Annotated in this window: 48 protein-coding genes, 2 tRNA genes and 3 rRNA genes (2 of these 53 running past the window's edge); 35 read left to right on the top strand and 18 right to left on the bottom strand. The window is 43.9% G+C overall.

Features of this window, described 5'->3' with window-relative positions:
- Together SJY28_RS02420 and SJY28_RS02415 are read left to right on the top strand one after the other, a co-directional pair.
- Positions 1-214: the final stretch of a peptide MFS transporter gene (locus tag SJY28_RS02420; RefSeq protein ID WP_238068590.1), read on the top strand. It extends 1,355 nt beyond the left edge of the window; the window shows 214 of its 1,569 coding nt (coding positions 1,356-1,569); its start codon lies off the left edge, out of view; it ends in the stop codon at positions 212-214.
- A gap of 422 nt (positions 215-636) precedes the next feature.
- Positions 637-2,454 (top strand): aminopeptidase P family protein, encoded by a 1,818-nt coding sequence (locus tag SJY28_RS02415; RefSeq protein ID WP_379543309.1) that lies wholly within the window; start codon positions 637-639, stop codon positions 2,452-2,454.
- A 138-nt stretch (positions 2,455-2,592) separates the two neighbouring features.
- On the opposite strand, the gene SJY28_RS02410 is transcribed toward SJY28_RS02415, so the two are convergent.
- The 3 genes from SJY28_RS02410 to SJY28_RS02400 form a co-directional block, all read right to left on the bottom strand.
- A complete protein-coding gene (locus tag SJY28_RS02410) occupies positions 2,593-3,441 on the bottom strand; it encodes a hypothetical protein (RefSeq protein ID WP_379543308.1) in 849 nt (282 codons plus the stop codon).
- A 130-nt stretch (positions 3,442-3,571) separates the two neighbouring features.
- Positions 3,572-4,906 carry a beta-ketoacyl-ACP synthase II gene (gene fabF / locus SJY28_RS02405; protein ID WP_201580099.1) on the bottom strand — a complete coding sequence of 445 codons (1,335 nt, stop codon included), beginning with the start codon at positions 4,904-4,906 and terminating at the stop codon, positions 3,572-3,574.
- Positions 4,907-5,059: 153 nt separating this feature from the next.
- On the bottom strand, positions 5,060-6,418 hold the full coding sequence (locus SJY28_RS02400) for an anhydro-N-acetylmuramic acid kinase (protein ID WP_379543307.1): 1,359 nt from the start codon (positions 6,416-6,418) through the stop codon (positions 5,060-5,062).
- Positions 6,419-6,561: 143 nt separating this feature from the next.
- Here SJY28_RS02400 and tyrS point away from each other — a divergent pair, with 143 nt between their 5' ends.
- Together tyrS and SJY28_RS02390 are read left to right on the top strand one after the other, a co-directional pair.
- Positions 6,562-7,773 carry a tyrosine--tRNA ligase gene (gene tyrS, locus SJY28_RS02395; RefSeq protein ID WP_379543306.1) on the top strand — a complete coding sequence of 404 codons (1,212 nt, stop codon included), beginning with the start codon at positions 6,562-6,564 and terminating at the stop codon, positions 7,771-7,773.
- A gap of 99 nt (positions 7,774-7,872) precedes the next feature.
- Positions 7,873-8,100 carry a DUF1653 domain-containing protein gene (locus SJY28_RS02390; RefSeq protein ID WP_379543305.1) on the top strand — a complete coding sequence of 76 codons (228 nt, stop codon included), beginning with the start codon at positions 7,873-7,875 and terminating at the stop codon, positions 8,098-8,100.
- A gap of 87 nt (positions 8,101-8,187) precedes the next feature.
- Here the strand turns inward: SJY28_RS02390 and SJY28_RS02385 are convergent, their stop codons facing one another.
- Positions 8,188-9,156 (bottom strand): alpha/beta fold hydrolase, encoded by a 969-nt coding sequence (locus SJY28_RS02385; RefSeq protein ID WP_379543304.1) that lies wholly within the window; start codon positions 9,154-9,156, stop codon positions 8,188-8,190.
- Between the two features lie 223 nt (positions 9,157-9,379).
- Between SJY28_RS02385 and SJY28_RS02380 the strand changes: the two genes are divergently transcribed.
- Positions 9,380-10,060: a hypothetical protein gene (locus SJY28_RS02380; RefSeq protein ID WP_379543303.1), complete on the top strand. Its 681-nt coding sequence runs from the start codon at positions 9,380-9,382 to the stop codon at positions 10,058-10,060.
- A 69-nt stretch (positions 10,061-10,129) separates the two neighbouring features.
- On the opposite strand, the gene SJY28_RS02375 is transcribed toward SJY28_RS02380, so the two are convergent.
- Both SJY28_RS02375 and upp read right to left on the bottom strand, forming a co-directional pair.
- Positions 10,130-10,879, bottom strand: a complete 750-nt coding sequence (locus SJY28_RS02375; protein WP_379543302.1) for an SDR family NAD(P)-dependent oxidoreductase — start codon at positions 10,877-10,879, stop codon at positions 10,130-10,132.
- Between the two features lie 73 nt (positions 10,880-10,952).
- A complete protein-coding gene (upp, locus tag SJY28_RS02370; protein ID WP_057761878.1) occupies positions 10,953-11,612 on the bottom strand; it encodes a uracil phosphoribosyltransferase in 660 nt (219 codons plus the stop codon).
- 482 nt (positions 11,613-12,094) lie between these two features.
- Here upp and SJY28_RS02365 point away from each other — a divergent pair, with 482 nt between their 5' ends.
- The 12 genes from SJY28_RS02365 (at position 12,095) to SJY28_RS02310 (ending at position 24,525) form a co-directional block, all read left to right on the top strand.
- A complete protein-coding gene (locus SJY28_RS02365) occupies positions 12,095-12,661 on the top strand; it encodes a DNA glycosylase (RefSeq protein WP_379544894.1) in 567 nt (188 codons plus the stop codon).
- 684 nt (positions 12,662-13,345) lie between these two features.
- A 16S ribosomal RNA gene (locus SJY28_RS02360) occupies positions 13,346-14,884 on the top strand.
- Between the two features lie 75 nt (positions 14,885-14,959).
- Positions 14,960-15,036: transfer RNA gene (locus SJY28_RS02355), tRNA-Ile, on the top strand.
- A gap of 9 nt (positions 15,037-15,045) precedes the next feature.
- Positions 15,046-15,121: transfer RNA gene (locus tag SJY28_RS02350), tRNA-Ala, on the top strand.
- Between the two features lie 347 nt (positions 15,122-15,468).
- Positions 15,469-18,324 (top strand): 23S ribosomal RNA (locus SJY28_RS02345).
- Between the two features lie 183 nt (positions 18,325-18,507).
- A 5S ribosomal RNA gene (gene rrf / locus SJY28_RS02340) occupies positions 18,508-18,621 on the top strand.
- The 16S, 23S and 5S rRNA genes sit together here with 2 tRNA genes alongside, the layout of an rRNA operon.
- A gap of 351 nt (positions 18,622-18,972) precedes the next feature.
- Positions 18,973-19,320 carry a hypothetical protein gene (locus SJY28_RS02335; protein ID WP_379543301.1) on the top strand — a complete coding sequence of 116 codons (348 nt, stop codon included), beginning with the start codon at positions 18,973-18,975 and terminating at the stop codon, positions 19,318-19,320.
- Between the two features lie 381 nt (positions 19,321-19,701).
- Positions 19,702-20,760: a TRAP transporter substrate-binding protein gene (locus tag SJY28_RS02330; protein WP_298811632.1), complete on the top strand. Its 1,059-nt coding sequence runs from the start codon at positions 19,702-19,704 to the stop codon at positions 20,758-20,760.
- An 18-nt stretch (positions 20,761-20,778) separates the two neighbouring features.
- Complete coding sequence (locus SJY28_RS02325) at positions 20,779-21,306, top strand: TRAP transporter small permease (protein ID WP_057761870.1); 528 nt, start codon at positions 20,779-20,781, stop codon at positions 21,304-21,306.
- Positions 21,303-22,592, top strand: a complete 1,290-nt coding sequence (locus SJY28_RS02320) for a TRAP transporter large permease (protein WP_102093493.1) — start codon at positions 21,303-21,305, stop codon at positions 22,590-22,592. The genes SJY28_RS02325 and SJY28_RS02320 overlap by 4 nt, the downstream gene beginning before the upstream one ends.
- Before the next feature lie 234 nt (positions 22,593-22,826).
- Positions 22,827-23,879 carry a 5'-nucleotidase gene (locus SJY28_RS02315; RefSeq protein ID WP_379543300.1) on the top strand — a complete coding sequence of 351 codons (1,053 nt, stop codon included), beginning with the start codon at positions 22,827-22,829 and terminating at the stop codon, positions 23,877-23,879.
- Between the two features lie 40 nt (positions 23,880-23,919).
- Complete coding sequence (locus SJY28_RS02310; protein WP_179799513.1) at positions 23,920-24,525, top strand: rhomboid family intramembrane serine protease; 606 nt, start codon at positions 23,920-23,922, stop codon at positions 24,523-24,525.
- A gap of 63 nt (positions 24,526-24,588) precedes the next feature.
- Here the strand turns inward: SJY28_RS02310 and SJY28_RS02305 are convergent, their stop codons facing one another.
- The 3 genes from SJY28_RS02305 to SJY28_RS02295 form a co-directional block, all read right to left on the bottom strand.
- A complete protein-coding gene (locus SJY28_RS02305; RefSeq protein ID WP_379543299.1) occupies positions 24,589-25,137 on the bottom strand; it encodes a hypothetical protein in 549 nt (182 codons plus the stop codon).
- A gap of 169 nt (positions 25,138-25,306) precedes the next feature.
- Entirely contained in the window at positions 25,307-27,175 is a 1,869-nt protein-coding gene (locus SJY28_RS02300) for a sodium:solute symporter family protein (RefSeq protein WP_057761858.1), read from the bottom strand.
- A 3-nt stretch (positions 27,176-27,178) separates the two neighbouring features.
- The gene (locus SJY28_RS02295) at positions 27,179-27,439 is read right to left on the bottom strand and encodes a DUF4212 domain-containing protein (protein ID WP_057761855.1); all 261 of its coding nucleotides are present in this window, start codon (positions 27,437-27,439) and stop codon (positions 27,179-27,181) included.
- Positions 27,440-28,212: 773 nt separating this feature from the next.
- On the opposite strand from SJY28_RS02295, the gene SJY28_RS02290 reads away from it, so the two are divergent.
- Positions 28,213-29,709 carry a sodium:alanine symporter family protein gene (locus SJY28_RS02290; RefSeq protein ID WP_201608209.1) on the top strand — a complete coding sequence of 499 codons (1,497 nt, stop codon included), beginning with the start codon at positions 28,213-28,215 and terminating at the stop codon, positions 29,707-29,709.
- Positions 29,710-29,845: 136 nt separating this feature from the next.
- On the opposite strand, the gene SJY28_RS02285 is transcribed toward SJY28_RS02290, so the two are convergent.
- Positions 29,846-31,483 (bottom strand): electron transfer flavoprotein-ubiquinone oxidoreductase, encoded by a 1,638-nt coding sequence (locus SJY28_RS02285; protein ID WP_102093511.1) that lies wholly within the window; start codon positions 31,481-31,483, stop codon positions 29,846-29,848.
- Between the two features lie 551 nt (positions 31,484-32,034).
- Here SJY28_RS02285 and SJY28_RS02280 point away from each other — a divergent pair.
- The 4 genes from SJY28_RS02280 (at position 32,035) to SJY28_RS02265 (ending at position 35,729) form a co-directional block, all read left to right on the top strand.
- On the top strand, positions 32,035-32,847 hold the full coding sequence (locus SJY28_RS02280; protein ID WP_379543298.1) for a DUF1285 domain-containing protein: 813 nt from the start codon (positions 32,035-32,037) through the stop codon (positions 32,845-32,847).
- Between the two features lie 209 nt (positions 32,848-33,056).
- The gene (gene murI / locus SJY28_RS02275; RefSeq protein WP_379543296.1) at positions 33,057-34,046 is read left to right on the top strand and encodes a glutamate racemase; all 990 of its coding nucleotides are present in this window, start codon (positions 33,057-33,059) and stop codon (positions 34,044-34,046) included.
- Between the two features lie 171 nt (positions 34,047-34,217).
- Positions 34,218-35,228: a DUF4062 domain-containing protein gene (locus tag SJY28_RS02270; RefSeq protein ID WP_379543295.1), complete on the top strand. Its 1,011-nt coding sequence runs from the start codon at positions 34,218-34,220 to the stop codon at positions 35,226-35,228.
- A gap of 201 nt (positions 35,229-35,429) precedes the next feature.
- Positions 35,430-35,729 (top strand): hypothetical protein, encoded by a 300-nt coding sequence (locus SJY28_RS02265; protein ID WP_057761845.1) that lies wholly within the window; start codon positions 35,430-35,432, stop codon positions 35,727-35,729.
- 117 nt (positions 35,730-35,846) lie between these two features.
- Here the strand turns inward: SJY28_RS02265 and SJY28_RS02260 are convergent, their stop codons facing one another.
- From SJY28_RS02260 to msrA, 4 genes are all read right to left on the bottom strand, one after another.
- Positions 35,847-37,307 carry a lytic murein transglycosylase gene (locus tag SJY28_RS02260; protein ID WP_379543294.1) on the bottom strand — a complete coding sequence of 487 codons (1,461 nt, stop codon included), beginning with the start codon at positions 37,305-37,307 and terminating at the stop codon, positions 35,847-35,849.
- Between the two features lie 226 nt (positions 37,308-37,533).
- The gene (locus SJY28_RS02255) at positions 37,534-38,247 is read right to left on the bottom strand and encodes a DUF1499 domain-containing protein (RefSeq protein WP_379543293.1); all 714 of its coding nucleotides are present in this window, start codon (positions 38,245-38,247) and stop codon (positions 37,534-37,536) included.
- A gap of 49 nt (positions 38,248-38,296) precedes the next feature.
- The gene (gene tmpT, locus SJY28_RS02250; protein WP_379543292.1) at positions 38,297-38,989 is read right to left on the bottom strand and encodes a thiopurine S-methyltransferase; all 693 of its coding nucleotides are present in this window, start codon (positions 38,987-38,989) and stop codon (positions 38,297-38,299) included.
- A 162-nt stretch (positions 38,990-39,151) separates the two neighbouring features.
- Positions 39,152-39,673, bottom strand: coding sequence for a peptide-methionine (S)-S-oxide reductase MsrA (msrA, locus tag SJY28_RS02245; protein WP_379543291.1), 522 nt, complete (start codon positions 39,671-39,673; stop codon positions 39,152-39,154).
- A 260-nt stretch (positions 39,674-39,933) separates the two neighbouring features.
- Between msrA and cmoA the strand changes: the two genes are divergently transcribed.
- The 4 genes from cmoA to SJY28_RS02225 are packed head-to-tail and all read left to right on the top strand — an operon-like array spanning position 39,934 to position 42,991.
- The gene (cmoA, locus tag SJY28_RS02240) at positions 39,934-40,731 is read left to right on the top strand and encodes a carboxy-S-adenosyl-L-methionine synthase CmoA (protein ID WP_379543290.1); all 798 of its coding nucleotides are present in this window, start codon (positions 39,934-39,936) and stop codon (positions 40,729-40,731) included.
- Between the two features lie 50 nt (positions 40,732-40,781).
- Positions 40,782-41,828, top strand: coding sequence for a tRNA 5-methoxyuridine(34)/uridine 5-oxyacetic acid(34) synthase CmoB (cmoB, locus tag SJY28_RS02235; protein ID WP_379543289.1), 1,047 nt, complete (start codon positions 40,782-40,784; stop codon positions 41,826-41,828).
- 34 nt (positions 41,829-41,862) lie between these two features.
- A complete protein-coding gene (locus SJY28_RS02230) occupies positions 41,863-42,027 on the top strand; it encodes a hypothetical protein (RefSeq protein ID WP_379543288.1) in 165 nt (54 codons plus the stop codon).
- Entirely contained in the window at positions 41,957-42,991 is a 1,035-nt protein-coding gene (locus SJY28_RS02225; protein ID WP_379543287.1) for a DUF1176 domain-containing protein, read from the top strand. The genes SJY28_RS02230 and SJY28_RS02225 overlap by 71 nt, the downstream gene beginning before the upstream one ends.
- A 166-nt stretch (positions 42,992-43,157) precedes the next feature.
- Here SJY28_RS02225 and SJY28_RS02220 read toward each other — a convergent pair whose 3' ends face one another.
- Entirely contained in the window at positions 43,158-43,376 is a 219-nt protein-coding gene (locus SJY28_RS02220; protein WP_101205310.1) for a DUF2788 domain-containing protein, read from the bottom strand.
- Positions 43,377-43,754: 378 nt separating this feature from the next.
- Here SJY28_RS02220 and argS point away from each other — a divergent pair, with 378 nt between their 5' ends.
- The 3 genes from argS to SJY28_RS02205 all read left to right on the top strand — a co-directional run bounded on the left by argS (position 43,755) and on the right by SJY28_RS02205 (position 47,696).
- Entirely contained in the window at positions 43,755-45,584 is a 1,830-nt protein-coding gene (argS, locus tag SJY28_RS02215; protein ID WP_379543286.1) for an arginine--tRNA ligase, read from the top strand.
- Positions 45,585-45,671: 87 nt separating this feature from the next.
- Positions 45,672-46,475, top strand: a complete 804-nt coding sequence (locus SJY28_RS02210) for an SPOR domain-containing protein (RefSeq protein ID WP_379543285.1) — start codon at positions 45,672-45,674, stop codon at positions 46,473-46,475.
- A gap of 126 nt (positions 46,476-46,601) precedes the next feature.
- Positions 46,602-47,696, top strand: a complete 1,095-nt coding sequence (locus SJY28_RS02205) for a PTS transporter subunit IIC (RefSeq protein WP_379543284.1) — start codon at positions 46,602-46,604, stop codon at positions 47,694-47,696.
- A 161-nt stretch (positions 47,697-47,857) separates the two neighbouring features.
- Here SJY28_RS02205 and SJY28_RS02200 read toward each other — a convergent pair whose 3' ends face one another.
- The 3 genes from SJY28_RS02200 to clpP all read right to left on the bottom strand — a co-directional run bounded on the left by SJY28_RS02200 (position 47,858) and on the right by clpP (position 51,262).
- Positions 47,858-48,844 (bottom strand): SDR family NAD(P)-dependent oxidoreductase, encoded by a 987-nt coding sequence (locus SJY28_RS02200; protein ID WP_379543283.1) that lies wholly within the window; start codon positions 48,842-48,844, stop codon positions 47,858-47,860.
- A gap of 327 nt (positions 48,845-49,171) precedes the next feature.
- Positions 49,172-50,446 carry an ATP-dependent protease ATP-binding subunit ClpX gene (clpX, locus tag SJY28_RS02195; RefSeq protein ID WP_057761822.1) on the bottom strand — a complete coding sequence of 425 codons (1,275 nt, stop codon included), beginning with the start codon at positions 50,444-50,446 and terminating at the stop codon, positions 49,172-49,174.
- 189 nt (positions 50,447-50,635) lie between these two features.
- The gene (gene clpP / locus SJY28_RS02190; RefSeq protein ID WP_197411852.1) at positions 50,636-51,262 is read right to left on the bottom strand and encodes an ATP-dependent Clp endopeptidase proteolytic subunit ClpP; all 627 of its coding nucleotides are present in this window, start codon (positions 51,260-51,262) and stop codon (positions 50,636-50,638) included.
- A 924-nt stretch (positions 51,263-52,186) separates the two neighbouring features.
- Here clpP and SJY28_RS02185 point away from each other — a divergent pair.
- The 6 genes from SJY28_RS02185 to ureG form a co-directional block, all read left to right on the top strand.
- Entirely contained in the window at positions 52,187-53,215 is a 1,029-nt protein-coding gene (locus tag SJY28_RS02185; protein WP_379543281.1) for an urease accessory protein UreD, read from the top strand.
- A 118-nt stretch (positions 53,216-53,333) separates the two neighbouring features.
- Complete coding sequence (gene ureA, locus SJY28_RS02180) at positions 53,334-53,636, top strand: urease subunit gamma (RefSeq protein ID WP_057761815.1); 303 nt, start codon at positions 53,334-53,336, stop codon at positions 53,634-53,636.
- Between the two features lie 56 nt (positions 53,637-53,692).
- Entirely contained in the window at positions 53,693-55,882 is a 2,190-nt protein-coding gene (ureC, locus tag SJY28_RS02175; protein ID WP_379543280.1) for an urease subunit alpha, read from the top strand.
- A gap of 166 nt (positions 55,883-56,048) precedes the next feature.
- Positions 56,049-56,693 carry an urease accessory protein UreE gene (ureE, locus tag SJY28_RS02170; protein WP_379543279.1) on the top strand — a complete coding sequence of 215 codons (645 nt, stop codon included), beginning with the start codon at positions 56,049-56,051 and terminating at the stop codon, positions 56,691-56,693.
- A complete protein-coding gene (locus SJY28_RS02165; RefSeq protein ID WP_379543278.1) occupies positions 56,683-57,477 on the top strand; it encodes an urease accessory protein UreF in 795 nt (264 codons plus the stop codon). The genes ureE and SJY28_RS02165 overlap by 11 nt, the downstream gene beginning before the upstream one ends.
- A gap of 57 nt (positions 57,478-57,534) precedes the next feature.
- On the top strand, positions 57,535-57,671 hold the beginning of the coding sequence (ureG, locus tag SJY28_RS02160) for an urease accessory protein UreG (protein ID WP_379543277.1). It continues 553 nt past the right edge of the window; 137 of the gene's 690 nt are visible here — the first part of the coding sequence; its start codon is at positions 57,535-57,537; the stop codon falls past the right edge of the window.

The following is a 57,671-nucleotide window of genomic DNA, read 5'->3' as shown; positions in this document are numbered from 1 at the left end:
GGGGCTATTCTTTGCTTCTATCGCTATGGGTAACTTGGTTGCCGCCTTCTTTGGTGGGCATGTATCAGCTGATAAAATCGAAGGCTTACCAGGTCTATTTACCACCATGACCATCTTTTTGGTAGTTACCGCTGTACTATTATTGATACTAGCAAAACCTATCAATAAGATGCTTAAAGAAAGCGAGCGTGAGAAACAATTGGCCAAGCAATAAGATAATCTGATGTACATTTGTGATTAACAACAGCACAAGTGACACATGATGAGACGTGTTACCATTACTGGTAGCACGTTTTATTGTTTTAGTTGATGAGATATTTGGCACGAGCCATTGAAAGCTTACTATCTGCCCAAACATCTAATGATAGCTCACCATAAACAGCAGTACAGCGTTTTATAAGCCTATATTAATTCAATTTTATACTCTCAATAGGTAGAAGTAATTACCTAAACAGACATAATTAGATAGCTAAATAAGTAGACAATTTGCTTGCTTGAATAATTGCTATCGATAATAAATATTTTATTACAACTAAAGCAGTATCAAGAACTCAAACAAGACGACTATTAGAACAAGACGATTGTAAATAATCGCGCCATCATCATATTTTTATAATTTCTATAAGGACACATTCAATGAATAAACAAGCCATTCACGAACGTATTGCTAACTTACGTAGCACTTTAGCCGCGCAAGATCTCACCGCAATCATCGTACCCTCTGCTGATCCACATTTATCTGAATATCTACCAGAGTACTGGCAAGCACGCTTATGGTTGTCAGGGTTTACCGGTTCTGTCGGCACGCTCGTCGTGACTGCTGACTTTGCAGGTCTATGGACGGATAGCCGTTATTGGGTACATGCTGCCGACCAGTTAGAAGGTACTGGTATTACTTTAGAAAAGCTTGCGCCAGGTCAGCCAAATCATATCGACTGGCTAGCTGAGCATTTGCAAGAAGGGGATAGCGTAGCAGTAGATGGCAATGTGCTATCTATTGCTGAGCAAGATCGCCTGCTAAATGCTTTTGATGCCAATGACATTACTTTGATCACTGAGCGTGATGTGCTGACAGAGATTTGGACAGATCGTCCAGCACTACCAGCGGCCAAATTATACGCTCATGATGAGCAGTTCCTTGCTCAGTCTGCCACCTCAAAGCTGGCTGCAGTGCGCGAAGGCATGGCAGAAGCAGGTGCGACCCATCATTTACTCTCAAGTCTAGACGATATCGCTTGGTTGACGAACTTGCGCGGTGCTGATGTTGATTATAATCCGGTATTTTTGTCACATATGTTGATTGACGCAGATAAAGCAACGTTGTTTGTTGATATTAATAAAGTAAACGAAGATATTGCACAGAGTTTAAAAGACAGTGGTATCACATTGGCTGACTATTCTGCTGCGCAAGAGGCATTGAGTGCATTAACACCAGACGATTTACTACTGTTAGATCCGAGCAAAGTCGCAGTAGGTACGCTCTCAAAAATGGCAGATGATGTTGGCTTCATTGAGCAAATGGCGCCTAGTACATTACTCAAATCTGTAAAATCAGATGCAGATATCGATCATGTCCGTGAAGCGATGCGTCAAGATGGCGCTGCCTTAGCTGAGTTTTTTGCTACATTTGAGCAGCGTCTAGCAAACGGCGAGCGTTTAAGTGAGCTAGATGTTGATAGTATGCTGATAGACGTGCGCAGTCGTCAGCCGCATTATGTCTCGCCAAGCTTCCCAACCATCGCAGGCTTTAACGAAAATGGCGCATTGCCACATTACCGTGCAACGCCAGAAAAATTCAGCTACCTTGATGTGGCCGAGGGCAAAGGCGGATTGCTACTGATTGACTCAGGCGCACAATATCAAAATGGTACGACTGATATCACCCGCGTAGTTGGTATTGGACAAGTTACTGCCGAGCATAAACGCGACTTTACGATTGTGCTAAAAGCCCACATTGCGCTAGCTCGTGCGCATTTCCCTGATGGTATCGCCTCACCGTTGATCGATGCTATTTGCCGTGCGCCATTGTGGCAAGCACAGATGGATTATGGCCATGGTACAGGTCACGGCGTTGGGTATTTCTTGAATGTACACGAAGGCCCACAAGTCATCGCCTATAGCGCCAGCACGCCAAAAGAGCGCGCGATGAAAGTCGGTATGATTTCTAGTAATGAGCCAGGTTTATACCGCGAAGGTAAATGGGGTATTCGTATCGAGAACTTGGTAGTAAATACGCCAGTTGCTAAGCCTACTGAGACAGAGTTTGGTGATTTCTTGAACTTTGAGACCATCACTTATTGCCCAATTGACACGCGTCTGATTGAGCCATCGTTGTTGGATCAAACTGAGATTAATTGGCTAAATGATTATCATAGCCAAGTCTTCGCAGAGCTAAAAGATCGTGTTGAAGGCGCAGCGCTTGAATGGTTGACTGAACGTACCAAAGCCATTTAATACCAAGCTCAAAACATTAACTAAAAGTGCTAAAAAGCCCCGTAAATAATTTACGGGGCTTTTTAGTGTTCGTTATTTAGTATTTACTACTGAGCGGCTGTTTCTAACTGTAGGTTTAATACTGAAAAATAATCACTGTTAGTGGATGCTTTTCTTAGCAGCTTCATTATTAGTAGTTGAGTCATTCTGTTCGCTAAAGTGTTGAGTGACCTCAGCACGTAGCCAAGACTTTAGGTTTTCAGACATTAACATCATTTGCTCACTTAGATAGTCATCGACCTGTGTTTCTAGCTCGCGGATTAGCTGTTGGTGTGTTGCATCTAGCTTCGCGTCTTTTAATGCCAAATTAATCGCTGCACTGGCTTTATTACTAATATCTTTAATGTGGTTATCACTAAGTGTATGTGCCTGTTCGCTAATGGTTTTGTTATCAGCATTTTTATTATCGTTAGCATTGCCTTCAGTATTTTTTGCTTCTGATGCTACTTTTTCATTCTTTGCGCTAGAATTATCAGTAACAAAACCGTCAGTAACAGCGCTATCTGCCACGACTTTATCTGTGTCTACTTTAACTACGTCGTTATTAGTAGCCAGTTCTTTGTCATTGTCTTTCTCTAACGCTGCCTGCTCATTTTTCTCTTGTTCTGTTCGAGTTACTTCTGTCTTGCGTGTGGCTTCTTCTGCTTCTTTTTTCTTCTGCTCGTCTTCTAGCTTTTGTTTTGCAGCTGCTGCGTCTTCTTGCTCTTGTTTGTCTGTGATAGCTTTCGCAATGGCTTGCTCGGCATTGTAGTTGTCATATAGCTCGTCTACATGCGCATCTAAATCATGGGTATTAAAAGTAAAATCTTCAAATGAGGTTTCAGATTGCAGCAGAGTAGTGATGTCTTTTAGTTCTTGGGTAATCGCTGCGCGTACTGGCTCAGGTGCACACGTCCAGCGTTGATAAAACTGATGGGAAAATGAGTAGCTTGACATGGTATCTTCCATAAATGTTCCAAAAATTACCCCTTATCATACGCAAGTACGATAAGGGGCTGCAAGTGGACAAACGTAGCAAATCTGACACCAACGTTACAACGCATTCATTACCATGCGCTGCGCTGTAGATAGGTAGCTATTATTGACTGATAGGCCAGCGAGCAAATACCAATGAGCCATTGGTGCCACCAAAGCCAAAGCTGTTAGATACTGCATACTGCAAGTTATCAACTTTGCGTGATTGATTAGCCACATAATCAAGATTACAGTTGTCTTCGACATCGTCTAGATTGATCGTAGGTGGTACATGCTGATGCTGTAGCGCTAGTACTGTAAAGATGGCTTCAACTCCGCCAGCGGCACCAAGTAAGTGACCAGTCATCGATTTGGTTGAGCTAACTAAAATGCTGTCTTTTACAGGAGAGAACACAGTTTCGATAGCAATAGACTCAGCCACGTCACCCGCAGGGGTACTGGTACCATGAGCGTTGACATAACCGACGCTTGATGACTCGATACCAGCATCGTTTAGTGCATTTTGCATCGCTCTTGCCGCACCGCTACCGTCTTCTGGTGGTGCAGTAATATGACTGGCATCGTCGCTCATACCGAAACCGACTAGCTCTGCCAATATCGTTGCACCGCGCGCTTTGGCATGGGCAAGGCTTTCTAATACCACCACACCAGCACCATCACCAAGGACAAACCCGTCACGACCTTTATCAAACGGACGTGAGGCTTTGGTTGGCTCATCGTTGCGCGTAGATAGTGCGTGCATCGCACTAAAGCCAGCTATACCAAGTGGGCTAGAACCCTTTTCACTACCGCCTGCCAACATAACGTCAGCATCACCATAAGCGATCAAACGAGCAGCAAGACCCATAGCGTGAGTCGCCGTGGTACAAGCCGTCGATGTCGCAAGGTTTGGGCCTTTTAACTTATGCTTAATTGCTACTAGTCCAGCGGCCATATTGACGATAGAGCCTGGAATGATAAAAGGTGAGACTTTGCCTGCGCCTTTTTCGTGTAGGGTATCACGACTGTTTTCAATCGTTTGGATACCGCCAATACCTGAACCTAAAATAATACCAAAGCGATCTTGGTCAACGCCTTGCACAGGCGCATCAGCAGCACTGACTTCCTCGATAAAACCAGCGTGCTTTAGGGCCATTGCCGAAGCGGCAACCCCATAATGCATGAACTCATCATAGCGACGCGCATCTTTAGCATTCATATATTGCTTGGCATCAAAATCTTTGATCACGCCTGCGATTTGCGCACGGTAGCCGGTGGCATCGAAATGCGTAATCGGTGAGATACCACTCTCGCCATTGAGCAATTTGGTCCATGAGCTATCGACGTCTAGACCGAGCGGCGTAATGGCACCCATACCTGTGACTACCACACGCGTATCATCAGAACGCTCGTAGTGAGGTGGTTTTTGACGCGATTTATGTACAGGTGCTGCAGTCATATTATTTGTGTCATCAGTGGTGGCTTGGTCGATAGGTGAACTACTATTCTGGCTCATGCGATATATCCTATACTTACAGGTCCTAAGAGGATGGCGTTTCAAAAGTCATTATAAAACACATAGGTGCACGTATGTAAACTAAAATTTAACTGGTCAGGCAAAACATACTTGACCCAATACCACGCCTTTATTTGCACCAGTTACCGCTGGTAAATTACCAGTTTCACCCATCAATGTTTGTCTGGCTAACCACGCAAAAGCAACGGCCTCTACCCATGTTGACGCAAGCCCTAAATGTTCAGTAGTTTTTACTGTGCAATGGGGCAGGTGTGCTTGCAGACGCGTCATTAAATAGTCATTCAACGCGCCGCCGCCGCAAACATAAACCGAGCTGTTTTTTGAATGACTGACAAACATGTTGATTTGCGTACTGGCACTGATAGCCGTTAGTTCAGTCAAGGTTGCTTGTACATCGGCTGCTGAATAACTGATGTTAGCATTGGCTTGCTCAAAAGCCTGTAGCTTATCTTGCAACCAAGTTAAATTAAAGTCCTCACGGCCGGTGCTTTTTGGATGAGCCTGAGCAAAAAATGGATGTTCCGAAAGTTGCTTTAATAATGGCTCAATGATAGTTCCAGACTGCGCCCAAGCGCCACCTGCGTCATAAGAGTTATCTGTATGCAACGAGGTCCATGCATCCAATAACAAGTTGGCAGGTCCCGTATCATAGCCAACAACTTGAACTTCTTCACTGGCTGGCAAGACGGTTATATTAGCAATACCACCTAAGTTTAATAGCACACGGGTACTATCAGGATTGGCAAATAGTGCCTGATGAAACGCAGGTACTAAAGGCGCACCTTGACCACCAACTGCCATGTCACGACGTCGGAAATCACTGACCACGCTGATGCCTGTGCGTTCAGCGATGATATTGGCATCAACCAGTTGCAACGTGAATCCCATTTGCGGGCGATGGCGTACGGTTTGTCCATGACAGCCAATCGCTAGTACTGACTCAGGATCGGTATTTGATTGTTGCAATAGCGTATTGACCACTTCGCTCGCGAACTCAGCATACGCGCGACTTGCCCAACCGAACCAATCCAACTCACTGTTTGGTTCATCGACCTCTGATACGAGTTGATTCACACCATTCGGCTGACATAATGCCAGTAGCACTTCACGCAGACGTGGCGGAAAATCTTGGCTATAGGTCGCCAGTAGTTGCATCGGTGGTTGGGTATTGTCTTCGTTGCTTATCGCAGGATTAAACTGACAAAGCACAGTATCCATACCATCCAAACTGGTGCCAGACATCATGCCGACATATAAGCCATCATCGAAGCTTTCAAATACCGTTTGCTCAAGTGCATCAGTTAGGGTGGCATAGTTCGAATTATCAGAGGTCAAATCATCAATATCGTCTGAAGGGTTATCCAAACCATTATTCATAAGCAAGTCTGCGAGGACATTATGGTCAGTATCAGCAATCGATGCGGGGTTGGTCATGGCAATTTACCTTAAAAAACGCTAGTATATCCGTCAAATTCTAGCATTTTTTCTGACCTTTTGAGGTTCTAAACTTCCTAAGGTGTTGAGCCAGTAACCGTCATTCATAAAAATCCCAATTAAAGTGATATATAGAGAGCATCATGACCAATCAAACTTACACCCTAGAAGAACAACTGGCCCTTATTCAGCGCGGTACGCAAGAGATATTATCTGAAGATGACTTAGTGGCTAAGCTAAAGCTCAATCGTCCGCTACGTATCAAGGCTGGTTTTGATCCTACCGCACCAGATCTGCATTTGGGTCACACGGTACTGATCAATAAGCTTAAGCATTTTCAAGATTTGGGTCATGAGATTTATTTTCTAATCGGCGATTATACCGCCAAGATTGGTGACCCTTCTGGCAAAAACAGCACGCGTCCACCGTTGACTGATGAGCAAATCAAAGCCAATGCAACGACTTATGCTGAGCAAGTATTTAAAATCTTGGACAAAGAAAAAACCCGCGTGGTCTTTAACTCTGAGTGGTTCAATGACATGAGTGCCGCTGATATGATTCAGCTGGCCAGTCAGCAAACCGTCTCGCGTATGCTTGAGCGTGATGACTTTTCAAAACGCTATGCATCACAAACGCCCATCTCTATCCATGAGTTTCTCTACCCGCTAGTACAAGGCTACGACTCTATCGCCCTAAAAGCAGACGTTGAGCTTGGTGGTACCGATCAGACCTTTAACTTGCTAATGGGTCGCACGCTGCAAGGACGCTATGGCCAAGAACCACAAGTTTGTATCACTGTGCCAATCTTAGAAGGGCTAGATGGTGTCAATAAAATGTCCAAATCATTGGGTAACTATGTCGCTATCTATGATGCACCAGGCACCATGTATCAAAAAATCCTGTCTATGCCGGACACACTAATCCATCGTTACTTTGAATTTTTAAGCTTTAAGCCAATGGAAGAAGTGGAAGGCTTGATGGCAGACATGGAAAATGGCCGTAATCCACAAGAAATCAAACGTATCTTAGCCGAAGAGTTAATCGAACGTTTCCATGATGCTGATGCAGCTGCTAATGCGCACAAATCTGCTGGTAACGTTTTAGCAGATGGCGAGCTACCAGTCGACTTGCCAGAAATTATGTTAGATCTAGAAGGGCAAGATGCGTTATTTATCACCCAGATCTTGAACCAAGCTAAGCTCGCTAAAAACAACTCAGCTGCCAAAGACATGGTAAAACGTGGCGCGGTCAAAGTAGATGGCGAAGTCGTTGATGGTGGCTTTAGTCTAACCTCAGGTCAGACGGTCGTAATTCAAGCAGGCAAAAAAGCTTATGCAAAAGTGACGGTTGGTTAGATAATCTATAAAAATGATTGAAAGTGAGGTCGGCAGTAATTGTCGACCTTTTTTATGAAGCGATGATTAGTAGCCATTTTTTAATAGTAGGAGTTTGCTATGACTAAAACCATCCCCCAAGGCATTTACCGCCACTATAAAGGTAGTCTTTATCAAGTATTGCATACGGCGCAGCATTCAGAAACCGAAGAATCGCTAGTGGTATATCGTTGTCTGTACGGTGAGTATGGCGTGTGGGTTCGCCCATTAGACATGTTCGCTGAGACGGTCACGGTTGATGGTAAGGAAATACCACGCTTTGAATTGATTAAACTATTGAATGATTAATACTTAGCCAATGATTTAGATTGAATTTAGCGCCTAAAAAACGACCCGTTGAGGTCGTTTTTTTTGTGCATCATTAAAAACCCATAATTAAGCGTTCAGAAACTCTTTCAATACTTTATAAAAACTAACTGGTGCATCCATCGGTACAGCATGCCCTGATGTTGGCAAAATAATACTGTGCGCATTGGGCAGCAGAGTGGTCAAACGCTGTTGCCATTCTGCATTGTATAACTGCGAGCGCGCACCAATCAGTAAGGTAGTCGGAATATTGACTGTTGGCAAAACGTCGCGGTAATCGTAGGGCAGCGCAACATAAGCCGATAGGCAGCGCAGTTTGTGTTGCCAAGTCGCATGCTCCATTAATGAGATTTTGTGCGGTGCCCGATAACTGAGGGCTTTTACCAGCAATTGCGAAGGTTTACTATTGACAGAGAGCAGAGAAAAAGAGCGCTCCATGTCTAATAAATTTACTTTTAATCGATAGGGCAGGTGACGGAAGTCAACCATTTGCTCGGCTTGTAGATAAGGAGTAGTGTCGGTAATTAGCTGTGTAAATTGCGCAAACAATCCGGTTTGTCGTGTGCCAAATACACCGCCACCTTGCCAGTCTGGCTGATTATGAATAATCGGTGCTTGATCAATGTTCAGATAATGGCTCACGCGCTGAGTACCAAAGCGCTGAAAATATGCCCACATGACCAATGCTCCCATCGATATCGCGGCAACAGGGAAAGCCTCAAAGCCAGTTTCTTTGCTCACGTATTCAAACACATCTTGGGTATCTTGTGCATATTGCTCAATAAAATCAAACGTTGGCAACGTTAGGTTACTGGCCAAACCAAACCCTCTAAAATGCGGCAAGTAAAAACAGTAATCCTGAATGAGCGGTAAAATAAATGGCAAAAATTGCCTCGCATCCATACCGAAAGCGTGCATTAATATAACAGGTTTACCTTTGCCGATGACAGAGACGGGCAGCAACGTTCCATCAGCTGTTTGGACAGTAATGGTCTTTAGCTGGTAGGGAGTAGGAAAGGGTATGAGGTCTTTTTTCATAGAGTGATATCTCTTTGATTTTTCAAGCTGTCTCGGTCAACTTAGCTAAAAAAGTATTGCGGTAGAATACACCGCTACAAAATAGTTATACCGCGAATAAAAGACTGCTATATTAAAGCTGTCGCCTGACCATAGCATAGAATTTGGCTAAGGGTAAAAGTCAACAGTGAGACTATACCAGTGCTATGTAGGGGCTGGAAATGATTGTTGAGGATACAAGTTTATGAGTGGATCAACATTACCATTACTCGATAGTAGCCTATATCCACAAGTGTGGCAGCAGCAGACACTTACCAGTCCGCAGGCGCTTTTGCTATCGATGTTGTCTGCTACTTTGAGTAGGGATATCACAATTGATGCCAGTGCTTTTACCAAGCAGTTATTGGCAGACGATGTCTATCAAGAATGGATTAATACTACGGTGTTCGGGCGTTATTTGCATCGTAACTTTACCGCATTTTATCAACAGACAGAAGACAGTTTTAATATAGATATGCCTGCATTGTTCCGACAAGAATTAGTACGGCATGCGCAGTATTTACCGCTCAATCAGGTATTATTTTTTGCAGGAGAGATGCCCAAAAGTGTACGACAGAATAAGACGTTAACCACTACGGTGAATCCAGCAACGGCAATAATAAATGCTCAGAAAATGTCTCAGAATCTGGCACAAAAGCTGACCGTGAATACTTCAAAGTTAATTATTAATCAGATAACCATCACTGGTAAGCAAGTATTAGGGTTTGCGATACGTCATAATAAGCGCACTAGCGAACGTCTGCGTAACGAAGTGTTGATTTTGGACTTTCAGGATTTGCGTTTGGTCAATGAGCAAGCTATTGAAGACATAAAAAAAAGCAATATAGATGACTCTATATTGCTTCGATCTTATGAGATACGCTAACAGCTTCGGTGTTGATAAGTGATATATCTATAATCAACATTGATACTATAACTAGCTGAGCAGTTAATATTAATTTTGCTTGGCAATCGTCAATCCATTATAGGTCTGGGCGACTGGCATTACTTCTAGACGGTTGACGTTGATATGAGCAGGTGACTCAATTAGCCATAACAAAATATCACCGATATCTTCACCTGTCATGGTTTTAAAGCCATCATACACCTTGGCAGCTTTGTCATCGTCACCGTGATAGCGCACATTTGAAAACTCAGTGCCAGCCACATTACCAGGTTCAAGATTGGTCACACGCACTTGGGTGCCAATCAGATCTGCTCGCAAGTTTAAACTGAACTGTTTTACAAATGCTTTAGTTGCGCCGTAAACGTTGCCACCAAAGTAAGGCCAGCTACCAGCAATCGAACCGACATTAATGATATAACCATTATCGCGCGCGACCATCGCTGGCAAGACCGCATGAGTCAGCGCCATCAAGCCTTTAATATTGGTATCAGTCATACGCACCCAGTCATCAAGACTGGCCTTGTGAGCAGGCTCTGTACCCAGTGCCAATCCTGCATTATTGACCAAGACATCGATTTGTTTAAAATCATCAGGCAAGTCAGCAATGATGTGAGGGATAGAAACTGTATCACTCACATCCATAACCACGGGTAAAAAAGCCTCACCTAAAGTCTCTGCCAAAGCATTCAGTTTATCAAGGCGTCTGGCGCAACCAATCACGCGATGGCCGTTAGCAACCAAGCGCTCTGCCAACGCTTTACCAAAACCCGCGCTTGCTCCTGTAATCAATACGTTCATGATCTGTCCTTATTGTTGATACTGTCTGCTGTTGCCATAGCTTTGATGATGGCTTTATTTACCCTAATGCGACTTATCTATTGGATAACTGCTTACCAAAGATCTTATCACCAGCATCGCCTAGACCTGGGATGATGTAGCCGTGCTCATCCAAATGGCTGTCTAATGCAGCGGTATAGATAGTCACGTCAGGATGCGCTTCGTTTACCAAGCGTACGCCTTCAGGTGCAGCCACCAATACCAATGCTTTAATATTAGTACAGCCGTTTTTCTTTAGCATCTCGATGGTCGCAACCATTGATCCGCCTGTGGCTAGCATTGGATCAATGATCAGCGCAGGACGTTTGTCCATGTGACTGACAAATTTTTCAAAGAACGGTACTGGCTGCAACGTTTCTTCATCACGTTGTAGGCCGACCACAGAAATCTTAGCAGTAGGGATCAAGTCGAGCACCCCATCAAGCATGCCGATACCTGCGCGTAAAATCGGTACGATCGTCGCCGTCTTACCGATGATTTGCTCACCAGTGATTTCGCCACACCAGCCTTCCATTGGGAAAGTTTCGATTTCAAAATCACGGCTTGCTTCATAAGCCATCAAGCGCGCAAGCTCTTTGGTCAATGTACGAAATTTATAAGTACTACAGTCTTTTTCGCGCATAAGGCTGAGTTTATGACGGACTAGTGGATGATCGATTACCGTAATTTTTAAATCGCTGTTTAAGTCACTCATAAGTACTCTCTTGTTTTCTTGTCTGATGCTTGCGCAGTTACTGCGGTTGCTATTAGTATAAAAGATACAAACACTTACCGCACTTTAACCATATTCTTAGCTTATAAATAGTAAAGTGAAACCCTTTACAATTAAACTAATAAACTACTTTACGCCAGTGCTCATTTATCGCAATGACAATATTTGCGTTCACAGCTGCCATCAAAGCCTAAGCAGTTCAGGCTAAGCAAAATGATATCGCGCTATCTTAAGTCAACTGATTGAACCGACTAAGTTTGACTATATAACGTGATTATAAGTGAGGTAGTGTTTAGACTTGCTATGATACCAAAAAAACCGCTTTTCTGATGAAGAATATCATGACTATAAAAACACCAAGCATCCAAAAAAACATCGATACAGAGACGCCATTAGCCGAAAACAGCGCTGTTGACGTCGAAACGCATCCTTTTGAGCCTGTTCTGCCGCTCAATGCCACCATTATGATGATGGGTACTTTTCCGCCGACTGCTGATAAATGGACAATGAGTTTTCATTATCCCAATTTTTATAATGATATGTGGCGAATATATGGTCGAGTGTTTTTTGATGATGCTGACTATTTTAGAGTAGACGATGAGAAGCGCTTTGATCCTGAGCGCATTCGTGATTTTATGTTTGAACGTGGTATCGCTTCTTGTCCGACAGTAAAGCAAGCTATCCGCGAAACGGGTAATGCTTCGGATAAAAATTTAACGGTGGTTACACCTGTTGATCTAGAGGTTATCTTACCGCAAGTGCCAAAGGTAGAGTCATTGTTTACGACAGGAGGCAAGGCGACCGAAGTGCTACTTGGGTTATTAGATGAGCCAATTGCCAAATCAAAGTATCCAAAAACCAATCAAAGTATGGACTACCCTTATCAATGGCAGGGTATAGATAACCAGAAAGCTGATGTGAGTAATCTAACCCTATATAGGTTACCGTCGACTTCACGTGCTTATCCGCTATCGTTGGATAAGAAAGTCGCTGCGTATAAAGCGTTTTTCGAAAAAATGGGTAAGTTATAAAATGGAAATAGAGAAATGGTTGCACTAATCGAAGGTAAAGCTCAAAGATAGTAAAAGGTATTTATCTAACAAACTTAAACGTTTTTGATGTTAGAAAGTATAGTAAATAGCACATCTCTAGTTAGTCTTTAAACCTATCGAAATTAATTAAATCATAACCCATTGAAAGAAATACAGATTTATTTATCTCCTAAAATAAGATTAAAAACATTAATAAAACGGGTTGACACAAAAGATAAACCGTCTATAATACGCACCTCATCAAGACGAGCTGGAAGTAGCTAGTGTGTAGATTACACATTAATAACCCAGTTAACTTGTTGAAACAAATTAAAAAAAGAAGTTGACAGACTATTAAAACATGATATGATGGTCAGCTCGCTAAATAGGATAAGCCGCATTGGCTGACTTGTTTAGTTTGAAATACTAGCACTGGACGACAGTGTCAGACATTATTTAAAAGCATAACTAAAGAACAACTTGTGTGGATTTTTGCTGATTCAGAATGCTAAAAAATAAAGTTGACTATCTTTTCTTTTCGGAAAGATTATTAACTATAAAAATTATCATTTAAGACAGCAGAAAAACTCAAAGTTAATTCATTACGAACATAATTTTTAGCGATTTTGCCAGATTAGATGAGCCAAGTTTAGAAGCTTCTTTAAAGAGCTTCATAGCAAGATTAAACTGAAGAGTTTGATCATGGCTCAGATTGAACGCTGGCGGCAGGCTTAACACATGCAAGTCGAGCGGAAACGATGGTAGCTTGCTACCAGGCGTTGAGCGGCGGACGGGTGAGTAATACTTAGGAATCTACCTAGTAGTGGGGGATAGCACGGGGAAACTCGTATTAATACCGCATACGACCTACGGGAGAAAGGGGGCAGTTTACTGCTCTCGCTATTAGATGAGCCTAAGTCGGATTAGCTAGATGGTGGGGTAAAGGCCTACCATGGCGACGATCTGTAGCTGGTCTGAGAGGATGATCAGCCACACCGGGACTGAGACACGGCCCGGACTCCTACGGGAGGCAGCAGTGGGGAATATTGGACAATGGGGGAAACCCTGATCCAGCCATGCCGCGTGTGTGAAGAAGGCCTTTTGGTTGTAAAGCACTTTAAGCAGTGAAGAAGACTCTTCGGTTAATACCCGGAGACGATGACATTAGCTGCAGAATAAGCACCGGCTAACTCTGTGCCAGCAGCCGCGGTAATACAGAGGGTGCAAGCGTTAATCGGAATTACTGGGCGTAAAGCGAGCGTAGGTGGCTTGATAAGTCAGATGTGAAATCCCCGGGCTTAACCTGGGAACTGCATCTGAAACTGTTAGGCTAGAGTAGGTGAGAGGGAAGTAGAATTTCAGGTGTAGCGGTGAAATGCGTAGAGATCTGAAGGAATACCGATGGCGAAGGCAGCTTCCTGGCATCATACTGACACTGAGGCTCGAAAGCGTGGGTAGCAAACAGGATTAGATACCCTGGTAGTCCACGCCGTAAACGATGTCTACTAGTCGTTGGGTCCCTTGAGGACTTAGTGACGCAGCTAACGCAATAAGTAGACCGCCTGGGGAGTACGGCCGCAAGGTTAAAACTCAAATGAATTGACGGGGGCCCGCACAAGCGGTGGAGCATGTGGTTTAATTCGATGCAACGCGAAGAACCTTACCTGGTCTTGACATATCTAGAATCCTGCAGAGATGCGGGAGTGCCTTCGGGAATTAGAATACAGGTGCTGCATGGCTGTCGTCAGCTCGTGTCGTGAGATGTTGGGTTAAGTCCCGCAACGAGCGCAACCCTTGTCCTTAGTTACCAGCGGGTTAAGCCGGGAACTCTAAGGATACTGCCAGTGACAAACTGGAGGAAGGCGGGGACGACGTCAAGTCATCATGGCCCTTACGACCAGGGCTACACACGTGCTACAATGGTAGGTACAGAGGGCAGCTACACAGCGATGTGATGCGAATCTCAAAAAGCCTATCGTAGTCCAGATTGGAGTCTGCAACTCGACTCCATGAAGTAGGAATCGCTAGTAATCGCGGATCAGAATGCCGCGGTGAATACGTTCCCGGGCCTTGTACACACCGCCCGTCACACCATGGGAGTTGATTGCACCAGAAGTGGATAGCTTAACCTTCGGGGAGGCGTTCACCACGGTGTGGTTGATGACTGGGGTGAAGTCGTAACAAGGTAGCCGTAGGGGAACCTGCGGCTGGATCACCTCCTTATAGACGCATTCGGTCAGCAAGAATTCACAACAAGTTGTTCTTTAGTTTAAGCTTACGTTTTTAACAAACGTATTAGGGTCTGTAGCTCAGCTGGTTAGAGCACCGTGTTGATAACGCGGGGGTCGGTGGTTCAAGTCCACCTAGACCCACCATTTTACAATGGGGCCATAGCTCAGTTGGTAGAGCGCCTGCCTTGCACGCAGGAGGTCAACGGTTCGACTCCGTTTGGCTCCACCACTACTAAGACGGTTAAGTAAGCTTTAGATGCCAATAAATAAATAGATATTAAATAGAAACAAGTGATTGTGATTGATTACTTCTTTCTGTTTTATACAGAATCTGTGACTCGACGAGAGCATAGAGACTATTTAAAAACATAGATATGAGTCTGGGTTAAGAAGAGCGTGTTCACGCGCACTTCTTAACCTTAATAACTCACCTCTTAACGACATCAGTTGTTATCCCAGGGGTGAGTTATTAAAAAAAGTAAAGAGAACTGAATCAAGCGTATAAACATAGGTGATATCGTTATCATAATTAGATTGTATGACACTTAGAAGTCGAAAGACTACTTGGGGTTGTATGGTCAAGTAATGAAGCGCACATGGTGGATGCCTTGGCAGTCAGAGGCGATGAAAGACGTGACAGCCTGCGATAAGCTTCGGGGAGGCGGCAATATCCTGTGATCCGGAGATTTCTGAATGGGGAAACCCACTTACCATAAGGTAGGTATCCTAATTTATTAGGAAGCGAACGAGGGGAAGTGAAACATCTCAGTACCCTTAGGAATAGACATCAATTGAGATTCCCCTAGTAGCGGCGAGCGAACGGGGAGAAGCCGATTAATTCTAATGTAGAAGAACAGCGTGGGAAAGCTGACCGTAGTAGGTGATAGTCCTGTATTCGAAACATTAGAGTTAACATATTAAGTAGAGCGGGGCACGAGAAATCCTGTTTGAAGATGGGGGGACCATCCTCCAAGGCTAAATACTCCTGACTGACCGATAGTGAACCAGTACCGTGAGGGAAAGGCGAAAAGAACCCCTGTGAGGGGAGTGAAATAGAACCTGAAACCGTGTGCGTACAAGCAGTGGGAGCCCACTTGTTGGGTGACCGCGTACCTTTTGTATAATGGGTCAGCGACTTATATTCTGTAGCAAGGTTAACCGTTTAGGGGAGCCGTAGGGAAACCGAGTCTTAATAGGGCGTTTAGTTGCAGGGTATAGACCCGAAACCGAGTGATCTATCCATGAGCAGGTTGAAAGTGCCGTAACAGGCACCGGAGGACCGAACCCACTGTCGTTGAAAAGCCAGGGGATGACTTGTGGATAGGGGTGAAAGGCTAATCAAACTCGGTGATAGCTGGTTCTCCCCGAAAGCTATTTAGGTAGCGCCTCGGACGAACACCATTGGGGGTAGAGCACTGTTTCGGCTAGGGGGTCATACCGACTTACCAAACCGATGCAAACTCCGAATACCGATGAGTGATATCCGGGAGACACACGGTGGGTGCTAACGTCCATCGTGGAGAGGGAAACAACCCAGACCGCCAGCTAAGGCCCCAAATTCCTAGTTAAGTGGGAAACGAGGTGGGAAGGCATAGACAGCTAGGAGGTTGGCTTAGAAGCAGCCATCCTTTAAAGAAAGCGTAATAGCTCACTAGTTGAGTCGGCCCGCGCGGAAGATGTAACGGGGCTCAAACTAGGAGCCGAAGCTGCGGATTTGAATTTGTTTTCAAGTGGTAGGGGAGCGTTGTGTAAGCCTGTGAAGGTGTGTTGTAAAGCATGCTGGAGGTATCACAAGAGCGAATGCTGACGTGAGTAACGATAATGCGAGTGAAAAGCTCGCACGCCGGAAGATCAAGGGTTCCAGTCCAACGTTAATCGGGGCTGGGTGAGTCGACCCCTAAGGCGAGGCCGAAAGGCGTAGTCGATGGGAAATCGGTTAATATTCCGATACTTGTTTATAATGCGATGGAGGGACGGAGAAGGTTATGTCAGCCTGGCGTTGGTTGTCCAGGTGAAAGGATGTAGGTTTATAGCTTAGGTAAATCCGGGCTATTCTATACCGAGATCTGATAGCAAGCTGTACTTGTACAGCGAAGTGGCAAATACCATGCTTCCAGGAAAAGCTTCTAAGCAATAGTTATAAACGAATCGTACCCTAAACCGACACAGGTGATCAGGTAGAGAATACCAAGGCGCTTGAGAGAACTCTGCTGAAGGAACTAGGCAAAATGGTACCGTAACTTCGGGAGAAGGTACGCTGTTGATGGTGATAGGACTTGCTCCTTGAGCTGTTGGCAGTCGCAGATACCAGGCTGCTGCAACTGTTTATTAAAAACACAGCACTCTGCAAACACGAAAGTGGACGTATAGGGTGTGATGTCTGCCCGGTGCTGGAAGGTTAATTGATGGGGTTAGCGTAAGCGAAGCTCTTGATCGAAGCCCCAGTAAACGGCGGCCGTAACTATAACGGTCCTAAGGTAGCGAAATTCCTTGTCGGGTAAGTTCCGACCTGCACGAATGACATAATGATGGCAGCGCTGTCTCCAGCAGAGACTCAGTGAAATCGAAATCGCAGTGAAGATGCTGTGTACCCGCGGCTAGACGGAAAGACCCCGTGAACCTTTACTACAGCTTTACATTGAACTTTGACCTGACTTGTGCAGGATAGGTGGGAGGCTTTGAAGCCGAGACGCTAGTCTCGGTGGAGCCAATCTTGAAATACCACCCTGGTCATGTTGGGGTTCTAACTCAGGTATAACAATACCGAGGACAATGTATGGTGGGTAGTTTGACTGGGGCGGTCTCCTCCTAAAGAGTAACGGAGGAGTACGAAGGTGCGCTCAGACCGGTCGGAAATCGGTCGTAGAGTATAAAGGCAAAAGCGCGCTTAACTGCGAGACCCACAAGTTGAGCAGGTACGAAAGTAGGTCTTAGTGATCCGGTGGTTCTGTATGGAAGGGCCATCGCTCAACGGATAAAAGGTACTCTGGGGATAACAGGCTGATACCGCCCAAGAGTTCATATCGACGGCGGTGTTTGGCACCTCGATGTCGGCTCATCTCATCCTAGGGCTGAAGCAGGTCCTAAGGGTATGGCTGTTCGCCATTTAAAGAGGTACGCGAGCTGGGTTTAGAACGTCGTGAGACAGTTCGGTCCCTATCTACCGTGGGCGTTGGAAATTTGAGAGGATCTGCTCCTAGTACGAGAGGACCAGAGTGGACGAACCTCTGGTGTTCGGGTTGTCACGCCAGTGGCATTGCCCGGTAGCTACGTTCGGATGGGATAACCGCTGAAAGCATCTAAGCGGGAAGCCCACCTCAAGATTAGATTTCCCTAAAGAGCCGTTCAAGACTAGGACGTTGATAGGCAGGGTGTGGAAGCGCAGCGATGCGTGTAGCTAACCTGTACTAATTGCTCGTTTGGCTTGACCATACAACACCCAAGTGGTTTGTATACAAGTCTAATTAATCTATCTTGTATAGCTCAGGCTATAGAATAAGAAAGAACATTTCGATATCACCTTTAACCTTGATTCAGTAGGTTACAAGTTGATCGACAACAAGCTCAAACTTGATGTCAATAAGAACAATAACAGACTCATATCTAACCCCCTTTGCTGACGACAATAGCGCGATGGCCCCACCTGATCCCTTCCCGAACTCAGAAGTGAAACATCGTAGCGCCAATGGTAGTGTGGTTCGCCCATGTGAGAGTAGGTCATCGTCAGCTCCTTATACTTAAAAAGAGTCATCCTTAATTGGGTGGCTCTTTTTTTTATCTTTTATTCCTAGTGACCTACGTAGCAAATCCTATTTAAAGGATTTGCTCTTGCGCTGCCTAAAATTGGCATGCAATTTTTACGGCGTTCAGGTCATCGTCAGCTCTGTATTCTGAAATATCCCCCGACATTAGCTTGTCGGGGGATTTTCTTTGCGTGCGGTTTGGTACCAGTACTTGGTGCTGGAAAGTTTAGCGCTAGATGTTTTGATCAAAACTCAAACCTTCCTACGAATCAGCTTGATGTGATATTATTTATTCACTTCTAGAACCTACAATCTCTCATTTATTTTGGAGCATATTATGGGCGTTTCACTCTACTATACTGCTGAACGTTCTACTCTCTTAACTCAACAGGAGCAAGAAAAGATTGCATCAATAGTCGATGAATATAATGAAAATTTCGAGCATGCAGATGATGCAGAGACTTTTGATCTCTATGCATATGATGATAGTGAATCAGAGGTCATATTAGCAGGAGCTACAAAGTTGCCTGCTAGTATGGATGTAGAAAAACTTATGTATACCTTAGAGCATTGGCTACAATGTTTGACTGAGATTCGCCTTGCGGTAACTGATGCAGAATGGCATGTGCATCTAGATGATAGTGATGCTGTATGGATAGATGATAAGTGGCAGATGGAAGAATAGCGCTTCATTACTATTATTATTTGTATAACTGCCTAGAGCAGCTTTTATAAGCTCATAAAATATTTACACAAAAAAGCTCTCAACTGGATAACAGACTGAGAGCTTTTTTATGAGGAATCATTTTAGTCTGCTTACTTTTTACTATTATTTATGTAGACAATTCGAGTATTAACAATATATCTATAATATGAATATATCATCTATAATCTGCTCAAAATGATTTGACTTATATCATTATAGCTGCTAATTTTAAACAGTACTTTTATTACGGGTATGTAAAAAATATATCTAAACCTTGTAGACAATTTAATCTAGGATGAATCGGATTGTCTGCTCATAATACCTTACTCCTATCCTCATAATTATCAAAAGGAATTGATAATGAAGTTAGCTCCTCTTTTTTCAATTGGTGCTTTAGCCGCTATTAGTCTTCTTGGCTGTTCTAACCAATCTGCTGATACGACTGATGGCTCATCAGCCACTTCTCAAGAAACTACCGTGCTACGGTTTTCACATTTTTGGCCAGCAACCTCATCTATCAGTAAAGAAGTCTTTGAGCCTTGGGCAAAACAGATAGAAACAGATTCTGACGGCCGTCTAAAAGTTGAACTGTATCCATCAGCAGGCCTTGCTAAAGCAGACGTTACTTATGAATCTGCTGCCAAAGGTACGATCGATATCGGTTCACAAGCACATGGTTATACCAATGGTCGCTTTCCTTTGACTCAGATTACTGAGCTTCCAGGTTTATCAAATTCAGCAACTCAAATGGGCTGTATGCTACAGACCCTATATGATGACGGTACTTTGGCGAGTGAGTATGAAGATACTCATTTACTGTTTATGTATGGTGGGGGACCTGGTGCACTTCATACAACGGATAAGTTAATTCGTACGCCTGCAGATATGAAAGGTATGCGTATTCGCCGTCCTTCAGCTGTGGCAGGTGACATTATCGAAAGTGCAGGCGCTTCACCAGTCGGTTTACCTGCAAACGATATGTATACCTCTCTACAGCGCGGTGTCGTTGATGGTTTGAGTTTCCCTTGGGAGGCGGTAACAGCATTTAAAATTGATGAGATTACCAAATATCATACCAATATTCCTTTCTATAGTTCAGCGCTTATGGTCACGATGAACAAGGACAAATACGACAATTTACCTGATGATCTAAAACAAGTTTTGGATAAAAATTCAGGAATGGCGTTGGCCAGTAAAGTTGGTGAAGTATTTGATAAGCATGACCAGATGGCAATTCAAGCTGCTAAAGATAAAGGTGATGAAATTGTCGAAATTCCTGATCCATTAAATGATCCAGATTGGAAAGGGCCACTTGAAAGAGGAACCCAAAAATATCTAAGTGATGTTAACGCTTTGGGTTTAGATGCTGATGGCGTCTATGAAAAAGCAAAAGCTGCCAGTGCTGCCTGTAAGGTCTAACCTAATTGGAGGTGTCACATGGCATTTTTAGTCAAGCTCAGCGTCTTAATCTCTAGATTATGCCAATTTATCGGTGGGGTCAGTCTCATCATCATTGTCCTAACTACCATGCTCGACGTCGTCGCACGCTACATATTCAAACTCACCGGCGGTGAGTTTGGCTTTACCGTCAAAGGCAGTGTAGAGATCGTCTCCTATTTTATGCTATTTGCATTGTTAGCTGCCTTTGCCGCGTTTGTCGAACGCTCACAAATCATCGTCGACGTCTTCACCCAGAAAATGCCACAGTCTATCAAAGGCTACCTTATGGGTATCTTTATGATGGGCTTCTTTGTCATCGGCATCGTCTTCTCATGGGGACTCTACGAGAGCGCCATTGACGCCTTAGAGTATGGCAAAGTCACCCAAGATCTTCGAATATCTATGATGCCTATCTATATGGTTAGTGCATTCTTAAGCATCCTATTGGCCATTCGCTCATTGATCGAATCCATCAACATCTTTAAGACAGGCGAATTCTTTGACGCCGAGGAGACAGGCGCATGAGTCCAGAAATTATCGGTGCGATTGGCCTAGTTGTCATGATCCTGCTTGTCGTCTTACGAGTACCCGTTGCACTTGCCATGTTAGGGGTGGGCTTAGTCGGTTTCGGTGCAGTGACAGCGCCGAGCGGTGCCCTGCAAATGCTCAAAGACATCCCAGTCGATGTCTTAGCAAAGTATGACTTTAGTGCTATCCCTTTATTTATTCTGATGGGCGTGTTTGCGACTCACTCGGGCATGGCAGGGAAACTCTTTGAAGCCACCCGAACCATATTTGGTGGGGTAAGGGGGAGTCTGGGTATTGCTGGTATCGGTTCATCCGGTATCTTTGCCTCTATTTCAGGCTCATCGCTTGCTACAGCCTCTACCATGACCAAAGTGGCGTTACCGCAAATGGAGAAGTACGGCTATCAGCCAGGCTTTGCCTGCGGTATCTTAGCCGCTGGCGGTACGCTTGGTATTATGATTCCGCCCAGTATTGCTCTACTGGTCTATGCCATCTTAACCCAGCAGTCAGTAGGTGACATGTTCATCGCTGGTTTCCTACCCGGTATGCTCGGTATGGTGATGTACTCGCTAACCGTCATGGTGATGGTACGCTGGAAACCACACTTAGCAAAACGTGGTGAGAAAACGTCTTGGAAAGCCAAACTACTGTCACTAACGGGTCTTATACCATTTAGCTTTATCTTTATTGTGATTATTGCCGGTATCTTCTTTGGGCTATTTACTCCAACAGAAGGCGCCGCAGTAGGGGCGTTTGTCTCATGGGCTTATGCTTTTGCTAAAGGCATGCGCTTAGATGGTCTTAAGCAGTCATTGATTGAGACACTAGCGCTCTCTGCAGTGGTGTTCTTTATGCTATTGGGTGCAGAGGCATTAGGGTATTTTATCTCAGTCTCACGTTTGTCTTATACTTTGGCATCTTGGATCGGTGGGCTAGCGGTCAGTCCAATGATTGTCCTAATCTGTATCCTGTTCATGTACTTCCTATTGGGATTGTTCATGGATGCCTTAGCAATGCTAGTAATCACGATACCTGTGGTGTATCCCATCATTCTAGCGTTAGGGTTTGATCCGGTCTGGTTTGGCATCATTGCGGTATTGACGGTGGAGCTGGGTTTGATTACGCCGCCGATGGGCATGAATATCTTTGTGATTAAGGCGATGGCACCGCACATTAAGCTGAGCGATATGTTCCGAGGGGTGGCACCATTCATTGTCTCTGATGTGATTCGACTGGTAATATTGGTGATGTTCCCTGCTATCTCACTTGTGCTGCTCGGGTAGATTGAATCTAAACCCTCATGTATAACGTTATTGTATGAAGCCATATTGCTAATAAAGCAGTGTGGCTTTTTTATTGGCTGATATTTTGACTAAGAATTAAGAGAAGGATATTTTAGAAACTCACAATCTATGACACTGCGTGATGGTAACTTTTCTTAGTGTTATAAAGGCTTATGAATGTAGTAAACTGGTTTTCATTCATTTTCCTATATAACTTTATAAGTAGAGATAGTCATGGCTGTCGATTTTAGTAATACGCTCATCGTCGCAATTTCTGCGACGGCACTTTTTGATTTGACTGAATCAGAAAACTATTTGCTAGAGCTGCTAGAGCAACGACCTACAAGTGCTATAAAAGAGTTTAGGGAGTACATGACCGAGCGTGAAAATGATCCCTTGAATATCGGTGCAGGTTATCCGCTGATTAAAGCGTTACTAAACCTAAATAAGTATTCTGATAATAGTGATGGACGAGATTCAGACATTGAAACACCATTGGTCGAAGTCGTGATTGTCTCAAAAAGCAGCCCAGACACTGGTATTCAGGTGCTTAATGCAATTCTAGAACATGATATCAATATCTCCCGTTCTGCTTTTATTTCAGGTAGCCCTGTTGCGCCTTATATCAAAGACTTTAACGTTGATCTGTTCTTGACCACCAATCGCGACGATGCCCAGCAAGTTGCGGATGCCAATATCTGTGCCTGTGCCATACTAGACGCTACGCCTGTGAATACTTATGAGCTGGATACTGAGCAGCTGCGTATTGCCTTTGATGGGGATGCAGTGCTTTTTGATGATTCAGGTGAACTGCTATACAAACAAAAAGGGCTGCGAGCCTTTCATGATCGTGAAGTACAAATGCGTGATTTGCCGATTGAAAAAGGCCCTTATGCTGAATTGTTAATTAAATTGTCAAATCTGCAAGAGCGCCTACCTGCTGGTCTAAAATACTCGCCAATAAAAATTGCGCTGGTGACCGCGCGCAATGCACCAGCTGACTTGCGTGCTATCAAGACACTACGAGAGTGGGGCGTGAATGTTGATATGGCGTTTTTTTTGGGAGGACTAGAGAAAACAGCGGTACTCAGAACATTTGCGCCGCATATCTTCTTTGATGATTCAATCAAGCACATTGATGCGGCACGTCGTTTTATTCCTACGGCCTTGGTTCCGTATCATTCGACGTCATTATTGCATGGTGATAACTATCTCACTGCTGATGAGGACGCATCATTGTTATCATTCAAACCTGCTGTGCATCCATTGTTTGCTGTAAATCATTAAGTAGGTATAAAAAGTCTAGGTAATAAGAATAGGATGGTATATGAATTGGCAGCAGTTGCTTCACTTAATTGTCGTACGGATAAAGCAGGTCATCGGACTATATGCTTTTGTACTTATACCGATGTGGGGCATGTTTTTTCTAAATGAAGTGGCCTTATTTGGACTGTGGAATATCTTTGGTATTGTACCGCGTGCTTTAGATGTGGGTAGTATGATAGGGGTGTTTGCTTCATGGACCATGCATGGCAATTTGTCGCATTTGACTGGCAATACGGTGACGCTATTACAGATTTTGTTTTTGTTTGGACTGTTTGAGAAGAATGCTTATCGCACAGTGATTAAGCTAGTGGTTGCCTCAGGACTGGTTACTTGGGTTATCGGGTCGCCATCTTCTATTCACATTGGCGCATCAGGGCTTTGCTTTGCAATGTTAGGTTATATGATAGGCGGGGCAATATTTGCGCGGCGTTGGGGTTATCTGATTGCTTGTATTGTCATGGGAACTGGCTATTGGCTGACTATCAAGCAAGGGTTGATGCCGCAACAAGGTATCTCGTTTGCGGCACATTTTGGTGGTTTGTGTGCTGGGCTATTGCTAGGCGCCAATTCAAAGCATACTTATTCAGCTGCTTCTCAACGCTATTAAAAGCAACTGGATATCAGCGTTCAATGAATCAGCATAATTATAACCGTACTAAGTGTTATTGGATCAGACGCTTGCATCAGTACAGATTTTGATAAATAAAGGGTCGTCTGTAGTCAGCTCTCGCCATGCAGTGGTCTGTTTAACATGTTCATCCACCGTCAGCGTGCTACCTTTTTCTGGTATCACGTAGTCCGCTCGTGCAGGAGTAGTGCAGTCTATTACCTGTAAAATCTTCTGCACGCTTCTGCGTCTTTCAAACAAATACAAATTAACTAAGTGCATGTCTGGATTGTCTGCATGCATGCTAGCATTGCCCGTATCTGCCGCAATAAAGCGCAAGACTTGCGGTTTAAGATAAGACCACGGGCGAAACCATTCTGTACTTTCGGCAGTTTTCACGACTTCAACACCATCTGGCAGCTGACGGACTTGCTGACCGTACCAGTTATATTCTTGATGTACCTGAAACCCAAAAATACCAACCGCAGCAAACAAGGGAATTAGCCACTTTGGTGCGCGTTTACCTGACAGTTTACAAAGGTGAGTTATGATCAGTGCCAATCCAGCCATGCCAAATGCGGCAGCTATGGTAGCGATAAACTCAAAAAGCATAAAATATTCCTTAATGCGCTAGGCACTTTTAGTCAGGTATGTTCAATTGGACAAAGCAAAACCATCATCTAACTATTATTTTAATAAGTATTAGATAAAAAATCACTCACCAGCAGTGGCTGCCAGTGAGTGATGTATAGTAACAGAAGACATATCATCATTCGTCAGGTTAATGGTCGACTGCACCGCCTGCGCCGCGTGGTGAGCGAACGCTTTCAACCAACTCTTGAATGTGTAGCGGTGGCGCTTTGGTCGCATAAGAAACGATGAATGCAACGATAAAGTTAAGCAGGGCACCAATCACACCGAATGACAGTGGTGAGATACCAAATAGCCAGTACTCTGCTGTATCAGGGAAGTTGGCAGTACCACTGATGAAGAACCAACCTTTGAAGACGAAGATGTAAACCAAGATACTAATCAAACCTGTCAACATACCGGCGATAGCGCCAAGGTTGTTGATACGTTTTGAGAAAATACCCATCATTAGTGCAGGGAAGAGGGACGCACCAGCGATACCAAATGCCAATGCAACTACCTGTGCCGCAAACCCTGGTGGATTCATACCTAAGTAAGTAGCAACCACAATCGCGATACCCATCGTGATACGTGCGACCTTGAGCTCTCCTTTGTCAGTAATGTTTGGATTGAGGTTTCGTTTGATTAAATCATGACTAATCGCTGACGAGATAGCGAGTAATAGGCCAGCGGCAGTTGATAGTGCAGCAGCGAGACCACCTGCGGCGATCAAACCAATTACCCAAGATGGCAGTTGTGCAATCTCTGGGTTAGCCAATACCAAGATATCAGCATTGACGTCGAGCTCGTTACCAGCCCAACCTGCATCTGCAAAGCGGCCATCAAGTTCTAGATCATGTGCAGCACGTGCTGTTTCAACCGCAGTCGTCGCAGCGCCTACATCACCGCCTTCAGTCTGTGCATTGGTTAGAGCAACTTCTGCAGCGCCCAGTCCACTATCGTTATACATCTGGATACGACCATCGTTGTTAAGGTCAGTATATTTGATCAGGCCAGTATCTTCCCAAGTTCTCATCCAGTCTGGACGTTGATCATAGTCGATTGCAGGCTCTGCAACACCTTGTGGATAGATAGTATCGATAAGGTTTAAACGTGCCATTGCGCCAACAGCAGGTGCCGTGAAGTACAATAACGAGATAAATACTAATGTCCAACCAGCCGTCCAACGTGCATCGGCAACCTTAGGAACGGTGAAAAAGCGAATAATAACGTGAGGTAGACCAGCAGTACCAATCATGAGTGATAAGGTGAACAGCACCATGTTTAGCTTGTTAGGTACGTCAGCTGTATATGCTGTGAATCCCAAATCGGTCACGACTTGATCAAGCTTGGTTAAAATAGGGACGCCAGATTCGATATGGTTTGAAAATAGACCCAAACCTGGAATTGGATTGCCGGTTAATTCAAGTGAGATAAAGACAGCAGGAATGGTATAAGCAATCATCAGAACGACATACTGCGCAACCTGCGTGTAGGTAATCCCTTTCATACCGCCAAGAACTGCGTAAAAGAATACAACAACCGCAGCAATAATAAGACCGGTGTTGTTATCTACTTCTAAGAAGCGTGAAAACGCGACCCCAGCACCTGTCATCTGACCGATAACGTATGTGGTAGAGGCAATAATCAAACAAACCACGGCAATCATTGCAGCCGTTTTTGAATAAAAGCGATCTCCAATAAAGTCCGGCACCGTGAACTTACCGAATTTACGTAAGTAAGGAGCCAGTAGCATGGCTAGTAGTACATAACCACCTGTCCAACCCATCAAATAGGTTGATGCGCCATAACCGCCAGCAGCAAGCAAACCTGCCATAGAAATAAAAGATGCTGCACTCATCCAGTCAGCAGCTGTCGCCATACCGTTGACTACTGGATGTACACCGCCGCCCGCCACATAGAATTCACTGGTTGTCCCAGCCCGAGCCCAAATCGCAATACCAAAATACAGAGCGAAAGATAGGCCTACGAAAATAATATTAACTAAATACTGACTCATGGTCTATTCCTCATCTACGCCATATTGTTTATCTAACTTATTCATACGCCATGCGTAGAAGAAAATTAAAATGATAAACACCCCGATGGAGCCTTGCTGGGCGAACCAAAAACCCAAGTCAGTGCCGCCGACTTTGATGCCGGCCAAAAGAGGACGCAATAAAATAGCAAAACCATAAGAACATAGTGCCCAAACTACTAGGCTACCTAAGATGAGACGGACATTGGCACGCCAATAACCGGATGGATCGTTATGATCTTTCATAGGACAACTCCTTTTGTCTTCCCTAAAAAATACCAACAATATAAAAAGAACTGCGATTATTTCTTACCACGAAAAGTATAAAAAATAGTCAGGTACTGCTTTATATAGTGAAAACGATGATGCGTGATAGTACGTTTAATGCTCGATAGTTCTCTACTTCAAATAAAAGTAACTAACTATTTAAGCATCATATTGACCTAAACCATCGAATGGCAAAAATAACGTTTCTTGAGGAAGACAGAAGGGTGGACTATCCAGTGTCTTTTTAACAATCTCGTCTTCCTGACAAGAGTTTTAATCTTTTTAACGCGCTATCCTATTGTACAGCTTGATAGCTTCTTGTACTGCTTAATAGCTTCGATAACCATAAAACAGTCTAAACGGATATAGAATTTATATTAGCACGGTTTAATAAATATAATTGCAAACTACTGCGCATGATTAATAATTAAATTACTAACAATTAGTTTGTTTGGCATTCATTAAAAACCTAACGTTACGCAAATGGTACGGCAACCGTGTAATTTGTGCGATTAAATTATCACTTAATCTATTCTATATAAGCTGAAACATAAGCATTATTTATTTTAAAAATAATTATATGAAATCGATAAGTAAACGTGATGGTCACATGTCGCTCAATATCTATATCATGCACGTGTCTTTTTGGTATCAGGTATTTTGCGCAGAGCTTTCTATAGTCCATAGCAATCAAAATATGATATCGATATGAAATTTAAGTAACGCGTATAAAGAATGAATAAGGAGCCCATATGAACGAAGGGATAGTAGGTTGGTTTAATAACATCGTAAATTATGGTGTCGGTATTATCTGGGGTAACAATGACTGGCTAATTGCTAGTAACCCTTGGTATGGATTACTGATGTTCTTACTAATTGGTGCGGGTCTTTACTTTACCGTTGTGACACGTTTTATTCAGTTTCGTCATTTTGGTCATATGTGGAAGTTGCTACGCGTGTCCAACCAAGGACGCAAAGATGGTGGTATTAGCTCGTTTGAAGCATTGATGACGTCACTGGCAGCGCGTGTTGGTACTGGTAACTTGGCAGGTGTGGCAATTGCCATCTATTTGGGTGGACCAGGTGCTGTATTCTGGATGTGGATGACGGCACTGGTCGGTATGTCGACCAGCTTTATCGAGTCAACCTTAGCACAGGCCTACAAAGTACCGCACAATGATAATGTGTACCGCGGTGGCCCAGCTTATTACATCGAAAAAGGTTTAGGCAAACGCTGGCTCGCTGTGTTTTTCTCATTATGTTTGTTAGTGGCCTTTGGTTTGGCGTTTAATGGCGTACAATCCAACACCATCGCTCAAGCGACCAATGAAGCCTTTGGTGTGCCAACGTGGATGACAGGTTTGGTATTGGTAGTACTAGTAGCGCCAGTGGTATTCGGTGGTTTGCGCTCAGTAGCTCGTATCGCGGGTAAAATCGTACCAGTGATGGCTATCTTGTACATCTTGCTAGCGCTATTCATTATCGTGACTAACTTCAGTCAATTCCCAGCAGCAATCGCATTGATTGTAAAATCAGCATTTGGCTTTGAGCAAGCGGCAGGCGGTGTCATCGGTTATGGTATTGCGCAGGCAATGATTAATGGTATTAAACGCGGTTTGTTCTCTAACGAAGCAGGTATGGGTTCAGCGCCGAATGCTGCAGCAACGGCGAAGAGTCATCCTGATCACCCAGCAGTACAAGGTTTCATGCAAATGCTAGGTGTATTCATGGATACCCTTATCATTTGTACCGCAACGGCATCGATTATTATTTTGTCAGGCGTGGTCGACCCTAATGTCGAGCAAGAAGGCATTCAGCTGACGCAGCTAGCATTATCACAGTATGTGGGTGATCTGGGTGTGGTGTTTGTGGCAATTGCTATTTTCTTCTTTTCATTCACTTCTATCATTGCCAACTACAGCTATGGTGAGTCAAATCTTGAGTTTATCTCTGGTGCCAAAAACGCCAAAGTGATGATTATGATTTTCCGCTTCCTAGTGTTGGGTATGGTATTTATCGGCTCGGTTGCTAGTCTACCTGCCATATGGAACTTCGCTGACTTGTCTATGGGCCTGATGGCCTTGGTCAACTTAGTGGCAATCTTGCTCTTGTCTCCTGTAGCGCTAAGAATACTACGTGACTATGAGCGTCAGGTAAAAGAGGGTAAAACAGGCGATCAGATTAAGTTTGATCCTGATAACTTTGTGAAACTCAGAGATGAAGCTAACCGTGATGCTTGGACAGACTAAGCATCATTGATTGGTAAAAGTTGCTTGTTCTAAGCATTAAAAAACCGCCCGACTCTTATGCAGAGAAAGGCGGTTTTTATTGGAGTACAGTTTTAATGATATTAACTGTACTAGCTAAAACCAGAATTATCCTGATTTACATGTTTGGATAGTTAGGACCACCGCCACCTTCTGGCGTTACCCAAGTGATGTTCTGTGAAGGGTCTTTGATATCACAGGTCTTACAATGCACGCAGTTCTGTGCATTGATGACAAACTTAGCGCCTTCAGCGTCTTTAACCACTTCATATACACCTGCTGGGCAGTATAAACGTGCAGGCTCAGCATACAACGGTAAGTTGATTGAAATAGGTACCGTCGGATCAGTAAGTTTTAGATGCGTTGGCTGATCTTCTGCATGGTTGGTGTTAGAGATAAATACCGACGACAATTTATCAAATACCAACTTACCATCAGGTTTAAGATAAGTTGGTTGATAAGCATGGTTAGCACGCTCCAACTGATCGTAATCTGGGATATTGTCATGCAAAGTGAATGGCATTTTACCTTTTAGCAAGTTGTGCTCGATAAAGGTGAAAGCGCCGCCCATGAACAGACCCATACGGTGAATCGCAGGTGAGAAGTTGCGCGACTCGTAGTTATCTTGATACAACCATGACTCTTTATACATTGTGCTATAAGCAACCACTTCATCATGCTGGCGTTCAGCTTGCAGCGCCTCAAAGATAGCTTCGGCTGCGAGCATACCTGACTTCATCGAGGTATGTGTGCCTTTGATTTTTGCTGGATTTAAGAAACCAGCGTCATCACCTACCAACACGCCACCTGGGAAGGTGAACTTCGGTAATGAGTTTAGACCACCTTTGGTCAACGCACGGGCGCCGTACGAAATGCGCTTACCGCCTTCTAAAACGTTTTTAATAACAGGGTGCGTTTTTAGGCGCTGCATTTCATCAAATGGAGACATGTAAGGATTGTGGTAAGACAAATCTGCCACAAGACCAAAGCTTACTTGGTTGTTTTCATCAAAGTATAACCACCAGCCACCAGTAGAGCCAGTTTCAGTCAATGGCCAGCCAAGACCATGCATGACAACGCCTTGCTCATGCTTTTCAGGCTCAACTTCCCATAGCTCTTTTAGACCGATGCCATAATGCTGAGGATCAGAGTCTTTATCTAGATCGAAGCGGCTGATTAAGCGTTTGCCTAAATGCCCACGGCTACCTTCGGCAAAAATAGTGTATTTGGCAAGAAGCTCATAACCAGGCTCAAAGCTTGGCTTGGCTTCACCATTGGCCGCCACACCCATGTCACCAGTTAACACACCTCTGACCGAACCGTCGTCGTTGTATAAGATGTCATCGGCAGGGAAGCCTGGGAACATCATAACTTCAAGCTCTTCTGCCTGTACGGCTAACCAACGAACGACATTACCTAGCGAGACAATGTAGTTGCCATCGTTGTGCATCGGACCTGGAATCAAAGAGTCAGGCACTTTAGTTGAGCGTGTGGCAGAGTTTAGATAATAGAAACGATCTTCTGTCGCTGGCACGTTAAGCGGTGCGCCTTTTTCTTTCCAGTCAGGGATTAGCTCATTTAGAGCGCGTGGCTCGATGACTGCACCAGACAACGTATGGGCACCAAACTCAGAGCCTTTTTCGACCACACAAACCATAAACTCATCATTACCAGCTTCAATAGCGAGCTGGCGCAAACGTATGGCAGCAGACAGACCTGCAGGTCCACCACCAACGATGATGACATCGAACTCCATTGATTCGCGTTCGACTTCAGGTTCTGCGGCAACTGGCGCTACGACTGGTTCTGCTTTATCTAGCGTTGCGGTCTCTGTCGCTACTGGTGCGTCAGCATTCACAGTATTACCATCGATAACTGGCGTTTGATTGTCTTGCTCTTGCATACCTACTCCTAAACTTTTAGTGGCTTATCTCAGGGCATCATTAGCTTAACAACTGAATAATAGACTTGCGGCGCTAACGTCACTCAGACATATGGCTGCCCGATAAAACTGTCTTTGCGGCATCAATTGACCTGTTATGGTTAATACCAATTTATCTAAGGATATCAACGCATAACGTAAGATGTGTCATCAATACAACACCCACTTGACCATTTCAATAAAAAATCGTTACTCATTATAAAAGAAAAGTCCTACAAACACGATACGCATTTATGAGTATCGATGCTAAGGTAATGCTAAGAAAATGAGGTTGTTATAACGATAAAGTTTCATCATACCTGAAACAAAAATTTATAGTAATAATAGATAAGCCAAACTTTGAATACTAAATAAAGGGATTAATAATGAATAACGACAATAATAGTGTTGAAGGCAGTCATAAAAAATTAATAGAAGCCCCAACCAGTAAGCCTTCTAGCCTAGGCAGCTTAGATAATTTGGATGCACTAAGCCAGTATATTAAGTCTACGAAAGGCACTCGCGAAGGGCGTGCAATACCACCGCTTGAAAAATGGCATCCTAAAGATATTGCTGATATGGATTTGACTATCAAGGCAAACGGAGAGTGGTGGCATGAAGGCGGACAAATGACCCGTGAGTCACTGGTCAGCTTGTTTGCCACGATACTATGGAAAGAAGAAAATAATGGCATTACTGAGTACTTCCTCAAGACCCCTGTACAGAAAATCCGTATCCAAGTTGAAGATGCACCACTTCTGATCAATGATGTTGGTATTGTCCATGAAGATGATATGAGTTGGTTGGAGTTTACAACGACGACAGGGGATGTGGTTCGTTTAGACGATGAGCATCCGATCGTATTAAAGGCGTATAATTCTAATAAGAGCGATTCTAATGACAGCGACTTTAATAACAGCGACTTTAATAACAGCGACTTTAATAACAGTGACTTTAGTGAAAGCGATCAAGCGAATCAAGTGAGTACAGCTGACGATGTTGCAGATTCTCAGGAATTAGCGTCTACAGAACAAGTACGCCCTTACATGATGGTTAGAAATGGCTTAACCGCGCTTATCGGTCGCAATACTTTTTATCACCTGACTGAAATTGGAGCGTTATCAGAAGAAAATGGCAAGACGATATTGACGCTACAGAGTGGTGGCCAGTCTTATTCACTATCCATGCCTACTGATTAGGTATTATGTTTATCTATTAATTGCTGTATGCCGATGAGTGCTATAATTTTATAATGTCGCCCGATTCTATTAGTCTGAAAAATTATTATCGTATAAAGGTAGTCGATAGAGAGCCGACATAAAGTAACGCCATACATGCAACATATATATAGCGCATTTAACTGGGTAATGAAATTGATGAATAATATGATAATGGCATTAGCATAAAGATGGATATCAAAAACCAGACAGTCGAAAAACTCAGACCGTGTGTCGATATATCTGTTGACCAGAGTCTCAAAGCTATTGATCTAGTAGATGTCAATAAACATGCTGGTAATACAGTTGTAAGCGATAAAAACAGTAGCGCACCCATTGGAGTGTTTGATTCTGGTGTTGGCGGTTTGTCTGTTTATTTGCATTTAGCACAGCAGCTGCCTACTGAGCGTTACGTATATTACGCCGATACGCTGAACGTACCTTATGGCAATCGTGACAGCGAAGATATTGAAGCGCTAACGCTAAAGGCTGTAGAGTGGTTACATCAGCAAGGCTGTAAGCTGATTGTTATTGCTTGCAACAGTGCCTCAGCATATGCGCTAGATACTGCCCGACGCTGCTATCCACATATACCTATTGTGGGTCTTGTTCCTGCATTGAAGCCTGCGGTATTGGCGAGTAAGAGTGCTCATGTAGCGGTGCTAGCAACCAAAGCGACGTTGAATGGCACCTTATTAAATGATGTTATTATCAATTTTGCTAAACCTAATAACACAGTAGTCACTAAATATTTTGATCCGCAATTGGTACCTTGGGTAGAAGCAGGTATGTCAGAACAAGACGAGACAGCCCAAAGATTACGTCAACAGATACGAGTATTTGCTAATGAAGGTGTTGATCAGTTGGTGCTGGGATGTACACATTATCCGTTTTTTAAGACATTCTTGTTAGATGAGATTGCACAGCAGCAGCTGTCAATACAAGTTATTGATTCTGGTCAAGCGATTGCTGAACGGGTTAAACAGCTATTGATTGCAAACAATTTGTCTGCATCATCCATGAGCGAAAAACGAGAAAATTTGTCACAAAAAACCAGTAATAAAAATACCATTACTAGACTGCCATTAACTTTTCACGCCACTAAATATAGTGATAGACTATGCGCTTTAGTTGAGCGCTTACTCGGTACAGAAATGGCATTGCAATACTACTCTCACTAGTTATTATCAAAGCTAGTGATATCAATACGCTGTATGCAACGCTGACTCAGTTAAAATAAATTGAGTGCATCTTTTTAAGCTAAGAGTATGCTAGGCTGAGCAAGACAAGATTTTTGTGTTCTATTTTACATCCTATCCTTTTTATGTCACGACCTACGCTTAGAGGTAATTGTGCCGAATCGTCGCTATCATATTCATATTATATGCGCTGACAACGACCAGTTGTTGGTTCTAGACAGCTTAGCGATATTTTTTCAGGCACGCGCATTTCTGACCTATGATGTTTCTAGTAAATTATCTAAAGCCTCTTTTTATGGGCGTCAGTGTATTGACTCTTGTGATTACGCAGTCATGATCGTTGGCGACAGCTACGGGACTGTGCAAAAAAACGGCGTTAGCCAAATGCATTTGAGTTATCTAAATGCCAAAGCGAAGCTTAAGCCGCTAATTGTGCTGGTCAAAAACCATTCTCCAGACGCTGTTATCAGCCGACAGCTTCAAGAGTTTATTAAGTTAGTCACCAAGCAAGATAATCAGCTACATTACTATGATACGGAAGAAGATATTGAGCCATTGCTAGTACAGGCTCATTATAATGCAGTCGCCAATAACAAAATGGTAGGTGGCTGGGTCAGAGCGAATGACGAAGAGAATACGACTAGTAAAAAGATTGTATATGAGAAGCCAGTCGATATATTACCTAGTATTACCGAGGTAGAGAAAAACAGTCCTGATGACGAAGATTTTATAGCGGACAAGGTTAGTGAGCCAATTGAGTTAACGGAGTTTTTTGAGATTCAATATAGTGCCCAAGCTTATGAGGGCGGCAATCTAACGGACGTGACCCGCTCACTAACCCTCTCGTGGCATGAGATACTTATGACGCTCATGAGAATACCGTCTACTTTTTCGAGCTATGGCTTGCAAAATGCCATTAATCGTTTGATTACCGCTAAAGCGGAAGTAGACATCAAAAAAGAGATGCCAAACGTTCATGCTGTCTCACGCTGCCAAATCTCTCAAGCTGATATCAATAATTTGCAACGTAAGCTAGTCGGTGCAAACTGGATACAATTGATGACTTACGGCACACGAGTATCACAAGAGCTATGGAAGCTTACTTTCTACGCAAAAAACCTACTGCAAAATCATACCGTAAGTACGAACAAACAAGACGAGTAATTATTCGCTAGCGTGTTCAATAATAGACATCTAAAACGTTCACTTAGGCATCACGACTACGTTTTGTAATATAAAGCATACGTGCAATGCTTGTGAATCTTCCTCAGACCCGTAATAATGAAGTCAGTCAGTTAGCTATATTAACAACGTTAACTGTTTTAGAATGACAAATATAATATTAATAATTAGGGAGAGCGTACGATGAGCAATGCTAAAAATGACGAACTAAAAAGAGAGATTGATGGTCTAGAAAAGTCTATGCATGATGCTGATCAGTTTCATACGTTAGAAGAGCAAGTAGCAGATATGAAACGTCGCGGTATAGATCCTAGCAAAGCCTACAAAGATTTAGACAGCAAAGCAGAAGATGAAGATTGGGGCGATGCGACTTGGAAAGAAAATGGTAAGTGGGAGCCAAAAACGGCAGCCGATTTAGATGACAAAGCTCGCGAAAATTGGAATGGTGACAATGGTCAGCCTAAGCCACCACCTATTGTTTAGATACGTATTTTGAGTCAATTAGATAAGTTCTTTTAATCATTATCTATAAATAAAAAAGCCACGCTATCGTTAGCGTGGCTTTTTTGATGTGTCCCAATAGCATCACTTATTTAGCTACTATGAACCTTGGTCTATACGAACAAGTTTGATAGTGCCATCGGCATCAGTAACGCGGCGATAACGTGTATTGCCAGAAGTTGATGAGCTCACTGATGACTGAGATGAGTAGCTACTAGGAGCAGTCGTTTGCTGCTGAATTAATTGTCCCATGCGATCGGCAGGTGCAGGATTCAGGGGTTGGCTGTTTGCAGGCTGGCCGTATAGAGTTTGACTCGGCGCTGCATTGCCAACGATGGCGCGATAGAACTTCTGGCCTGCGCGTCCGTCAGCTGGGAAAATACCGCGACTAGTCTGGTATTGCTGGATAGCGGTACGAGTATTGTCTCCGATGATGCCATCTACACCGCCGATATCATAACCGGCATTTAGCAACGCTTGCTGAATGTCTTTGGCCTGCTGGCGGCTGATACCAGGATCATCTGTCGGCCACGCAGTGATAAAGTCTGTTTTGCTGCTGTCTTCGCGAGTAATTAGATCTGATAAGTGTGCGATAGCCAGCGCGTAGTTCTCTGAGGCATTATAAGAGTAAAAAGTGTCGAAGTTTTTGCCCACCAAGAAAGCAGGGCCTTCCATACCAGCGGGTAATAATAAGCCTGCACTGCTCAAATCATACGGTAACGGACTGCCATTAGCCAATGTCAGACCTTGGTCGCGCCAGTGGCTTATTGACTTTTTGTCTTTACGATTCGAAGCGGCCCAAAATCCATCAGGTAGTTTGACTTCATAGCCCCAAGGCTCACCAGTACGATAGCCGCGATTGTCCAAGAAGTTTGCGGTAGAAGCGAGTGCGTCAGGGACGCTATTGACCAAATCACGACGCCCATCTCCATCGAAATCTACTGCCAATTCTAAGAAAGTACTCGGCATAAACTGTGTCTGTCCAAAAGCACCTGCCCATGATCCTGTCATATCATTTGGTGCGATATCACCGTTTTGCACGATTTTTAGCGCATTGGCGTACTCACCTTGGAAATAGCTTTGACGACGATCAAAACAAGACAATGTCGCTAGAGACTCAAATAATGGTTTTTTACCTAACGTTTGACCAAAGTTAGACTCTACGCCCCAGACACCGAGCACATGCTCAGCTTTTACGCCATAACGCGATTCGATTTGACGTAGCGTCGAGCCCCATTGACGCTTGGCTCGGATACCGTCCTCGACACGTTCTTTGTCTACCAATGCTGATAAGTAGTCCCAGACGTCTTTTTGAAACTCTGGCTGGTAGTTAAGTGACTGAATGACACTAGGATCAGGCTGGCTTGGGCGATAGTTATTAAAAGTATAGCTATCAACACCGCTAAATTTGCTAGAGTTTTTCAGATTGTCTAAGCACTGCTGAAACTCACTATTGGATAAATCAGGTGCTGGCGGCTGCGCGGCTTGAGCAGTGGTAGCAAGGCTGATGCCGACAGCAACACTAAGCAGCGACAAAGTAGAAAAAGGAGTCAAACGCATGAAAATATCCTATAAACGTTAAAATAGTTATCGAAAGGCAAAAAATGATATTAACGTAGAGTAACTAATCTAAACAGTAAAGAAAAGCTGTCGCAGTACCAAGGTTATAAATGGTTACGATAAATTGACGCTGCCGTGAGATTAGAAGAGGATTTCATAGAGCTGAAAATGCAAAGCGTTAAACAGTACTTTATCGCGAGGACTATCTTTAGGAGGTATAACCTGTTTATTCGGCTAGCACACTATCTAGTTCTTCTATAAAGCTATGAATCCGCGCCGCATTTTTACCCAAATCGCTCTGTCCAACTCGTGACTTACTACGAATATCAACCCAGCGCTCGCTATCGTTGTCAGCCACACGAATGATCACATCATCTTTAAAGCCAAACCAAGCAGTCGTCTCTGTTGCTTCGATGATGCCTTTATCGGCATCAACATTTACCAGCTCCCACCCTAAATTTTCTATGGCTTGTTTGAATGCTTCGATCAGTTCAGACTTCGATTGAGTATAGGTCATTGTCTGCAAATCAGGATAGGCTGTACGTTGTTGTTCAGCCACTTCTGCACCTGCGTACGCTACGGGATTCGGTGCATCTGCACGCAGTGGCGCAATCGTAACAAACTCAGGCGGATTCACCAAATCGGTAGAAATATCGTGAATAGGTGGTACATTTTTGGCCGTATTCATCATGCCAAGCGGGACAGCGATTGCAGCGACAGCAAGTACGGCTGAGGCTAGTGCGCTCCCAATACTGGCTGTATTGCGTTTAAACAATAACTGTATAGCCAACAATACTAGTGCTGCGATACCAGCAAGTAATCCAAATTTAAACCCTGTAAACGCAGTGCCTAATTCTACAACGCCAAACTTATACAATGGGCCTGCCAGAGCGACTAGCAGAGCAGCAATTACACTCATTAGACCGACTATCATTTTCATTCATTTTCTCCGTTGCGATTTAGCAGCTTGTTAAAGGTTATATGAGTTTTTATTTATTGCTCAATAGCCAAACGTGTTCTGTGACGGTGATATCAGGTGCAGAACCTATAGAAGAAGGCACGCTTGCTAGCTCACTGATTTGGTAGTGAGCGCTATAATACTGCTCTAATTGTTCGTTATTAATAGAGAAGGGTGGTCCATTCTTTTTACGCTGATCGTAATTTAGCGTGAGTAGAAGCTGCGGTGTTATTTCATTGTTAGCACCATCAACTTTACTGGTATCGCTACTAAGTTTGCGCACTTGCTCACTATATTTCATACGCATATCGGCTGGCAGGGCAATTAATGCCGCTTTATCATATACTGCGTCAATAGAGCCAATATCTTTAGCAGTCAGTGCAAAGATATCAGCGACCCATAAAGTGATGGTTTGTCCCGACAACTGACCTTGATAGTATTTAATCGCTGGATTGTCTGCCTGTTGATAGACCGTAGGTTGGATGTTCTGCTCAACAAAAAATTCTTGTACGGCTGTTTCGACCAACTCAACGCCCACCACGTCATAGCCTGGCGTCGCTAACCAAACCATATCGATAGATTTGCCACAAAGCGGAACGAAGACACGGCTACTAGCAGGTAGATTGAGGCGGTTAAAATACTCAATCAATAATGGATTGACTGCAGATTGATTGAATCCAATGCGACCTTCTTGCCAACGTTTTTGCCAAAACTCAGGGTTCATGCTGTGGTCCTCTATCTGCAAATTTTTATATATACGGTTCTAATATTGATCTGATATATCAAAGGAATAACTAATAAAAAGCCAAACACCTATAGTATAAGTGTTTGGCTGGTATCTAACATTAGGCTAAGAAGCTTTTTGAATAAATAATTTTTATTGGACTTAACTAATCATATATTTGCTAAATTCTTTACGCAGTTTGGCTAGCTTTGGTGGTATTGCAAAGTTACAGTAAGCTTGTCCTGGATTTCTGTTGAAGAAATCTTGATGTGAGTCTTCTGCTTGATAGAATTCAACGGCAGGGTGTACTTCCGTCACCACATTGACACCCATATCGCGTAATTTGTTAATAGTACGGTCAACGGTCGGTTTTTGACTGTCCTCGGTGTAAAAGACCACGCTGCGATACTGACTACCGACATCATTGCCTTGACGATCCATCGTGGTGGGATCATGCGTGGCAAAGAAGACATCGAGTACTACCTCTAATGGGACGATAGACTCATCAAATTCTACTTTGATGACTTCGACATGGCCAGTCGTTCCACTACAGACAGCTTCATAATTGGCAGAGACAGCATCGCCGCCCATGTAGCCTGAGACGACAGATTGCACACCTTTTACCGATAAAAATACAGACTCGGTGCACCAGAAGCAGCCGCCACCTAATACGATCGTTTGCATAATTTTTTCCTATTATTATAAATATGGGTTAAGCGCTATATTTGGTAGTGATGCTCTCGTTTTTCAATGCTTCTTTCAAACGTCTCATTACCCTTGGTACTATTTATTCAGCTTAGCAGGCAAGCCAAAGGCGATAAGTAACAAACAGTAATGTTATAATGGGCTTTTGCTATCTTACTTCTTTATCAACTGATAATGACAAGCGAAACTACCAAGCAAAAGTCATCCAGTAATTCTTAATTTCAGTTCCATTCTAAAAAATGAGTCGTCCCATGAGCCAATCCCAGCCTGCTATCAAACATGACACCCTATTTGATAAACCGTTTACCACGCCACTGGATAAGGCCGCACGCTTTTCATTTGATGAGCAAGTGGTGGCTTGTTTCCCTGACATGATTCGCCGCAGTGTACCCGGTTATGGGCAGGTACTGGCGATGCTGCCTATATTCGCCCGTCGTCATTGCAAGTATCGCCAGCAGAGCGATAGTGGTCAGCGCGTTAGTCGTGTTTATGACTTGGGCTGTTCATTGGGTGCCGCCAGTATGACGCTAGCTGGTGAATTCGACCCACAAGACTTACAGATTAAAGCAATTGATATATCACCAGCGATGACGACAGAGGCGACCACGCTACTAAGTGAGAATTATTCTGAGCACGATATCGAAGTAATCACAGCAGATATCCGCGATATTGAGCTTGAGCCGTGCGACATGGTGATTCTGAACTTGACGTTACAATTTTTGCCAGCTGCTGATAGGGTAGCAGTGCTAGAGAAGATTTATGCGGCATTGAGCGAAGGCGGCATATTGGTACTGACTGAAAAAACCCATGCGTTTGATGAGCAATATGATGCGTGGTTGGTGGAGCGTTATTACGACTTCAAACGTGCCAATGGCTATACCGAAATGGAAATCAGTGGCAAGCGTAATGCGTTAGAAAATGTGCTGATTACTGACACATTAGATGAGCATCATGCACGGTTAGATCAAGTTGGGTTTGCGCGTCATCTAACGTGGTTTCAGTTTTTGAATTTTGTCTCTATTGTGGCGTTTAAATAATTCTTACCTTTAACACAGTTATTTCTTAATCAATACGGTAACCTGCTTTTATGCTCAACGACACTATTATCAATGCCGAACGCGAACTATATCTAACCCTACTAGAGCTAGCACAGCAGCAGCCAAGCGCTTATGAATGGCTTAAGCAGTTACCAACGTGGCTAGGTGATATAAAAGACAAAGCCAACTATGCGCACGCGCCTGCCTACCAAGCGTCAGTCGCTCGTTTGCCAAACTTAGCTGTCAATCATGTCGATCTAAACAGCGATACATTGACGATTGAGGCAAGTCTAAATGAGTCTCAGCGCAAACAAACAACAGCACTATTAAAGCAGTTGATGCCGTGGCGTAAAGGCCCATTTCAGATTGGTGGTCAAATCGGCGATGATGAGTCAGGTATTAAGATTGATACCGAGTGGCATAGTGATTGGAAGTGGAAACGCGTTGCGCCGCATTTAAGTCGATTAGACGGTCGCCGCGTATTGGATGTGGGCGGTGGCTCTGGTTATCACGGCTGGCGCATGGCAGGAGCTGGCGCGGATACCGTTATTATTATTGATCCGTCATGTTTGTTTTATCATCAATTTATGGCGATTCGTCACTTTGTTGGTGCTGCAGACGCTAGTGATACAGGTAGCTATCGGACGCATTATATCCCTGTACCGCTTGAAGCGTTACCTGAGCACAGCCAACTGTTTGATACCGTATTTAGCATGGGAGTTCTGTACCATCGTCAGTCACCGTTTGAGCATTTACAACAGCTGAAAGGACAGTTAGTCAAAGGTGGTGAGCTGGTGCTTGAAACGTTGGTGATTGAAGGTGATGCCAATACTGTACTGGTACCGCACGACCGCTACGCGCAGATGAATAACGTCTATTTCTTACCATCGGTGGCGGCATTAATTGGCTGGTTAGAGAAAGCAGGGTTTTCAGATGTGCGCTGCGTCGATGTGGCAGTCACCTCGACTGAGGAACAACGACAAACCGAATGGATGACCTATCATTCGTTAACAGATTTCTTAGATTCTAATGATTCTACTAAGACCGTCGAAGGATATCCTGCTCCCATGCGTGCGACTTTGATTGCCAAAAAGTAGCATTGATGGTGGTAGCTAACATAAGGAAAGCACTATGAAGACATCAAAGACTTTGATTGTAGCTACCATCAGCTTGCTGACGCTACCTGCTATGGCAGGTTATGGAACTGTATCCGAAGGCTGGGGCTTTGTACAAGACGACTGGCAAGTGGTTTGTGATAATACGCGGACTTGTTCGAGCGGCTGGTTACGCCAGTGAAGCACTCATAGATGAGCCTGCCTCAATATTGTTCACAGCGTTGCCAAAAGTAGCTCTACCAGAAGCGCAAATTCAGTTTATATCAGAAGTGCCGCTAGATGATCTTAAGCCTGCTGAGCTTTGGCTAAACAATAAAAACTATGGTCTGCTGCAACCGAACAAAGAAGACAGTCTATTATACGACTTGTCAGCCAAGCAGACCCAAGCACTGCTTGCTCATGCTCGTATAGCGACTAAGATAGAAATTAGAGCAGGCGACAACTACTGGCAGATCAGCGATAAAGGCATGTCAGCCGTATTGCTCAAACTAGACGATGTGCAAGATCGAGTAGGGACGCCGATAGCATTGGTCAGTAAGCATAATCCAAATCGTCAACGTCCTAAAGCAGCTCTACCAAAACCAATCATTAAAAAAGCATTTGCATATTCAGCAAAAGACAACAGAACACTTGCTCCATCAAAGCTGGCGTATTTTCAGAAAAATATTAATAAATGGGTCGATATTAATGCCGAGCAGCTCATAGGGTCTAAGGACGTGATGGGCGATTGTGAGCTGATTAATTCAAAAACTGAAACATATCAGCGGATGTCAGAGTATGGTTCCACGATGCTTGGTTGGGACTTTATACCAGTTGATGATAGCTATACGTTAGCCACGTATACGTGCTGGCTAGGCGCTTATAACTCAAGTAACGGCTATTGGCTCATTGATAATGCAAAGCCTAGCAAGCCTATGCTTATCACAACAGCAGGGAATGATTACTTTGATGGTGAGATTTCGGCCACTCACAAAGATCGAGGTATCGGTGATTGCTGGAACCGTACTACATGGATATGGAATGGTAAGACATTTGCTAAGAGCGAAGAGTCTAGTACGGGCATGTGCCGAGGTTTTGCTGGTGGAGCGTGGGACCTACCAACTTATGTGAGTCAGGTCATAGAGAATAATGCTAAGGCTCAATAGCTTATTTGATTTAGAAGACTTTGATCTAAGAAGCCTTGATGTGAAAGGCTTTGATTTAAATGACTGACACCTTATAAAGGGCAGCAGTCATAAGCCATATATTACATTTTTAGTTGTGCTATTCATGTCCTAAGCGATATCAAAGGATAGTGATAAAAATGGCCAATTAGATTAACCATTTTTTGAAAGCGACTTCCATGACTATCTTTAGAATAAAACCAACAGAACCTGCGCCTAGGGCTAGAAATATCCAAAAAGTACCAGCGCGTCCAGCTTCAGACGTTTTAGAGATATCCCACATAATAAAAAACAAGAAAGCGATGAATATCGGCAACAAGACGTACAGTCCCCAACTGGTGACAGTACTGGCGGCAATAGCAAACATGGCGTAATCCTATAATAGAGTAGTAACGCGTCTTCTATATTTTAGAAGAGCCGTACAAACCATCATTATAACGTGGAAGCAGTCAGGTATAAACGACTGCCCAGTATTGAGCAACAGTAACGCTACAATTCCTGTTATGAGTTATTTATCAGTTTTGCATCATTGATATTAGTCAGCCCAAATCCTGATAAAGGTAAGATTTTAGTGCTAATTTTGGCGCAAATGGTGCAATAAAGCGCAAAGATTGTTATATTTACAGGTTACTTATCTTTTTACATTATTCTATCCCTGCAATGTCGGTCGCTATTATAATAAGCAGTTATCGATTGCTCGCATTCGCACCGTTTTTGTTGTTTATTTAATTGAGTTCAAATTCCTATGTCACAAGCCCAAATTGATACGCTTGCATCCCTATTTAACGATGCAATTCAAACCCTACAAGCAGATGGTACGCTACCAAGCGATTGGCAAAACAACAGTCAAATCACCCGTACGAAAGATTTAAGTCACGGTGATTTTGCCAGTAATATCGCGCTAACGGCAGCGAAAGCGGCCAAGGCCAATCCGCGTCAACTTGCTGAAAAAATCGTCAGCGCATTGCCTGACAATCAAGACATTCGCCAAGTAGAAATCGCAGGACCAGGATTTATCAATGTATTTTTAAACTCGGAAGCTAAGTTTTCTGTATTGGACGATATTTTCACGTTGCAAGATCGCTTTGGCTTGAGTAATCAGTTTGACGGTCAAAAAGTTCAAGTTGAATTCGTTTCTGCCAATCCAACGTCAAGTCTGCACGTCGGTCACGGTCGCGGTGCTGCATTTGGCATGAGTGTCGCTAACTTGCTAGAAGCTATTGGCTATGACGTCACGCGTGAATATTATGTCAATGACGCTGGTCGTCAAATGGACATCTTAGCCACCAGTACATATTTGCGCTATCTACAGCTAAATGGTGAAGAGATAACTTTCCCAGTCAACGCCTATCAAGGTGATTATGTCAGTGACATCGCACAGACGCTAAAAACACAACATGGCGATAGCTATGTACATAGCTTTGCAGACGTTGCTAAAGATGTGCCAGAAGATGCTCAGTTTGAGATTAATGCTGATGGCGAAAAAACCGTTATCTCAGGTGATAAAGAAGCGCACATTGATGGCTTGATTGCCAATAGTAAATCATTGCTAGGTGACAGCTACGCGTTATTTTTAAACGCAGCCTTGAGCAGTATTTTGGCGGATATCAAAGATGACTTAAATGACTTTGGTGTGAGCTACGAGTGCTGGTTTAGCGAGAGATCTATCGATAGCGAGATTGAGCCTGTATTACAGATACTAGATGACAAAGGCTATCTATACGAAAAAGATGGCAACATCTGGTTTAAATCGACTGATTTCGGCGATGAGAAAGACCGTGTTGTACGCCGTGCCAATGGTCAATCAACATATTTTGCTTCTGACATCGCTTATCATAAGAACAAGTTTGATCGCGGCTTTGATAAAGTCATTAACGTTTGGGGCGCAGACCACCATGGCTATGTCCCACGCGTAAAAGCCGCTCTACTAGCTCTTGGGATTGATGCCGAACGTCTGGATGTGGTGCTTGTACAGTTTGTCGCGTTATGGCGCGGTAGTGAAAAGGTACAAATGTCTTCGCGTTCTGGTCAGTTTGTGACCTTGCGTGAGCTACGTGCAGAAGTGGGTAACGATGCTGCACGATTCTACTATGTAGCGCGTAAGCCTGAAGTGCATGTTGATTTTGACTTAGAACTTGCCAAATCACAAAGTAAAGACAATCAAGTGTATTATATCCAGTATGCTCATGCGCGCGTTTGCCGTGTGTTGGAAAAACTGGCAACTTACGATTTGACCGTAGATGATGCTGTTGGTTTGGCACATCAAAACTTGCTAAGTGCACCAAATGAAGACGAGCTGATCAAACTGTTAGCAGGATATCCAGCGACGTTACTTCGCGCAGCGACTGGTTACGAGCCACACGTCTTGACCAACTACCTAAAAGAGCTAGCGGCATTGTTCCATGGTTGGTATGACACCAATCGCATCTTGCCTATGAGCTTGACGTCAGGTGAAACGCCAAGTCAGGATGAGCTAGACTTAATGCAAGCACGTTTGCGTCTGTCAAAAGCTGTTAGACAGGTACTGGCAAATGGGCTTAGTCTGCTAGGCTTGTCTGCACCGTCTAGCATGTAGTACTTTTCTAATATGTGACATGAGTATAGACAGCTGATAGCGTTAATTCGATGATGATAGTTAAATCCAGTAGGGAGAACGAGATCCATGCTAGCCAAAAAACCTAAAGGCGCAACAGAAAAGCGCAAATCAAGTAGCGTATCAGGCTTATTGTGGATGTTTGTTGGGGCCATATTGACCCTTATGATCGGGGTGTTTATCTACCTCTCACCATTATTCAATTTCAGCCCCGCTGATGGTAGTGCTGAGAACGATCCTGATCGCCAAGTACAGCCACGTGTGGATACTGATACCGATAATGGTGATTATGAGTTCTACGATATTTTACCTAATCAAGAGATGGCAACCATCCCTGATGAAGATATCGCTGATATTGACAATGATCAAATAGGTGATATCGGTGCGTTTGAACCAGACGTCGTTGTGACTCAACCAGAGAGCGATGCAGGCAGTACAGAAGCGGGCAGCTTCGGTGGTTCGGAAAATGCGACTGTCGATCCTGCTGGTGCTAATAATGCTGGGTCGAGTGAGGATATCGTTGTCGTTGAAGAAGATACAACTTATGATGGTACGCCGCCTGCTACTAGCAACGCTACAACCCGTAATAATAATGCAGCAGCAGGTACGGCAAGCATCCAAGCTGCCAAACCTGCAGCGACCTACATCTTGCAGATCAATAGCTTTAGTGATGCAGATGAAGCGGATCGTCGCCGTGCGCAAGTACTGATGGCGGGTGTCGATGCTAGAGTGGTCAAAAACACGACGGGCAATGGCTTGCCAATTTATCAAGTCATCTCGCGTCCTTTGAATAACCGTCAAGCAGTAACGACGGCACAGCAACGCCTACAGAACAATGGTATAGACTCTATTATCGTTGAACAGCGCCGCTAGATTCAGTCGTTTACAGTTATTATGTTTATTAAAAAAAGCGTCGTAATGACGCTTTTTTTATCTCTTTATTTTATCAAAAGCTTTCTAGCTGTTTTATCCTATTAAACGTCCATTAAGAGTATGGTTATGACCGTATCTAACTCAGTAACACCGCAAGCAGGCATCATTAAAGCGTTCTTTCAAAAATACTTTATCGATGCTTTTACTGGTATGGCTTTAGGGCTATTTGTCACGTTGATCGCAGGTCTGATTATCTCGCAAATCGGTGGCTGGTTAGATTTGCCGGCATTTGTCGCGGTCGGGAAGCTTGCCTCGATATTAATGGGTGCTGGTATCGGCGTAGGTATCGCTTACTACTTAAAAGCACCAACGCTAGTGATGCTCAGCTGTCTCGTAGCAGGTATGCTTGGTGCCCATTCCGAAGCCCTAATGGCAGGCACGCTTTTTACGCCGCAAGTGGGTGGGCCTGCAACTTTTGTAGCACTGCCGGGTAATCCAATCGGTGCTTATTTGACCTCTGTGTTTGCTTATCGTGCTGGCACTTGGGTCGCTGGTAAGACTAAGCTTGATATTTTATTGGTGCCATTGGTAGTATGCGGTATTGCTCTCTTAGTTTGCGCTCTGCTCAATCCGCCTATCGTAGCAGGGGTCGCAGCTATCGGTCAGGGTATTCATGCCGCTACTGAATTACAGCCACTGCTAATGGGTATCGTAATCGCCGTAGTGGTTGGTATTTTATTGACCCTACCAACGTCGAGTGCAGCCATTTGTATTGCCATTGGGCTTGGTGGATTGGCGGGCGGGGCAGCAGTGGTAGGCTGTGCTGCGCATATGATTGGTTTTGCTGTCGCAAGTTTCAAAGACAATGGCGTTAGTGGTGTCATCTCTCAGGGCTTGGGTACAAGTATGCTGCAAATCCCTAACGTGCTTAAAAAGCCCATCGTTCTGCTACCTGCTGTCATTGCTAGCGCTATCGTCGGGCCTATCGCAACCGTTGGTTTTGGATTGGCTTGTACCGCGACAGGTGCGGGTATGGGTACTGCTGGTTTGGTTGGTGTGTTTGGGGTGATTGAAGCGTCACAAGAGATTATGAGCACTAGTCAGCTGTGGACAGCGATTATTCTATTGATGTTTGTATTGCCTGCGGTGATTGCAGGGTTAGTGGCTTATATCATGCGCCGTATGGGCTGGTTAGTCGCTGGTGATATGAAGCTGCCTTGAACTTTGAAGTATTAAGTTAAAATATCATCACCAGTCTCAAAATTCAGTCTTATCCTTAATCAGCAACAACAATGCTTGAAAAAGCCCAGCTATGACTATAGCTGGGCTTTTTATATATAAATTAATCAATTCCTTATGATATAGGGAGTGTTTATAAAATATTATTCGACCGTCTTCAACTTCTTATGACGACGTGGTTTTAGTTTGCGAGACAGTTGATGGAAGTCGTTCAGCACTTGGCTATAGTGCGATGGAAATACACGTTGAACGGCATCGACTATCTTGGCATCGTTACCAATCAGGCAGCGCTGTTGGTTGGTCGCTGCTGCCTGTAGGATAATCCAAGCCGCTTCACTGGCATCGAATTTTAAGAATTTATTAAAACTTCTGATGGCTTTGGGCCCCGTACTCATACCAATATCATGGATGCTCTCATTACCGCGCGTGCTGTTGGCAATATTGGTTTTGATGCCGCCCGGATGGATACAAGTTGCTGATACCCCGCAGTTCTGAATGTTTAGCTCTTGGCGTAGGCTTTCTGTGAAGCCGCGTACGGCAAATTTGCTAGAGTTGTAGGCCGACTGTGATGGCTGAGCGGTCAAACCAAATAGACTTGAGATATTGATAATATGTCCATGTTCGCCAAACTGGCTCTGTTTAACGCTGTTTTTGATTAATGGTAAAAATGCCTTAGTGCCGTAAACCACGCCCCAAAAATTAATGTTCATTACCCATTCAAGCTCACTAATACTACTGCCTTCGACGGTAGAGTAGAGTGCGACACCTGCATTATTAAAGATAAAGTTTACTTTGCCATGATCGCTCATCACACTATCAGCCCATGCTTCCACCGCTGTATTGTCTGATACATCGAGTACGGTCATAGTGACGTTGACATCATAATTGGTAAGTAACTGTTTGGTCGCTGCCAGCTGTTCAGGATTGATGTCCGATAGTGCAACATGACAGCCCATTTTTGCTAAATGAATGGCCAGCTCACGCCCCATACCAGAGCCTGCGCCTGTGATAGCAGCGACGTGGTTGCGATAGTAGGATTCAACATTTGAGTCATCCAACGAGGTACGGTTAGAAGAAAACGGTAAATGTTGGCGCAATGAAGTCGCCATAGCGGTCACATGGTTGAGCATAATAAACAATCCTTTGTCTTATTAATCATATGAGTTGTACGGACTATATATAGTGGTATATAGAAATAAAGTATAAAGGTCAAAACAGTCTATCTACATTAGCATGGTTTACACTGATGTCTGCTAGCGATTGATAAACGTTGCTGTCATTTCAGGACAGAAGTAATGAATGTCGCTAATTTTCAATAGACGAGTTATCTAGTAGGCAAGCTATCTAACAGATAAATTGGTTAAATAATAGACATAAAAAAAGCGCCTGAGCTTATTTAGCCAGACGCTTTTTTAGTAGTCCGTTAATGATAACGGACTATTTATATTAATTAAAAATTAAGCAATTTTAGGCACTTTACCTTCATTGATAACGTCCGCATCAACCATTACAGTTTTAGCATTTTCCATAGAAGGCAATTCATACATAGTCTCAAGCAGCGCATTTTCTACGATAGAACGTAAACCACGAGCACCTGTCTTACGTTCCATTGCTTTTTTGGCGATGGCATCTAGGGCTTCTTGGGTAAAGCTAATCTCAGCACCTTCCATGTCAAACAAGTACTTGTACTGTTTTACCAGTGCGTTCTTAGGTTCTGTCAGGATTTGTACTAGAGCTGCTTCATCTAGCTCTTGCAGTGCCGCAAGTACTGGCAGACGACCGATCAGCTCAGGAATCAGACCAAACTTGATCAAATCTTCTGGCTCGACTTCTTGTAGCAAGTCTGAGCTGCGACGGCTGTCGTCTTTTGAGCTGACATCAGCGTTAAAGCCAATACCGCCTTTTTCGGTACGTTGCTGAATGACTTTATCTAGGCCAGCAAATGCACCACCAACGATGATTAGGATGTTGCTGGTATCGACTTGAATCAGCTCTTGTTGTGGATGCTTACGACCACCGTGCGGCGGGATAGCAGCCACAGTACCTTCGATTAGCTTTAGCAATGCTTGCTGTACACCTTCACCTGATACATCACGCGTGATAGATGGGTTGTCGCCTTTTTTACTGATTTTGTCGATTTCATCAATATAGATGATACCTTGCTCAGCTTTGGCTACATCATAGTCAGAAGCTTGGAGTAGCTTTTGTACGATGTTTTCAACGTCTTCACCAACATAACCAGCTTCGGTCAACGTTGTAGCATCAGCCATCGCGAAAGGTACATCTAGCAGACGAGCCAAGGTTTGGGCTAGCAATGTCTTACCAGAACCAGTCGGACCGATTAGCAAGATATTACTCTTAGCCAATTCTACCATTGCATCGTCAGCGCCGATCTTGGCTTTTTTGCTGTCGTTGGCTAGCGTCTGGCTAACTTTTAGACGTTTGTAATGGTTATAGACGGCAACAGCCAATGCTTTTTTGGCAGCGTCCTGACCGATAACATATTCATCAAGCTTGGCACGCAGCTCTTTTGGCGTTGGTAGTTTTTTATTGACCCAAGAAGTATCTACTTCGCTATCGTCATCACCGTGCTCTGCGCTGTCTGCGATTAAGTCAGTACATAGCTCGATACATTCATTACAGATGTTGGCATCGTCAGCAGCAATCAGTTGCTGTACATCGCTTTTGGCTTTACCGCAAAACGAACACTGCGGGGTATTATCTTCTGCCATAAAAGGCGCTCCTAAAATTTAAAACTGGTTAGTTTATTTGTAGTATGTCGATTATCGTATTCATTCAATGGTCATACCTTCTAATGGTCAGGTATGACATTGATAACGGTTTACTGTACGGCAAATAAACTATAAAAGGTCTTATGATTATTGCACTCTCAATGAAGAGGCATCACGTTAATGCTTAGATTACAAAGATTCAGGGCGACGCTCTAATACTTCGTCAACCAAACCATACTCTTTGGCTTCTTGTGCATCTAACCAATAATCACGCTCAACGTCTTTTTCGATTTTTTCTACTGGCTGACCAGTGCGCTCAGCTAAGATACTATTTAGACGTGCACGAGTTTTAAGGATTTCACGAGCGTTAATTTCGATATCTGTTGCTTGACCCTGCGCGCCGCCTGAAGGCTGGTGAATCATGACACGAGCATTAGCAAGTGAGTAGCGCTTGCCTTTTTGACCAGCAGCCAATAGGAATGAGCCCATGCTGTAAGCACCGCCCATACAGATAGTAGATACTTCAGGTTTGATGAAGTTCATGGTATCAAAAATAGCCAAGCCAGCGCTTACTGAACCACCTGGTGAGTTGATATACAAATGGATATCTTTGTCAGGGTTCTCAGCTTCTAAGAATAGTAACTGGGCAACGATGAGGTTAGCCATGTTGTCTTCGACCTGACCGGTCAAAAAGATAACGCGCTCACGTAATAGACGTGAAAAGATATCAAACGAGCGTTCACCGCGTGAGGACTGTTCAACCACCATAGGTACTAAAGCCGCTTGTGTGGTCTGTACTTCTTTGTGCGCACTCATCAGCATATCAAAATGCGGGTTGGCAGTGATGCGATCATAATCTGTCATAGAAAAGTCCTATCGATAAATGTATAAAATAAAAATGGATTGAATGATTTTATTGTCTAGTAGTTTTTGACTAATGGGTTGTTTATAAGGGGGCTGCGCTCACTATTCAAGCCTATAAAACGGGTTTGTGCATAAAATAGCTGAAAAAGTGACTCTCCGATATGTCTAGGACTCATTGCTTATATTGAAACTTATACTAAAAATACGTCTAGAAGTAGATAAATACTATCTTATCTATTATCAAGTCGTACAGATATTGATAGTACCTGTATCGACAGTTTCTATATCGATACAAATAGCGTAAATCATGTCTAACCTGACTTTTTAACATAGAATACCTGATTAATAGCCCTACAATCCACCTATCTTACTGACTAAGCCTGCAAATAGTTATGCGTTTAGTATTTTTGCTTATCTACTGTCCTCAGAGGATATTGCGCTAACAATAACGCTAAAAAACGCACTATTATGGACAAAATGTACTGTTTTGGTGCAAAGATCTGCTAATTTTATAAATAATTAAGGCTCAAAAAACGTTTAGAAAATAGCTGGAAATATATGATTGTTTTTATCGTCTAATCCAAAAAAGAAAAAGCGCAGACAAATCAAAGTTTTGAGCCGGTAAGGTTGTCTATTTGATTATCTGCTATCAAGGGTTGGCACAGTGCTTGTATCAATAAAAACATTGACGCTTTGATTTATCATGGTGCGCTAGGCACGATAAATGGTGTAGGCTGTATCCCTCCGTTATTATTCTGATATTACTGTCGCTAATGAACTGTAGTTAACGATTGGTAATAGAGTCTTAACACATAGCAAATGATAGCTGTCATACAAAATACTGAAACATATTTAATTGGTAAATGAGTATATAAAATGAGTTGGGCCTCTTCTTTAGCATTAAGCTTTGACACTGTTAGCAGTACAAGTACGGCCAAAGAAGGTACGGCTGATAACTCAAAAACGCGACTTTATCATCGTAAGCACACGGGTGCCTTGATGGTACAGCGTGCTCTGTATCCTGAGCCAAGCGTACAGCAGGGTATTTGTCACATACTGATGTTGTACCCGCCAGCTGGTATCGCAGGTGGCGATACGCTGACTATAGACCTAAATTTGGATAGTGGTAGCCATGCTGTTATCACCACACCAGGGGCAGGTAAGTGGTACGGCAAAGACAGTGTTAGCCAAAAACATAAAGCTCCGTTGGGCAGCGACGATGCTCACCAAAATATGGGGCAAAATGAAATAGCTGCCTATGCGAGCCAACATGTAAAGGCCAACCTCGCGGCAGAGACCCGTTTAGAATGGCTACCGCAAGAGAGTATCATTTATAACGAAGCCAATATGCATGCAGCGAGCCGCTTCGATTTGACGGATTCATCTAGTCTACTGACATGGGAGATTAGCGTATTTGGACGGCAAGCTTACGACGAGCAGTTTTTGCAAGGGCGTTATCATACTGGATTGAATATCTACCGAGATGGTAAGGTTATCGTTGCTGAGCGAGTGGCGCAGGCAGCACAAAATCGCTGGTTTACCTCAAATTTAGGACTAGCGAACCAGCATATTTACGGATCGTTTTGGGCAGTCCCTAGCTTAAGCGACGTACATGACAATCTTGCACTCTCCGCGTCACAGACTATGCAATCGACCGAAACAGCCCAAGCAACTATCAAGCAATCATTGACCCGCTATCTAGATAATACTGTCGTAGCATTACGTCAAGTCATTGCTCAAGCACAACTGCCTGTCTACTGCACTCATAATTGCCAAGCGATCAATATCCGCTACATCGGCTCAGATGTACGTGGTTGTTTTGAAGCGTTTTATCAGCTGAGAGAAGTCTTGCGAGATCATTGGTGGCAACTTGAGCCTTGTCGTCCACGTATTTGGGACACATAATACGGCCGCTTTTAATAATGAAACTAAGATATATTGCGACTATTTTTAATTGATATCAAATGCTTTGAAAACCTCTAACCTGCTATAAATATAATGATAAGTACAATAAGGAATTGTCATGCACCTGACCCCAACAGAAAAAGACAAACTCATGCTATTTACCGCTGGTATGGTGGCTGAGCGTCGCAAAAATCGCGGTGTTAAGCTTAACTATCCCGAAGCCATCGCTTATATCAGTATGCTGCTGATGGAAGGCGCACGAGATGGTAAAAGAGTCGCCGAGCTGATGAGTGAAGGTGCTACGTATTTGTCTGCTGATGATGTCATGGAAGGTGTCGCAGAGATGGTAGATGAAGTGCAAATCGAGGCGACCTTTCCTGATGGCACCAAACTGGTCACAGTACATAATCCCATTGTGTAACGCTGTATACCATTGTTATAGCACTGAAATGCTCACTATAAAATAAGGCGGCTACCATGCAAGCAGGCGAATACCATATCCAAGATGGCGATATTATCTTAAACCAAGGGCGACGGGTACAGACCATCAGTGTCAGCAATACTGGTGATAGACCTATCCAAATCGGCTCGCATTATCACTTTTATGAAGTCAATGATGCCTTGAGTTTTGACAGAGAGCAAACTCGGGGGTTTCGTCTCAATATTATCTCTGGCACCGCCGTACGTTTTGAGCCTGGTCAATCGCGGGAAGTGGAATTGGTAGCATATGCTGGCAAGCAAGATGTATATGGTTTTGCTGGACGTGTCATGGGCGCCGCTCATCCAGACAAAGCATCAGAGAGCACTACTGATCAGAAGGTAACCGCTACTTCACAAAAGCGAGTCAGTCGTCGTATTTATGCTGAGCATTTTGGCCCTACAACAGGCGATAAAGTCCGTCTTGCTGATACCGAGCTGTGGCTACAGGTTGAAGCGGATTTAACCAGTCATAAAGATACTGCTGTTGATCAAGCAGATACGTCGCAAAGTGATGGAAGTAGCAGAGAATCCATTGAAATCAAAGGTGAAGAAGTCAAATTTGGCGGTGGTAAAGTCATTCGTGATGGTATGGGGCAAGGACAATTACTAGGCGCGGAAGTTGCCGATACAGTTATTACCAATGCATTAGTCGTTGACTATACAGGCATCTATAAAGCAGATATCGGTATCAAAGATGGTCGTATCAGTGCCATTGGCAAGGCGGGCAATCCTGATATCCAGCCTGCCATTGATATTCCTATTGGTGGTGCTACCGAAATAATCTCTGGTGAAGGCAAAATCCTGACAGCAGGTGGCGTTGATAGTCATATTCATTTTATCGCACCCCAGCAGTGTGAGACGGCGCTTATGTCAGGGGTAACGACGATGCTAGGCGGCGGCACGGGGCCAGCTCAAGGTACGCTCGCTACTACTTGTACACCAGGGGCATATCATATTTCCTCAATGCTAAAGTCTACTGACAGTATCCCTATGAATATTGGGCTGCTAGGTAAAGGCAATGTGAGTGTACCAGAACCTATTGCTGAACAAATCGAAGCAGGTGCCGTGGGACTAAAGCTACATGAAGATTGGGGTACAACGCCGCAAGCTATTGATAACTGCTTGAGCGTCGCTGATGACTATGATGTGCAAGTGGCCATTCATACCGATACTTTAAATGAAAGCGGCTATCTCGAGAGTACATTAGCAGCTTTTAAAAACCGCTGTATCCATACTTTTCATACTGAAGGGGCGGGAGGTGGACATGCGCCCGATATTCTAAAGGCCATTGGCGAATCGCATGTGCTGCCATCTTCAACCAACCCAACGCGCCCATACACTGTCAATACTATTGATGAGCATCTCGATATGCTGATGGTTTGTCATCACCTGAGTCCTGCTATTGCTGAAGACGTGGCCTTTGCTGAAAGCCGTATTCGTCAAGAAACCATCGCCGCCGAAGATATCTTGCATGATTTGGGCGCAATCTCGATGATGAGTAGTGATTCACAAGCAATGGGGCGGGTGGGTGAAGTGGTCATCCGTACATGGCAAACCGCGCACAAAATGAAAGTTCAACGTGGCCATCTAGCGCCAGATGTAACGGCGAACATTGAGGATGAGCAACAGTACATCACTTTGACAGACTATGACCAAAGCACGGACAACGATAACTTCCGTATCAAGCGCTATATTGCAAAATATACGATAAACCCTGCGATTACTCACGGTATTAGCGATATGGTTGGTTCAATCGAAGTGGGTAAATGGGCAGATATGGTACTCTGGTCGCCCAAGTTTTTTGGGGTAAAGCCTGAATGCATTATCAAAGGTGGTCTTATCGCTGCGGTGCCGATGGGCGATATCAACGCCTCTATCCCTACTCCTCAGCCTGTACACTATCGTCCTATGTTTGCTACATATCCAAAATCGGTTGCCCAAACCAGCATTACTTTTATGTCGCAAGCGGCGATCGACAAACAAGTAGATAAGCAGCTTGGATTGACCAAAGTCATTCAGCCAGTACACGGTATCCGTAAAATTCGTAAAAGCGATATGCGCTTTAATAGCTACTGCCCAGATATGGACATCAATCCTGAGACCTATGAAGTACGTGCCGATGGTAAGACACTGACCTGTGAGCCAGCTGATGTACTACCCATGGCACAGCGTTATTTTTTATTTTAGAGCTTATGATACACGTTTATAGGATTTCTAGGACAGACAGTGAGCCATAAACTATGTATACCAATGGTCAGGTGATTTCTTGAGTGATATCGTATCTTTATTCCCAATACTTTTACCATCAATACTATTGACCAATAGTTTGAGCAACAACAGACAGAGAAGAATAATGAAAATATTTAATGCCCGTTTAAGTACGCTTAGCGATGTCCAAAAAGCGCAATTGGCAGAACAGTATCAAGCCGACGATTACCTGCTATTAGACTTTGATACTCGTCAGCATTCTCGCTTTAGAGCCATTACTGTTTCAGGTGAGGCAGTTGGTGTTGACTTGCCTCGTACAGGCGTCTTAAAAGGCGATGATGTCCTTATCAATGCGTCAGGGGAGTTGATGCAAGTCATCGCCAAGCCACAAGCTGTGACCAAAGTGACTGCTGACGATGATTTTCTACTAATGAAAGGCGCTTATCATTTGGGCAATCGTCATGTGCCATTGATGTTTGACCATAGTTTTGATCAGGGTAATGCAGGCTATGCGCTATATTTTGAAAACGATCATGTACTTGCACAAATGTTAGAAAATCTCGGTCTACATATCGAGTCTACGTCAGTGCCATTTGAGCCTGAGACGGGCGCTTATCAAACGGGGCATGCGCATGCGCATGGCCACTCTCACTCACATGCACATTCGCATAGTGATTCTCATGGTCATAAGGAAAGTCATGACCATAGCCACGATGAAAGCCACAGCCACGGACATCAACATAGCCATAGCCATCATGATACGCCTGTAGGTCGTTCAAATGATGGTTGATACCAGTGTCCAGCCTACTCAGTCTGCCCAACTTGGACAGCTACTGATGCTGGCATCGAGTAATTTGCCGATTGGTAGCTATACCTATTCGCAAGGTGTGGAGTCAGCGATTGAGTCAGGGGTTGTCTCTGATGAAGCCAGTACGCTTACATTTATGCAGGACTATCTAGCGCTTGCGGTGATTGGCTATGAGCTGCCTGTATTAGGTCTGATAATGTGCGCGCTCAGCCAAGGTTATGAAGCGCTAGCGGCAAATCTAGCACACGATTATCACGCTGGTCTCGAGAGTAAAGAGTTTGTACTGGAGTCGCAGCAGTTGGCACAGGCGATGGTGTCGTGGCTCAACGAAGTCCTGAGTCTTGGCATACCGGCCGAAATACCTGAAGATGGATTTTTGCCGCTATTTGCTCATATTGCTCAGCATTGGCAGCTGCCACTAGCGCAGTCAATGACTACCTATGGATTTGCTCAATTAGAGAACATGGTGCTCGCTGCTGTGAAGACAGTGCCGCTAGGACAAATGGCAGGTCAGCGTATTCTGTGGCAATTACAAAGCGATTTGGGTGCTCAGGTTGATGTGCTGAGCGATAACGTACAGCAAGCCTTTAATGATTTAATCATGTCATCAGCCGCTACTGACGCTTTAAATGTGAATAAAGAGCAGGGCTGTCAGACGTTGTGCCAAGACCTTTACGAGCGTCTTAGCATCTCTAACAACTTGCCCAACTTAGCGATTCTCTCAAGCATGCACGAAGAGCAATACAGTCGGTTGTTCCGCTCATAAATGTACCTTTATTTCTATTTATACTTATTAATATACAAACTGTTTTAGGAAATTAATATGTCTCTAACTCCGCTTAAATCAAAAAATTCTCACGCTGCATCAGACGTACAAACTGATAGTAATAGCCAGAAACCGTCTTCTGCCTTATCGTGCTTACGCCTTGGTATTGGTGGGCCTGTTGGTAGTGGTAAAAC

This window comes from Psychrobacter sp. R86515 (genome assembly GCF_042466315.1).
Classification (GTDB): Bacteria; Pseudomonadota; Gammaproteobacteria; order Pseudomonadales; family Moraxellaceae; genus Psychrobacter.
This window is presented reverse-complemented; position numbering and strand designations above follow the sequence as displayed.

What these genes read in the sequence shown, in the direction of transcription:
- SJY28_RS02415 (WP_379543309.1), top strand. Translation starts at nt 637, where the DNA reads ATGAATAAACAAGCCATTCACGAACGTATTGCTAACTTACGTAGCACT.
- SJY28_RS02410 (WP_379543308.1), bottom strand. Translation starts at nt 3,441, where the DNA reads ATGGAAGATACCATGTCAAGCTACTCATTTTCCCATCAGTTTTATCAA.
- fabF (WP_201580099.1), bottom strand. Translation starts at nt 4,906, where the DNA reads ATGACTGCAGCACCTGTACATAAATCGCGTCAAAAACCACCTCACTAC.
- SJY28_RS02400 (WP_379543307.1), bottom strand. Translation starts at nt 6,418, where the DNA reads ATGACCAACCCCGCATCGATTGCTGATACTGACCATAATGTCCTCGCA.
- tyrS (WP_379543306.1), top strand. Translation starts at nt 6,562, where the DNA reads ATGACCAATCAAACTTACACCCTAGAAGAACAACTGGCCCTTATTCAG.
- SJY28_RS02390 (WP_379543305.1), top strand. Translation starts at nt 7,873, where the DNA reads ATGACTAAAACCATCCCCCAAGGCATTTACCGCCACTATAAAGGTAGT.
- SJY28_RS02385 (WP_379543304.1), bottom strand. Translation starts at nt 9,156, where the DNA reads ATGAAAAAAGACCTCATACCCTTTCCTACTCCCTACCAGCTAAAGACC.
- SJY28_RS02380 (WP_379543303.1), top strand. Translation starts at nt 9,380, where the DNA reads ATGAGTGGATCAACATTACCATTACTCGATAGTAGCCTATATCCACAA.
- SJY28_RS02375 (WP_379543302.1), bottom strand. Translation starts at nt 10,879, where the DNA reads ATGAACGTATTGATTACAGGAGCAAGCGCGGGTTTTGGTAAAGCGTTG.
- upp (WP_057761878.1), bottom strand. Translation starts at nt 11,612, where the DNA reads ATGAGTGACTTAAACAGCGATTTAAAAATTACGGTAATCGATCATCCA.
- SJY28_RS02365 (WP_379544894.1), top strand. Translation starts at nt 12,095, where the DNA reads ATGATGATGGGTACTTTTCCGCCGACTGCTGATAAATGGACAATGAGT.
- SJY28_RS02335 (WP_379543301.1), top strand. Translation starts at nt 18,973, where the DNA reads ATGGGCGTTTCACTCTACTATACTGCTGAACGTTCTACTCTCTTAACT.
- SJY28_RS02330 (WP_298811632.1), top strand. Translation starts at nt 19,702, where the DNA reads ATGAAGTTAGCTCCTCTTTTTTCAATTGGTGCTTTAGCCGCTATTAGT.
- SJY28_RS02325 (WP_057761870.1), top strand. Translation starts at nt 20,779, where the DNA reads ATGGCATTTTTAGTCAAGCTCAGCGTCTTAATCTCTAGATTATGCCAA.
- SJY28_RS02320 (WP_102093493.1), top strand. Translation starts at nt 21,303, where the DNA reads ATGAGTCCAGAAATTATCGGTGCGATTGGCCTAGTTGTCATGATCCTG.
- SJY28_RS02315 (WP_379543300.1), top strand. Translation starts at nt 22,827, where the DNA reads ATGGCTGTCGATTTTAGTAATACGCTCATCGTCGCAATTTCTGCGACG.
- SJY28_RS02310 (WP_179799513.1), top strand. Translation starts at nt 23,920, where the DNA reads ATGAATTGGCAGCAGTTGCTTCACTTAATTGTCGTACGGATAAAGCAG.
- SJY28_RS02305 (WP_379543299.1), bottom strand. Translation starts at nt 25,137, where the DNA reads ATGCTTTTTGAGTTTATCGCTACCATAGCTGCCGCATTTGGCATGGCT.
- SJY28_RS02300 (WP_057761858.1), bottom strand. Translation starts at nt 27,175, where the DNA reads ATGAGTCAGTATTTAGTTAATATTATTTTCGTAGGCCTATCTTTCGCT.
- SJY28_RS02295 (WP_057761855.1), bottom strand. Translation starts at nt 27,439, where the DNA reads ATGAAAGATCATAACGATCCATCCGGTTATTGGCGTGCCAATGTCCGT.
- SJY28_RS02290 (WP_201608209.1), top strand. Translation starts at nt 28,213, where the DNA reads ATGAACGAAGGGATAGTAGGTTGGTTTAATAACATCGTAAATTATGGT.
- SJY28_RS02285 (WP_102093511.1), bottom strand. Translation starts at nt 31,483, where the DNA reads ATGGAGTTCGATGTCATCATCGTTGGTGGTGGACCTGCAGGTCTGTCT.
- SJY28_RS02280 (WP_379543298.1), top strand. Translation starts at nt 32,035, where the DNA reads ATGAATAACGACAATAATAGTGTTGAAGGCAGTCATAAAAAATTAATA.
- murI (WP_379543296.1), top strand. Translation starts at nt 33,057, where the DNA reads ATGGATATCAAAAACCAGACAGTCGAAAAACTCAGACCGTGTGTCGAT.
- SJY28_RS02265 (WP_057761845.1), top strand. Translation starts at nt 35,430, where the DNA reads ATGAGCAATGCTAAAAATGACGAACTAAAAAGAGAGATTGATGGTCTA.
- SJY28_RS02260 (WP_379543294.1), bottom strand. Translation starts at nt 37,307, where the DNA reads ATGCGTTTGACTCCTTTTTCTACTTTGTCGCTGCTTAGTGTTGCTGTC.
- SJY28_RS02255 (WP_379543293.1), bottom strand. Translation starts at nt 38,247, where the DNA reads ATGAAAATGATAGTCGGTCTAATGAGTGTAATTGCTGCTCTGCTAGTC.
- tmpT (WP_379543292.1), bottom strand. Translation starts at nt 38,989, where the DNA reads ATGAACCCTGAGTTTTGGCAAAAACGTTGGCAAGAAGGTCGCATTGGA.
- msrA (WP_379543291.1), bottom strand. Translation starts at nt 39,673, where the DNA reads ATGCAAACGATCGTATTAGGTGGCGGCTGCTTCTGGTGCACCGAGTCT.
- cmoA (WP_379543290.1), top strand. Translation starts at nt 39,934, where the DNA reads ATGAGTCGTCCCATGAGCCAATCCCAGCCTGCTATCAAACATGACACC.
- cmoB (WP_379543289.1), top strand. Translation starts at nt 40,782, where the DNA reads ATGCTCAACGACACTATTATCAATGCCGAACGCGAACTATATCTAACC.
- SJY28_RS02230 (WP_379543288.1), top strand. Translation starts at nt 41,863, where the DNA reads ATGAAGACATCAAAGACTTTGATTGTAGCTACCATCAGCTTGCTGACG.
- SJY28_RS02220 (WP_101205310.1), bottom strand. Translation starts at nt 43,376, where the DNA reads ATGTTTGCTATTGCCGCCAGTACTGTCACCAGTTGGGGACTGTACGTC.
- argS (WP_379543286.1), top strand. Translation starts at nt 43,755, where the DNA reads ATGTCACAAGCCCAAATTGATACGCTTGCATCCCTATTTAACGATGCA.
- SJY28_RS02210 (WP_379543285.1), top strand. Translation starts at nt 45,672, where the DNA reads ATGCTAGCCAAAAAACCTAAAGGCGCAACAGAAAAGCGCAAATCAAGT.
- SJY28_RS02205 (WP_379543284.1), top strand. Translation starts at nt 46,602, where the DNA reads ATGACCGTATCTAACTCAGTAACACCGCAAGCAGGCATCATTAAAGCG.
- SJY28_RS02200 (WP_379543283.1), bottom strand. Translation starts at nt 48,844, where the DNA reads ATGCTCAACCATGTGACCGCTATGGCGACTTCATTGCGCCAACATTTA.
- clpX (WP_057761822.1), bottom strand. Translation starts at nt 50,446, where the DNA reads ATGGCAGAAGATAATACCCCGCAGTGTTCGTTTTGCGGTAAAGCCAAA.
- clpP (WP_197411852.1), bottom strand. Translation starts at nt 51,262, where the DNA reads ATGAGTGCGCACAAAGAAGTACAGACCACACAAGCGGCTTTAGTACCT.
- SJY28_RS02185 (WP_379543281.1), top strand. Translation starts at nt 52,187, where the DNA reads ATGAGTTGGGCCTCTTCTTTAGCATTAAGCTTTGACACTGTTAGCAGT.
- ureA (WP_057761815.1), top strand. Translation starts at nt 53,334, where the DNA reads ATGCACCTGACCCCAACAGAAAAAGACAAACTCATGCTATTTACCGCT.
- ureC (WP_379543280.1), top strand. Translation starts at nt 53,693, where the DNA reads ATGCAAGCAGGCGAATACCATATCCAAGATGGCGATATTATCTTAAAC.
- ureE (WP_379543279.1), top strand. Translation starts at nt 56,049, where the DNA reads ATGAAAATATTTAATGCCCGTTTAAGTACGCTTAGCGATGTCCAAAAA.
- SJY28_RS02165 (WP_379543278.1), top strand. Translation starts at nt 56,683, where the DNA reads ATGATGGTTGATACCAGTGTCCAGCCTACTCAGTCTGCCCAACTTGGA.